Annotated in this window: 53 protein-coding genes and 1 pseudogene (2 of these 54 only partly in view); 26 read left to right on the top strand and 28 right to left on the bottom strand. The window is 50.1% G+C overall.

What is annotated here, in order from left to right; genetic code table 11:
* On the top strand, positions 1-773 hold the end of the coding sequence (locus tag AC2YIT_RS20615) for a hybrid sensor histidine kinase/response regulator (RefSeq protein ID WP_487280417.1). It extends 3,262 nt beyond the left edge of the window; the window shows 773 of its 4,035 coding nt (coding positions 3,263-4,035); the start codon falls outside the window, past its left edge; the stop codon is at positions 771-773.
* Between the two features lie 111 nt (positions 774-884).
* On the opposite strand, the gene AC2YIT_RS20610 is transcribed toward AC2YIT_RS20615, so the two are convergent.
* On the bottom strand, positions 885-1,637 hold the full coding sequence (locus AC2YIT_RS20610; protein WP_430849273.1) for a helix-turn-helix domain-containing protein: 753 nt from the start codon (positions 1,635-1,637) through the stop codon (positions 885-887).
* 694 nt (positions 1,638-2,331) lie between these two features.
* Between AC2YIT_RS20610 and AC2YIT_RS20605 the strand changes: the two genes are divergently transcribed.
* Positions 2,332-2,622, top strand: coding sequence for a hypothetical protein (locus tag AC2YIT_RS20605; protein ID WP_430849275.1), 291 nt, complete (start codon positions 2,332-2,334; stop codon positions 2,620-2,622).
* A gap of 124 nt (positions 2,623-2,746) precedes the next feature.
* Here the strand turns inward: AC2YIT_RS20605 and AC2YIT_RS20600 are convergent, their stop codons facing one another.
* Positions 2,747-5,842 (bottom strand): T9SS type A sorting domain-containing protein, encoded by a 3,096-nt coding sequence (locus AC2YIT_RS20600; RefSeq protein ID WP_487280416.1) that lies wholly within the window; start codon positions 5,840-5,842, stop codon positions 2,747-2,749.
* Between the two features lie 230 nt (positions 5,843-6,072).
* On the opposite strand from AC2YIT_RS20600, the gene AC2YIT_RS20595 reads away from it, so the two are divergent.
* Both AC2YIT_RS20595 and AC2YIT_RS20590 read left to right on the top strand, forming a co-directional pair.
* Positions 6,073-6,753 carry a hypothetical protein gene (locus AC2YIT_RS20595; RefSeq protein ID WP_487280415.1) on the top strand — a complete coding sequence of 227 codons (681 nt, stop codon included), beginning with the start codon at positions 6,073-6,075 and terminating at the stop codon, positions 6,751-6,753.
* A gap of 50 nt (positions 6,754-6,803) precedes the next feature.
* Positions 6,804-8,438 (top strand): alpha-amylase family protein, encoded by a 1,635-nt coding sequence (locus AC2YIT_RS20590; protein WP_487280414.1) that lies wholly within the window; start codon positions 6,804-6,806, stop codon positions 8,436-8,438.
* Positions 8,439-8,464: 26 nt separating this feature from the next.
* On the opposite strand, the gene treY is transcribed toward AC2YIT_RS20590, so the two are convergent.
* Positions 8,465-12,682, bottom strand: a complete 4,218-nt coding sequence (treY, locus tag AC2YIT_RS20585) for a malto-oligosyltrehalose synthase (RefSeq protein ID WP_487280413.1) — start codon at positions 12,680-12,682, stop codon at positions 8,465-8,467.
* Positions 12,675-14,519, bottom strand: a complete 1,845-nt coding sequence (gene treZ, locus AC2YIT_RS20580) for a malto-oligosyltrehalose trehalohydrolase (protein WP_487280542.1) — start codon at positions 14,517-14,519, stop codon at positions 12,675-12,677. Before treZ ends, treY begins: the two co-directional genes overlap by 8 nt.
* Positions 14,520-14,814: 295 nt before the next feature.
* Here treZ and AC2YIT_RS20575 point away from each other — a divergent pair, with 295 nt between their 5' ends.
* The 5 genes from AC2YIT_RS20575 (at position 14,815) to AC2YIT_RS20555 (ending at position 19,010) form a co-directional block, all read left to right on the top strand.
* Positions 14,815-15,780 (top strand): TIGR03885 family FMN-dependent LLM class oxidoreductase, encoded by a 966-nt coding sequence (locus tag AC2YIT_RS20575; RefSeq protein WP_487280412.1) that lies wholly within the window; start codon positions 14,815-14,817, stop codon positions 15,778-15,780.
* A gap of 137 nt (positions 15,781-15,917) precedes the next feature.
* On the top strand, positions 15,918-17,075 hold the full coding sequence (locus AC2YIT_RS20570) for a zinc-dependent alcohol dehydrogenase (protein WP_487280411.1): 1,158 nt from the start codon (positions 15,918-15,920) through the stop codon (positions 17,073-17,075).
* A 7-nt stretch (positions 17,076-17,082) separates the two neighbouring features.
* Positions 17,083-17,574, top strand: a complete 492-nt coding sequence (locus AC2YIT_RS20565) for a hypothetical protein (protein ID WP_487280410.1) — start codon at positions 17,083-17,085, stop codon at positions 17,572-17,574.
* Between the two features lie 42 nt (positions 17,575-17,616).
* Entirely contained in the window at positions 17,617-18,333 is a 717-nt protein-coding gene (locus AC2YIT_RS20560; protein ID WP_487280409.1) for a DUF421 domain-containing protein, read from the top strand.
* Positions 18,330-19,010: a DUF421 domain-containing protein gene (locus AC2YIT_RS20555; protein WP_487280408.1), complete on the top strand. Its 681-nt coding sequence runs from the start codon at positions 18,330-18,332 to the stop codon at positions 19,008-19,010. The genes AC2YIT_RS20560 and AC2YIT_RS20555 overlap by 4 nt, the downstream gene beginning before the upstream one ends.
* A 102-nt stretch (positions 19,011-19,112) precedes the next feature.
* Here the strand turns inward: AC2YIT_RS20555 and AC2YIT_RS20550 are convergent, their stop codons facing one another.
* The 6 genes from AC2YIT_RS20550 to AC2YIT_RS20525 form a co-directional block, all read right to left on the bottom strand.
* A complete protein-coding gene (locus AC2YIT_RS20550; RefSeq protein ID WP_487280407.1) occupies positions 19,113-20,258 on the bottom strand; it encodes an epoxide hydrolase family protein in 1,146 nt (381 codons plus the stop codon).
* A gap of 211 nt (positions 20,259-20,469) precedes the next feature.
* The gene (locus AC2YIT_RS20545) at positions 20,470-20,823 is read right to left on the bottom strand and encodes a DoxX family protein (protein WP_487280406.1); all 354 of its coding nucleotides are present in this window, start codon (positions 20,821-20,823) and stop codon (positions 20,470-20,472) included.
* A 6-nt stretch (positions 20,824-20,829) separates the two neighbouring features.
* Complete coding sequence (locus tag AC2YIT_RS20540; protein ID WP_430849299.1) at positions 20,830-21,567, bottom strand: uracil-DNA glycosylase family protein; 738 nt, start codon at positions 21,565-21,567, stop codon at positions 20,830-20,832.
* A gap of 55 nt (positions 21,568-21,622) precedes the next feature.
* Complete coding sequence (locus AC2YIT_RS20535) at positions 21,623-22,336, bottom strand: 3-keto-disaccharide hydrolase (protein WP_430849301.1); 714 nt, start codon at positions 22,334-22,336, stop codon at positions 21,623-21,625.
* Positions 22,337-22,407: 71 nt separating this feature from the next.
* Positions 22,408-22,668, bottom strand: coding sequence for a hypothetical protein (locus AC2YIT_RS20530; protein WP_487280405.1), 261 nt, complete (start codon positions 22,666-22,668; stop codon positions 22,408-22,410).
* A gap of 187 nt (positions 22,669-22,855) precedes the next feature.
* Positions 22,856-25,171: a hypothetical protein gene (locus tag AC2YIT_RS20525; protein WP_487280404.1), complete on the bottom strand. Its 2,316-nt coding sequence runs from the start codon at positions 25,169-25,171 to the stop codon at positions 22,856-22,858.
* Between the two features lie 1,136 nt (positions 25,172-26,307).
* Between AC2YIT_RS20525 and AC2YIT_RS20520 the strand changes: the two genes are divergently transcribed.
* The gene (locus AC2YIT_RS20520; protein ID WP_430849307.1) at positions 26,308-27,294 is read left to right on the top strand and encodes a DUF1259 domain-containing protein; all 987 of its coding nucleotides are present in this window, start codon (positions 26,308-26,310) and stop codon (positions 27,292-27,294) included.
* 42 nt (positions 27,295-27,336) lie between these two features.
* The gene (locus tag AC2YIT_RS20515; RefSeq protein ID WP_487280403.1) at positions 27,337-28,527 is read left to right on the top strand and encodes a chromate transporter; all 1,191 of its coding nucleotides are present in this window, start codon (positions 27,337-27,339) and stop codon (positions 28,525-28,527) included.
* Between the two features lie 102 nt (positions 28,528-28,629).
* Here the strand turns inward: AC2YIT_RS20515 and AC2YIT_RS20510 are convergent, their stop codons facing one another.
* Entirely contained in the window at positions 28,630-29,457 is an 828-nt protein-coding gene (locus AC2YIT_RS20510) for a universal stress protein (RefSeq protein WP_487280402.1), read from the bottom strand.
* A gap of 32 nt (positions 29,458-29,489) precedes the next feature.
* A complete protein-coding gene (locus AC2YIT_RS20505; protein WP_487280401.1) occupies positions 29,490-29,711 on the bottom strand; it encodes a dodecin family protein in 222 nt (73 codons plus the stop codon).
* Between the two features lie 73 nt (positions 29,712-29,784).
* Here AC2YIT_RS20505 and AC2YIT_RS20500 point away from each other — a divergent pair, with 73 nt between their 5' ends.
* Positions 29,785-29,997, top strand: coding sequence for a hypothetical protein (locus tag AC2YIT_RS20500; protein WP_487280400.1), 213 nt, complete (start codon positions 29,785-29,787; stop codon positions 29,995-29,997).
* Between the two features lie 160 nt (positions 29,998-30,157).
* Here AC2YIT_RS20500 and AC2YIT_RS20495 read toward each other — a convergent pair whose 3' ends face one another.
* The 3 genes and pseudogenes from AC2YIT_RS20495 to AC2YIT_RS20485 form a co-directional block, all read right to left on the bottom strand.
* Positions 30,158-31,417: a phosphoketolase family protein gene (locus tag AC2YIT_RS20495; protein ID WP_487280541.1), complete on the bottom strand. Its 1,260-nt coding sequence runs from the start codon at positions 31,415-31,417 to the stop codon at positions 30,158-30,160.
* 30 nt (positions 31,418-31,447) lie between these two features.
* Positions 31,448-32,515: pseudogene (locus AC2YIT_RS20490) on the bottom strand (phosphoketolase family protein); the annotation flags it as partial.
* Positions 32,516-32,540: 25 nt separating this feature from the next.
* A complete protein-coding gene (locus tag AC2YIT_RS20485) occupies positions 32,541-33,713 on the bottom strand; it encodes an acetate/propionate family kinase (protein ID WP_487280399.1) in 1,173 nt (390 codons plus the stop codon).
* 327 nt (positions 33,714-34,040) lie between these two features.
* Between AC2YIT_RS20485 and AC2YIT_RS20480 the strand changes: the two genes are divergently transcribed.
* From AC2YIT_RS20480 to AC2YIT_RS20455, 6 genes are all read left to right on the top strand, one after another.
* Entirely contained in the window at positions 34,041-36,527 is a 2,487-nt protein-coding gene (locus AC2YIT_RS20480) for a YbcC family protein (RefSeq protein WP_487280398.1), read from the top strand.
* Between the two features lie 34 nt (positions 36,528-36,561).
* A complete protein-coding gene (locus AC2YIT_RS20475; RefSeq protein ID WP_487280397.1) occupies positions 36,562-38,430 on the top strand; it encodes a proton-conducting transporter transmembrane domain-containing protein in 1,869 nt (622 codons plus the stop codon).
* A gap of 139 nt (positions 38,431-38,569) precedes the next feature.
* Entirely contained in the window at positions 38,570-38,998 is a 429-nt protein-coding gene (locus AC2YIT_RS20470; protein ID WP_430849325.1) for a DUF983 domain-containing protein, read from the top strand.
* A gap of 92 nt (positions 38,999-39,090) precedes the next feature.
* Positions 39,091-39,471 carry a helix-turn-helix domain-containing protein gene (locus tag AC2YIT_RS20465; RefSeq protein ID WP_430849327.1) on the top strand — a complete coding sequence of 127 codons (381 nt, stop codon included), beginning with the start codon at positions 39,091-39,093 and terminating at the stop codon, positions 39,469-39,471.
* 76 nt (positions 39,472-39,547) lie between these two features.
* Positions 39,548-40,306 (top strand): SDR family oxidoreductase, encoded by a 759-nt coding sequence (locus AC2YIT_RS20460; RefSeq protein WP_430849329.1) that lies wholly within the window; start codon positions 39,548-39,550, stop codon positions 40,304-40,306.
* Positions 40,307-40,577: 271 nt separating this feature from the next.
* Positions 40,578-41,165, top strand: a complete 588-nt coding sequence (locus AC2YIT_RS20455) for a Crp/Fnr family transcriptional regulator (RefSeq protein ID WP_430849331.1) — start codon at positions 40,578-40,580, stop codon at positions 41,163-41,165.
* Between the two features lie 20 nt (positions 41,166-41,185).
* Here the strand turns inward: AC2YIT_RS20455 and AC2YIT_RS20450 are convergent, their stop codons facing one another.
* Both AC2YIT_RS20450 and AC2YIT_RS20445 read right to left on the bottom strand, forming a co-directional pair.
* Positions 41,186-41,773, bottom strand: coding sequence for a hypothetical protein (locus AC2YIT_RS20450; protein WP_487280396.1), 588 nt, complete (start codon positions 41,771-41,773; stop codon positions 41,186-41,188).
* Between the two features lie 91 nt (positions 41,774-41,864).
* Entirely contained in the window at positions 41,865-42,533 is a 669-nt protein-coding gene (locus tag AC2YIT_RS20445; protein ID WP_430849335.1) for a hypothetical protein, read from the bottom strand.
* Between the two features lie 268 nt (positions 42,534-42,801).
* On the opposite strand from AC2YIT_RS20445, the gene AC2YIT_RS20440 reads away from it, so the two are divergent.
* Complete coding sequence (locus tag AC2YIT_RS20440; RefSeq protein WP_487280395.1) at positions 42,802-43,848, top strand: sensor histidine kinase; 1,047 nt, start codon at positions 42,802-42,804, stop codon at positions 43,846-43,848.
* On the top strand, positions 43,848-44,579 hold the full coding sequence (locus AC2YIT_RS20435) for a LytR/AlgR family response regulator transcription factor (protein ID WP_430849339.1): 732 nt from the start codon (positions 43,848-43,850) through the stop codon (positions 44,577-44,579). Before AC2YIT_RS20440 ends, AC2YIT_RS20435 begins: the two co-directional genes overlap by 1 nt.
* A 45-nt stretch (positions 44,580-44,624) precedes the next feature.
* Here AC2YIT_RS20435 and AC2YIT_RS20430 read toward each other — a convergent pair whose 3' ends face one another.
* The 6 genes from AC2YIT_RS20430 to AC2YIT_RS20405 form a co-directional block, all read right to left on the bottom strand.
* A complete protein-coding gene (locus tag AC2YIT_RS20430) occupies positions 44,625-46,877 on the bottom strand; it encodes a xanthine dehydrogenase family protein molybdopterin-binding subunit (protein WP_487280394.1) in 2,253 nt (750 codons plus the stop codon).
* A 32-nt stretch (positions 46,878-46,909) separates the two neighbouring features.
* The gene (locus AC2YIT_RS20425) at positions 46,910-47,365 is read right to left on the bottom strand and encodes a (2Fe-2S)-binding protein (RefSeq protein WP_430849343.1); all 456 of its coding nucleotides are present in this window, start codon (positions 47,363-47,365) and stop codon (positions 46,910-46,912) included.
* A 232-nt stretch (positions 47,366-47,597) separates the two neighbouring features.
* Positions 47,598-48,554, bottom strand: coding sequence for a ketopantoate reductase family protein (locus tag AC2YIT_RS20420; protein WP_430849345.1), 957 nt, complete (start codon positions 48,552-48,554; stop codon positions 47,598-47,600).
* A 35-nt stretch (positions 48,555-48,589) separates the two neighbouring features.
* On the bottom strand, positions 48,590-49,480 hold the full coding sequence (locus AC2YIT_RS20415) for an EamA family transporter (RefSeq protein ID WP_487280393.1): 891 nt from the start codon (positions 49,478-49,480) through the stop codon (positions 48,590-48,592).
* Positions 49,481-49,579: 99 nt separating this feature from the next.
* Entirely contained in the window at positions 49,580-50,752 is a 1,173-nt protein-coding gene (locus tag AC2YIT_RS20410; protein WP_487280392.1) for an aminotransferase-like domain-containing protein, read from the bottom strand.
* Positions 50,753-50,770: 18 nt separating this feature from the next.
* Complete coding sequence (locus AC2YIT_RS20405; RefSeq protein ID WP_487280391.1) at positions 50,771-50,995, bottom strand: GntR family transcriptional regulator; 225 nt, start codon at positions 50,993-50,995, stop codon at positions 50,771-50,773.
* A gap of 81 nt (positions 50,996-51,076) precedes the next feature.
* Between AC2YIT_RS20405 and AC2YIT_RS20400 the strand changes: the two genes are divergently transcribed.
* On the top strand, positions 51,077-51,706 hold the full coding sequence (locus tag AC2YIT_RS20400) for a hypothetical protein (protein WP_487280390.1): 630 nt from the start codon (positions 51,077-51,079) through the stop codon (positions 51,704-51,706).
* A gap of 35 nt (positions 51,707-51,741) precedes the next feature.
* On the opposite strand, the gene AC2YIT_RS20395 is transcribed toward AC2YIT_RS20400, so the two are convergent.
* Positions 51,742-52,155, bottom strand: coding sequence for a hypothetical protein (locus AC2YIT_RS20395; protein WP_430849353.1), 414 nt, complete (start codon positions 52,153-52,155; stop codon positions 51,742-51,744).
* 232 nt (positions 52,156-52,387) lie between these two features.
* Here AC2YIT_RS20395 and AC2YIT_RS20390 point away from each other — a divergent pair, with 232 nt between their 5' ends.
* Complete coding sequence (locus AC2YIT_RS20390) at positions 52,388-52,720, top strand: ArsR/SmtB family transcription factor (protein ID WP_430849355.1); 333 nt, start codon at positions 52,388-52,390, stop codon at positions 52,718-52,720.
* Positions 52,721-52,777: 57 nt separating this feature from the next.
* Positions 52,778-53,617: an arsenite methyltransferase gene (locus AC2YIT_RS20385; RefSeq protein ID WP_487280389.1), complete on the top strand. Its 840-nt coding sequence runs from the start codon at positions 52,778-52,780 to the stop codon at positions 53,615-53,617.
* Positions 53,618-53,815: 198 nt separating this feature from the next.
* On the opposite strand, the gene AC2YIT_RS20380 is transcribed toward AC2YIT_RS20385, so the two are convergent.
* Positions 53,816-54,049 (bottom strand): hypothetical protein, encoded by a 234-nt coding sequence (locus AC2YIT_RS20380; protein WP_430849359.1) that lies wholly within the window; start codon positions 54,047-54,049, stop codon positions 53,816-53,818.
* 162 nt (positions 54,050-54,211) lie between these two features.
* Here AC2YIT_RS20380 and AC2YIT_RS20375 point away from each other — a divergent pair, with 162 nt between their 5' ends.
* Positions 54,212-54,436 (top strand): Kazal-type serine protease inhibitor family protein, encoded by a 225-nt coding sequence (locus tag AC2YIT_RS20375; RefSeq protein ID WP_430849361.1) that lies wholly within the window; start codon positions 54,212-54,214, stop codon positions 54,434-54,436.
* A 112-nt stretch (positions 54,437-54,548) separates the two neighbouring features.
* On the opposite strand, the gene AC2YIT_RS20370 is transcribed toward AC2YIT_RS20375, so the two are convergent.
* Both AC2YIT_RS20370 and AC2YIT_RS20365 read right to left on the bottom strand, forming a co-directional pair.
* Entirely contained in the window at positions 54,549-55,370 is an 822-nt protein-coding gene (locus AC2YIT_RS20370; protein WP_430849363.1) for a universal stress protein, read from the bottom strand.
* Positions 55,371-55,373: 3 nt separating this feature from the next.
* Positions 55,374-55,610: a BON domain-containing protein gene (locus AC2YIT_RS20365; RefSeq protein ID WP_430849365.1), complete on the bottom strand. Its 237-nt coding sequence runs from the start codon at positions 55,608-55,610 to the stop codon at positions 55,374-55,376.
* A 234-nt stretch (positions 55,611-55,844) separates the two neighbouring features.
* On the opposite strand from AC2YIT_RS20365, the gene AC2YIT_RS20360 reads away from it, so the two are divergent.
* Together AC2YIT_RS20360 and AC2YIT_RS20355 are read left to right on the top strand one after the other, a co-directional pair.
* Positions 55,845-56,687, top strand: coding sequence for a universal stress protein (locus tag AC2YIT_RS20360; protein ID WP_430849367.1), 843 nt, complete (start codon positions 55,845-55,847; stop codon positions 56,685-56,687).
* A gap of 16 nt (positions 56,688-56,703) precedes the next feature.
* Positions 56,704-57,537 carry a CPBP family intramembrane glutamic endopeptidase gene (locus AC2YIT_RS20355; protein WP_487280388.1) on the top strand — a complete coding sequence of 278 codons (834 nt, stop codon included), beginning with the start codon at positions 56,704-56,706 and terminating at the stop codon, positions 57,535-57,537.
* A gap of 94 nt (positions 57,538-57,631) precedes the next feature.
* Here the strand turns inward: AC2YIT_RS20355 and AC2YIT_RS20350 are convergent, their stop codons facing one another.
* Positions 57,632-57,671: the final stretch of a hypothetical protein gene (locus tag AC2YIT_RS20350; RefSeq protein WP_430849371.1), read on the bottom strand. Its footprint extends 788 nt past the window's final position; 40 of the gene's 828 nt are visible here — the last part of the coding sequence; its start codon lies beyond the right edge, outside the window; it ends in the stop codon at positions 57,632-57,634.

Here is a 57,671-nt window from a genome sequence, read left to right as displayed (position 1 = left end):
ATGGAAAGCAGGTCAATACTATCCTGATCATTGAAGACAACGACCAGTTACGGGTATTTATCCGCGACCTCTTTGAAACCGATTTCAACATACTCGAAGCGGAGAATGGCGCACGTGGACTCGAACTGGCGAACGGACATTTGCCCGACATTGTACTGTCTGATGTGATGATGCCGGAAATGAACGGGCTTGAAGTGTGCAAACGGCTGAAAAGCAATATGGCCACGGCGCACATTCCCGTGGTATTGCTCACGGCCCGAACGCAGAACGAACACGTAATCGAAGGGCTCGAATCGCGCGCGGACGACTACCTGGCCAAACCATTCGATCCGCGGATTCTTGAATTGAAAGTCAACAACCTGATCCGCGTGCGGGACGAGCTGCGAGCGCGCTACCGGGAGCTCGCACTGGTGGACGGAGCTGCAAACAACATCGCCCGGGACGTGAACGAGGCATTTATCGCCCGACTCAGGGCCATGGTGAAAGATAACCTCTCGAACCCCGATTTCGGTGTGAATGAACTGGCTTCACATGCGGGCATGAGCGTATCGGTGCTTTACCGGAAGTTACGGACACTGACGGACATGACCGTAAACGACTTCGTGAAGGCGGTCCGGCTCCATGAAGCCAGAAAATTGCTCGAATCGGGCGTTTACAATGTGGCGGAAGTAGCGATGATGATCGGTTACGACGACAGCAAGTATTTCAGTAAGGAGTTCAAGAAGACATTCGGGAAAAACCCGATCGAAATTAAGAAGCAGCTCCCTGGCTGATTACTAAATCAAATCAATCCTCCCGAAATCCGGGAGGCTGATCCTATTTACTCAACGTGTACCGAAAAATCGGTTAAGATTCAGTGTGTACAGTGTAGGCTTATCGTATACCTATTTGGTACGTCGTTTTACGTCCGTAGGAGTCTTTCCGAAGAATTTCCGAAACTCTTTGCTAAAATACTTGCTATCCTCATATCCTATCGCTGCGGCGACCTCATTTACAGGATATATCCCCATTTCCAACATTTTCATCGCTCTTTTCATTCTGATCGCTTTAACAAAATCATTTACCGTTAAGCCAGTAATTAATCGGAGCTTACGATACAATACGGAAACGCTGATACCTATCTGAAATGCGATTTTATGGACTCCGAAATCCGCATCGGCAATATTCTCCAATACCAACTGTTCCAGTTTATCAAGAAACTGGTCGCTCACCTCTTTTGATTCAGTTGGTGTTGAAATTTCCTGCGCCAACTTGCTGCGCATGGCATCGCGCAGTCTGATCATGTTTTCGATTTTCAATCTCAACACATGACTATCGAACGGAAGTAAAATGTAGTCGTCTGCACCCGCTCGCAAAGCATCTATCTGCCTGGAAAGTGGCCCCAATAAAATAATTGATACATGCCTTGTATCTATGTCCGATTTCAGCTTTGAACAAATAGTCAGCCCGCCAAGCGAAGAACTTGATATATCGCACAAGACTAAATCGGGCCTCGTTTGTTTTGCCAATTCGAGGCCATATTCAGCACTATTACTTTCCAACACCTGGAAGTTATTCCTTAACACCTCTCTTCTCAAACCATACATATTGGTGCTGTTTCTAATAATCAAAACCAGCCTCCTGTCTTCCGAATTCATAAAATGTCCGAAGTGCGACAATTTTTACTAAATAAAAAATACTTGTTAAAGTACATGCGCAATTACGGCGCAATAAGCAGCCCATGTACATGCCCGAATTGCTTATGGGCAGCCCGGTAAAATCAGAAAACCGACCAACCTGATGACCTGACTGACGACCACAAACATAACGCAAGGCACATTTACTAACAATGCAAAAACGCCCTAAACAGGACATAAAGACGAATTTCCTACCAAATAGCCAAGAATTTCTACCATCGTAAAGCGGACAAAACGCCGGTAAGCCATCATTGCCGGATCCCTCAGTCAGGCTTTCGGCAATAACATCGGAATGCGCACCGGATATTTTATTCAGGTAAGAAGAAAAACACAGTAAAATGACAATTACACCTACCCTGCCTCTGGAAATAAAGGCGCAATTTAGGATCAATACGAATTTTCAACACTCCATCATCAAATCGGAAATTGCTCTTCCAATCACACAACAAAATTGCGTAATATGAGAACTAGTAACATGAAAGAAGATTATATGGTCGTCATATTAGACAACCGTCCAATGTACAGAGCAGGAATTAAATCAATCTTGCAAGAAATGGTACCATCTTGCATATTTACTGAGTATGACTTTCTCTCCGAATTACCAATATATAAGTCGGATAGCGAGATCATTTATTTTTTTATCAGGGTCGGTATAATGTCAGATAAGGCTATTATTGAAAATATCAAAAAGTTAAGATCTGCATACAAAACGTGCAAGATTACCCTTTACGATTATCAGCAGCCCATTGAAAATATAGTCAATTTTTTCCAGGAAAAAATCGACGCATACCTACCCGACGATTTTGGAGAAGAAGAACTCAAAGAGTGTTTCAGTTCTCTGTCGAAAGACCGGATGTTTCTCAATACACAAATCGCAGTGGAGCTATTGGTTAAGACGCCAAATATCCGTTCGAGGAGAAATTTTAAGCTTGTGAGCGCCGTGTAAAGTGCGTGCCGCAATGATATAAAGTGCTGCGAGCAAATTCAGGTTAGTCAAATATGTAAAAAGGGTGCAAGAACGATCTCGCACCCTTTCTATTTACGGATTCTGTATTACATAGCTGCTGCGTCTACTTTACGAAGAAAGTGCAGGTTTGCGTTTCTCCACTAACAGAAATGATCCGCAAAATGTACATTCCCCTGGCTAACCCACGCACGTCAAACTGGCGCTGATTTTCCAGACGAAGTTGCATGACACAGGCCCCGGCAAGGTTGTTAACTTCTACCCGGTATGGCCCCGGCGCCGAAGGACCGATCGTAAGTTTGCCGTCTGCTACTGGATTCGGATAAACAAGGAGCTGATCTCCACCATCCACCCGAAGCGACCGGATTTGGCTGTACGCAAACGTTCCGTCAAGATCGACCATTTTCAAGCGATAATAGCTTATTCCTTTGCGCATCGAAGCATCCGTAAAGTCATAGTCGAGTCGGCTTGCGCTACCGGTTCCGGATGATTGTGACGCTACAAAACCGATTTTCGTCCAGTCAGAGGCATTGGTGCTGCGCTCGATTTCGAAGCCCCTGCTATTTTCTTCGCTGGCCGTAGCCCAGGCCAGATGCACGGTGTTCATCTCGGCGGAAGCTTCAAAGCTGATCAGCGTCACAGGCAATGCGAATTCGGTTGCAATAGTGTAAGCCACTGGGGTACTGCTAGCGCCCGCCGCGTCGGTCATCGAGTAGGTAAAACCAAATTCGTTTCCTGCCGTGCCGCTTCCTACTTTCCCGTAGACCACCAGTTTATTCACATCGAAATCGGGGATGCTCACTGGCCCGCCAGATACATCTATCTGCTGAATGCCGGTCGCTCCGCCGAAGTCGTAATACACCAGGGTATTCGCATTGACGGTATGAATGGTGAATGTGGTCGAAGTTCCCGTGGCGCACGTACCCGCCGCTGCACAATCTTCTGCATCCGAACCTGAAAGCGAACCACCCGTCGGGTAGCCGGTCAGGCTTGTTGACGATGCAGGGATAGACTGATAACCCGCTTCTACCGGAAATGCTGCTGGAGGTATCGCACTGAATGCGCTGTTAGGGACGGTATAGCTCTTTGGATCCGCGACAGGCGGAGTCTGGATACCGAAATTAACAGGGTCCAAAGCAGTTGTAGTAGCCGGAAGAGCGTTCAGGCTCCCCAGATTAACCATTCCCGTATTGTTAGACGGTGCAACGGAGTTTGTTCCGCCCCGGTTGGTGCCGGTGTACTCATAGGCATTCAGGGGCGTATCCGCACCGGTAACAATGTCGCCGATATTCCGGCTCCCGTTCGTCAGCACCACCGAGTAGTTTCCAATGCTGGTCAGCAGGCCACTGCGCACCTCGATGTTATAGGAACCATCGGCCGCTACTTGCACCGATGCCACCACATTGCCCTGCGGGTCGAGCAGATTGGCCCAGAAGCCGTTCCCGGTTCCGCTTTCCGTACCGTCCACAATTGCATCCCCATTGGCATCTATCCAGACATTACCCGGGATGCTGATCATACGTTCGACATTGACGAGCTGGTTCATGACCACAGCGCCACAGGCAGCACTATTAATGGTATAATTAACCCGCAATGTACCGGCCGATGGAATGCTGGCTACCCCCGTGACAGGGTCGATGGTCGCACCGGCAACGGTTGTCAGGCTCGCATCGATGGCGTACGTGCCGCCCGAGGGCGCTCCCACGAATGTTACCGAGCTGCCGGACAGATAGGGGCCCGGTGAAGCCACCGTCAGACTGGCGTCGGTTGTGACAGCCCCGCACACCTGTACCGCGCTGGTACGGAAGTGCACGGTATTGTCGGTAACATCGGTATCGATGTTATCGCCCATACTGCCATGGATGCGGTGGCCTATATAACCGAAGTCGTCTTCGCATTCGCGCAGCATCATGGTTGTATGCCCTCCCGATTCGAGCGAAATAATCTGGGAGTTCGCGTAGCCAGCCTCAAAACTGATAGGCTCTCCGGGATCGACGGGCGTGGAGCCGCTCACGCTCGCATGAACGCCTCTTCCCAGGGCGTAACCACTCTCCTGCCCCCAGTTAAATACCTTTTGGCCATTGGTCAATACATTAATAAAACCATAAAGCCCGTCATGTTCCTGCGGCGATATCCATTTGATATCATTCATGACCGGCCCTGCGGCCGAGGCATAGCGCGGCTGCGTCCAGGTGGTGGGTTGGTTTGCATTAGCCGGGTCCCAGTTTCCGAGCTGCTTGCGGTCATTAGCGCCCAGGGCGAACAACCTGCCGTCCTCGTAGAGTACATAATAGGCCACGGTGTTAGTAAAAGCGGTGGTCGTACCAATCATCTTAACTTTTGCCCCGGCGCCGGCAGGCGGTAGCGCCATAGGAACAGCTCTTGACCGGTTCGCGCTCGCGGCGGCTACACCGTCCCAGGAATTTGCGCCATAAACCCAAAGGTTGCCGGAATTGTCCAAGGCAATCACCCCGGTACGTGAACCCCTTGCGGCCACTATGTCGGTAAGATCACCTCCCGATTCCTTTTGCACTACATTCCAGGATAAATTATTCCCACCATTCACCCCCCGAACCCACGCACTTTGAGACAGGGTATATACCCTTCCGTCACCGCAGGTGGTGATCACGATCGAACCGGATGTAACAAACATCATTTTAACATTTGCTGCCGTAACCCCTGCCGGAAGGCCGATGGACAACTGCTGGAATGGAGTGACATTCACTGCCGGTTGTCCGGTTTCCACAATTACATTGCTGACGTTGGCCGTCAAAGCTGCATCCACGACGGCCCCCGCCCGGCCCCACACCCAAAGTTTGTTATCGCTGGTAAGCAGGATGTACTGCACAGTGTTGCGGCTTGCCGACCCAATGCCCATTTTTAACGGGGTACCGGTGAGCCCTGGGTAGTTGGTAGCATTTACTTCTGTGGGAATAAGGTGGGCGCCCGCGCCATCGGCCTTCGAGAGTTCCCCCCATACTTTGAAAGAACCGTCGATATCCCTCACCGCTGACGAGTGCCAGCCCGAAACGTAGTTGTCGTATTCGAGATTCGAAGCGACCGTAGACGCATAACCGAAATTACCGTAATCCTGACAACCGGATGCACTATAACAGCCCAATTGGGCAAATAATGAATGATTGATGGAAAGCAGCAGGAACCAAAGAAGCCCTCTGGTTAGTACCGTAAAATTTGATTTCATGCCTGAAGAAATTAAGTGATGTAAGCAGCGTTGCGCATGAGCGCGAGAGTGATGATGGAAAGTAACTGCTTTTTAGCCACACCGACGGGAGAAGAAATCGTCAATTATGTACGACTATATTTTCAGTTTGATTGCCAAACCCCTGGCACACTTATTGTGCCCGCCCTTCGCTCTACGAAACAATTAGACGTACAGCGATATGGCAACCAGGAAAAAAGTCGTCAACGAGAATGAGGACGAGGGAAATGTCGAAATACTGCAAAAAAAAGACAACGCCCCGGAAGAACCTTTCTGAAAGTTACAACAAGTTCAAAACCTATCATGGCAAGCAATACACCGGCATGCAGATCGGGCGTGGGCATCACTGGCACTATGACCAAGGCGACTGGAAAGAAACCAAGATCACCCCGGATTTATGGGAAATATCCTACGCCGTAACCAAAAGGCGTGCCGGTCGGGCGCCGGAGAATTCGGGCGTCCCGGTTGGTACGAGCTATCAGTGGTATATTCTGGCACATCAAAATGTCACCAAGCTGAATGCGAACGATTATTCGACCGAACTAACCGGGTTAAAATTCAAATTGGCGCACAAGCGGGCCGACAAAAATAAGTGGAGCGCAAAGGCACCCACGCAAAGGAAGCATTTGATCGAGTTTCTCAGGAGCATCATCGAACAGCTTGAAAAGGAGCCGATACCGCTTCAATTTGAGCATGAGGGAGTAACTTACAAAGGTGACGCGATCCCTATCGCTGAAACTTGCGCGGAAGGCGTTTGCTATGAAGCCGAGGTGACACTCAATGACGAAAATATCGGAATTATCAGGTGCACCAAAAGCGGTTGGAAACTCGATCGCGCCGACCCCGCCCTGGCCGAAAAGATCGGGAACGAGATATTCCTGCATTTTGAATAAAACGGTAAAAAAGCTCAAACGGTCATTTCAATACCGGATGCCAGAAACATATGCAGCAGCAATGGTGGAAAAAAGCGGTAATCTATGCAATCGATGTCGAGCATTTTTGTGACGGGAACGCCGATGGTATCGGCGATTTCCCAGGGCTGACATCCAAAATACCCTACTTGTCGGAACTCGGTATCACCGCCGTGTGGTTGCTTCCGTTTTATCCGTCCACTGAGCGGGATAATGGGTACGACATCACAGGTTACCTGGAAGTAAACCCCAAATACGGCACACTGGACGATTTCCTGCATTTTGTTCAAAAGGCCGGAGAAAGCGGCATTCGGGTCATCCTCGACCTGGTGGTAGACCATACCTCCGACCAGCATCCCTGGTTCAGGGCGGCGCGGTATGACAAGTCGTCGAGGTATCGTAACTACTATTACTGGTCGGAACACCCGCCTGTCGTGCAGCCGGGTATGGGAACGTTATTTCCAGGCGAGGAAACCGGTGTCTGGACCTTCGACCAGGTAGCGGGTGCCTATTATCACCACAGATTCTATCATTTTCAGCCCAGTTTGAATATCCATAACCCCGATGTCTGCGATGAGATCAAAAGGATCATTGATTACTGGATGAGCTATGGCATTGCAGGGTTTCGTATCGATGCGGCCGGACGCATGACCGAATACCCGGACCATCAGGTGAAAGTACCGGAAGACACCCATCAGCCATTAAGGGACATTTTCAGTTATACCAAAAAACTCGACCCGCAGGCCTTGCTGGTAGGAGAAGCCGATACGACGCCTAACGATGTCACAGCGTTCATGGATGGAACGCAGCTGGACATGTGTTTCAATTTTTTTCTGAACAATCACATTTTCCTGTCCCTAGCCTCTCATACAGCGGAGCCCATTCAGCGCTCCTACAACTTGCTGCGATTCAAGCTGAGGAACCACGCGTCGGTCAATTTTCTCAGGAACCTCGACGAGCTCGACCTGAGCCAGGTCAGTGATGCCGAGAGGCATATCATCTTTGAGGCATTTGCACCCAACGAGGACATGATCATTTACGGACGCGGCATCAGGCGCCGACTTGCGAGCATCCTGAAGGGCAATTCCGATCTCCTTAAACTCGCTTATAGCCTGCTTTTCTCGCTGCCTGGTACACCTTGCATCGTTTACGGGGACGAAATCGGAATGGGTGACGACCTTTCTCTGAGCGGTCGGAACAGCGTCAGAACGGCCATGCAATGGAGCAGCAAAAGGAATGCGGGCTTTTCGCGGGCCCCCAAGTCCCGGGTAGGGCGCCCGCCCATTGAAAACGGCAAGTTCGATTTCCATCAGGTGAATGTGGAATCGCAGATCGGTAAAAAAGGTTCGCTGTTGGAGCATGTGAGAAGGCTGGCGCATTTGCGCCGGCAGTTACCCCTCCTAAGCGAAAGCGAGTTCCAGTCATTTCCTACCGAACAAGCCTCCGTACTGGCTCACCATTTCGAGAATGAGCTTTTCTTTTTGGTACACCTCCACAATCTAAATGCAGCTGCCGCTGTGGTGACGCTGGATTTGGCCCTCCCCGATCAAACCGAACTGTACGACCTGTTGACAGAGTTCTCGTGCCGTGTGGAGCGTCGGAAACTGGAAATTGAACTGGAAGGTTACGGCTGCATGTGGTTATCTACCCAAAAAATGAACAGCTAACCAAGCACAGACGGTCGAAGAAACTTTCACCTGCGATTGTAAATCCTGGCCCAGCGCTTCAATTTGGTTTCCGCTTCGGGAGTTAGCTGTCCCGGCACCAAACGCCATGTCCAGTTAGCCTGATCAGAGCCTGGGTTATTCATTTTACACGATTCATCCAGATTAAGTAAATCCTGAACCGGAATAACCGCCATTTTGGCAACTGACGAATAGGTGAGCCTGGCCATGACTGAATACACATTTTCTTCATCTACCGGGCAACCCACGTATTCTTCCAGCCTTTCGCGAGATTCGTCGCTAGTTTGATGTTTAAACCAGCCCTTGATCGTGTTATTGTCGTGTGTGCCGGTGTAGGCCACAAAATTGCGGGTGTAGTTATGAGGGATATAGGGTGACTCGGCCATACTTTCATCAAATGCGAATTGGAGCACTTTCATGCCCGGAAGAGAGAATTCATCCCGTAGCTCAGACACGGAGGAACCTATCTCCCCCAAATCCTCGGCCACGAAGGGCAGTTCTCCCAAAGCGGCCTTCACCGCCCTGAAAAACTCCGAACCAGGCCCGGGCTTCCATTCTCCGTTAACAGCTGTTTTTTCACTACCCGGGACAACCCAATATTCTGCAAAAGCACGGAAATGATCGAGACGCGTCAAATCAAAAAGTTCGGTATTTTTTCGGAGCCGGTTTATCCACCATTCAAATTCCTGCTCCTTGTGTGCGCCCCAGTTATATACCGGCATCCCCCAAAGCTGGCCGTTCTCAGAAAATAAGTCGGGAGGGACGCCGGCAGCCCCGGTAATATTTCCATTTTCATCCAACATAAAAAGATCCCGGTGCGCCCAGACATCGGAAGAATTGTAACTCACATAAAATGGCATATCGCCCAGGAATTTGATATCCCGCTCGCCGCAATATTGACGGAGCGACTTCCATTGTTTGTGAAAGACAAACTGTACCCATTTGAAAAACCGGATTCTCTCCGGCTCCTGTTCAATCACTGCATTCAATGCTTCCGCATCGCGAAGCCTCAACGGCTCCCCCCAAGCTGTCCAGGGTTCACCATCGTGCTTTTCCCTGATGACCATGTACAGGGCAAAATTATCCAGCCATTCGGCATTTTCCGCCACGAACCTTGCAAATTCCTGCTCGGGAAATAGCTCCGGTTTTCGGTTAAATGTGCCAAATGCCCTTTCCAGCAACTCACCCTTAATTTTCGTCGCTTTTTCAAAATCAACCTTCCCATCCTGTGGAAGATGATATTCCGCAAGGTTTACGTTTTCGAGCAGGCCTTCGTCCTGCAAAAGCTCGGGGCTGATCAATGCCGGATTACCGGCCCGGCTGGATAATGCACTGTACGGCGAGTTTCCCTGCGCGGGTTCGGTTGGGTTCAAAGGAAGTAACTGCCATATCCGCTGGTCACTGCGATCCAGGAAATCGGCAAAAGCAAAAGCTTCGGGTCCCATATCGCCGATTCCAAATGGGGAGGCGAGAGAAGAAATATGTATTAACAGGCCAGCACTTCGATCGTTATCGACCCTGTTTCCTTTTAAAATCGCAAATGGCAGTTTATTAAATAATCCCGCTACGGGCATTTTGCCTTCATATCCGGTCTTATCACCGGTAAGCAAATGTTCCCATTCCCATGCAAGTGCGGGCGGCAGCTCGATGGTGGTATCCTTCCAGTCAAAAGAAGAAAGCTCTTCCGTTCCACAAATCGTAGCCAGGTGCAACGGAACGGCAACGATGATTACATTCTTCTTATGCATACGTGCAAAGGCAAGAAGGTGATCTTTGAACCGGCCTTTTGTCTGTAACGGAACATACTCTCCTTCTGAAAAAAGCGCCGGATTTTGTTTTCGCAGTTCAAGCAACTGCTGTGTGAGCCAGAGTTTGATCTGCCCGTTGCTGCGGCCGCTCCACAGCTTTTGCAGAAGTACGTCCCGTTCCGCTCCCTCAAATTCATGTAGCCAGCTTTGCCTTTTTTCATAATCCACTGACCTCCGGTTATCGGGATCTACGAGGCTCAAATCCCACAACTCGCTCCCCTGGTATACGTCCGGCACTCCCGGGCAAGTGAATTTCAGGATGACTTGCGAAAGAGAATTGATAATACCGAAGTCCACTATTTTCGTTTGGAATGATACAAAATCCTCCCAGAAAGCCCCTTGCTGATTCAATAGTTCCTGTGCAAACTTTTGCGTTCCCTCTTCGTATTCTTCGTTAGGCTCGGCCCAGCTTGTCTTTCTCTTTGCCTCCCGTAACGCTTTTTGGAGGTATTCGTCAAACCGTGCGGCAAAGTCGTCGTCGTCCTGTCCGGGCATCGGATAGGCGCCGATCAACGTCTGATAGATAAGGTACTCGTCATTCACATCCGGTGCCGAAAATTTCTGTCTGAGGGGTGCATTGAGTTCCTGCCAGCGTTTTACCCGAGAAATCCATTCTTCGGAAAGATCAGTAAGGACATTCAGGCGCGCCCGCACATCCTCTCCCCTTTTTGTGTCATGCGTCGACGTGGTATTCAAAGAGAGTGGCCAGTTGTTATGGCGCTTTTTCATTTTACTGTGAAACTCCTTCGTTGGTATTCCAAAGCGTTTCGGAGAATCGCCGACATCGTTATGCCCGATAAAACGGTCATAGGTATACATCAGCGTATCCTCTCCTCCTTTGGCCATCAAGGGACCCGTAAACTGCATAGCCCTCTGGTAAAACTCTACGGCCTTAGCGTTGTAATCCCTATCACCTTCGAAAGGCTTGATCAGTAAGGCATTTTCGAGAAGCGCAACAGCCTGCTCCAACTCCGGATGAAAGCTCTTCACCTCATCGAATATCTTTTGAACCGCTGCCATTTCTGACGATTTCAAAGGCATTTGATTACCATAATACCGGTATACCGGGCAATGGATCAGGAACTCCCCTATCGCCTTTCTGAGCGGCTCTTTACCAACCCGTTCCAGATCTTGTCCGTCTGCCAAATTCAATTCTACCAGCAACCCGTACAGGTTTTCCAGCTCGCCGCCCATATGTTCGAAAAGTATATGAGCCTTCTTTTTTAACAAATGCTCTTTGACCGTCTTGCTATCTCCCGTTAGTTCCTGATAAAAGCTTGTAAAGGTCTTCTCGGCATTTGCATTGGTAAATAGATTATTGACCGTCGCCAGAAATTCATAACCGGTTGTACCCTGGACAGGCCAGTCCGTCGGCATATCTTCGTTTTGATCCAGGATTTTTTCCACAACCACATAGATGTCGTCTCCCACCAGTCGCCGAATGTCTTTCAGATAACGGGTCGGATCGTAAAGGCCGTCGATATGATCAATTCTTAACCCCTCGAAAATGCCTTCGTCAACCAGTTTCCTGATCAGCGCGTGATAGCTCAGAAAGACATGTTCATCCTGAATATTGAGACAGATCAGCCCATTCACAGTAAAAAACCGCCGAAAGTTGATACGGCGGTTTGTGTCTTGCCAATTACATAAGACATATGTCTGCTGGTCAATAATCTGTTTCAATCTTTCCGGATTGTCATTGACCTCTTTCAGCAGCCGCGTAATCAGTTCTTTCTCATCTTGATTTTTCATCAATGAAGATAGCTGCAAGAGAAGCTCATTCCATTGTTCGGAAAAAACCGCCGGGCCTTCGACCTCATCGATGGCTTTGCATTGCGTTGCGATCTGCACAAGCGCCTGATTGTGCCTGATCAGCTCCGATTCGAAAAGTGTGGAATATGATCGGGGATGAAGGGGAAAATTGGCACCTTCATAAGTCAACATTAACCGGTTAGACTCATAGGAAATAAGCACGTTCCCGTTTTCGATTTCCTCATCAAGGTCCGACCCGAGAAACGGGACCATCAGTTTGCCATGAAAAAGACGACTGTTCCAGGCAATGTCAAAAAAACCGGCATATATCGACTGTGTCCCTTTTTCAAGCACATCCATCAGCCACGGATTCTCTGAGTGAAAAGCCATGTGGTTGGGCACAATATCCTGCAACCATTGCATATGATTTTCTTTCAGGGTACTGCTGAGTGCTTTCAATTCTTCCATACTCCCGATTTCGGGGTTGATTTCATTCGGATCTACTCCGTCGTAGCCATGCATGCTTCCCGGCGTCGATTTAAAAACAGGCGACGCATATATAGTACTCACCCCCAGCTGCCGCAAATAGGGAATCCTTGTTTCCAGATTTTTGAAAGTAAACTCCTTGTGGAATTGTAGTCGATAGGTAGCAACGGGGTTATTCATATTGATTTGTGTAAAGTGTGATTGATTCCGGAGATAAGACCAATGCCGATCCACTTGAAACCTGGCCGGGCATCTCTTGCGAACCGCCCCATTTGAGATCGGAAGATCCGAGCAGTTTGTACCAATGGGGTGCATCCGCCGGCATCTCCACTGACTGTTCCCGGCTGGAAAAATTCATGAGGCAAACGACTTCATGTGTTCCATGCCGGCGGCGAAGCACAATGACCTTGCTTTCTGTGTTGTGCTCTACCGAAACTTCCCTGCGATTGGGTATACGCAGCGGCGGCTGGCTTTTCCGGATGGATATCAACTCTTTATAATAATTGAGCATTGTGCGATGAGGCTCGCGTTCAATCGACTCCCATTGAAGTTTGGAACGATAGAAGGTTTCCTCGGACTCAGGGTCCGGCGCTTCGCCTTCCATATGAAACGCTTCGAACTCCTTTTGACGCCCTTTTCTCACCTCTTCGGCAAGTTCGGGATCGGTGTGACTAACGAAATACAGGAATGGACTTTTTTCCCCATATTCTTCCCCCATGAACAGCATGGGTAAATATGGACTCACCAGCACGGCCCCCGCGAGCAGCTTTTGCATCTCAAAACTTACCAATTCACTAGTACGTTCGCCAAGCATGCGGTTTCCAACATGGTCATGATTCTGCGAAAAAACGACAAACTGCTCTCCTGCATTTTCTGTCTTCATGCCAAAAAACTTCTTGCGGTGCTCAGAGAACGCACCATCGTATACGTAAGCATCCTGGTAAGATTTGGCCAGTGACCGGACACCGTCGAAATCGGAATAGTAGCCGGTTCTTTCCTGCCCTGAGGCAACGCGCAATGCGTGGTGAAACTCATCGATCCATTGCGCATCCATACCATAGCCTGCCTTGTTTATCGGATTAATGAAACGGGGATCATTGAGATCCAACTCTACAATCAGATAATGCCTGCGGCCTGTTTGTTGCATCAGCAAATCGACGTTCTGCCTCATCTCCTGCAAAATATGTATGGGATTGAAGTCCTTTATCGCGTGAACGGCATCCATGCGAAGTGCATCGATGTGAAAATCGCGGAACCACATCAGAGCATTTTCAATAAAAAACCGCCGCACTCCGTCACACCAGGCGTCATCGAAATTGATGGCATTCCCCCAGGGGGTATGATATTTCTCCGTGAAATACGGACCAAATGCTTCCAGATGATTTCCCTCAGGACCCGCATGATTGTACACCACATCCAAAATGACCGCCAGACCTTTACTGTGACACGCATTTACCAGGCTTTGTAAACCCTCCGCGCCTCCATAGGAATGCTGAACACAGAAAGGATAAACGCCGTCGTACCCCCAGTTCCGGTTACCCGGAAACTGTGCTACGGGCATAATCTCAACGGCCGTAACGCCAAGATCAACCAAATAGTCCAGCTTTTCTATCGCGGCAGCGAAGGTGCCTTCAGGCGTGAAAGTACCTATATGAATTTCATAAATAATGTAATCTTTCAGGGGATGTTGCTGCCAGCCATCGTCCCTCCATTCAAATGAACTGAGATCGAGTGCCTGTGAAGCGCCATGCACATCGTCAGGCTGCGAAAGTGATGCAGGATCCGGTAGTTGCCTTTTACCATCCAGTTCAAAGAAGTAAAGATCGCCTGATTGCAAGTCTCGGGTTTCTGCTGTCCAGTAGCCGAGCTCTTTACCAATCAATGAAATGGTTTTGTCCTTGCCGGGAATGAGTAATTCCACCCGCTTGGCCCTGGGTGCCCACAACACCACAGATGCAACACCCGAAATATCAAAAGTGACTCCAGTTGCCCGTTTGTTCGTATTCAAAATAATCATCAATCTGACCTTGGTGAATTGTGTTTTTGTCGGCGCATTGCTATTAAATATTGTGCCAGGAAAGCCTCGAAAATGTCTTTGGAGCACAAGCCGGCAGCCAGGAACGCTGTGGATCAAACTGTCTTCTGCGTGCGAGGTGGTTGATCCACAAGGTGGGGAAGTGATTCGAATACGGATCGCACAGGAAGGGCTCCTTTGGCCACAACCGCGAAATCAGGTACCGGGCATCAGATTAGTAGAGAGGCTGCCCCACGACATTTTTTAAGGATACCCCCGACAATTAACAGACAACCGTATGACAACCATCCGTATCGGGTACCATGCTTCTCATGAACAGTTCAAACCGAGCGAGTTGCTCCGCTACGCAGGACTTGCCCAACAGGCGGGATTCACAGACATTCTCACTTCCGACCATTTTTTTCCGTGGAGCGAAACACAGGGCGAAAGTGGTTTTGCGTGGAGCTGGCTCGGAGCCGCGATGCAAGCTACCAACCTGCATTTTGGAATTGTGAATGCGCCGGGTCAGCGTTACCATCCGGCCATCATCGCACAGGCAGTCGCAACCCTTTGTGAAATGTTTCCCCGTCGGTTCTGGATTGCGGCGGGAAGCGGCCAGTTTCTAAATGAACACATCACCGCTGAAAGATGGCCGGCTAAGGACGAGCGCAATCAGCGTTTAATGGAATGCATCGAGATAATGCGTGCCCTTTGGAAAGGCGAATCAGTTACGCACAATGGATTGGTACAAGTATTCGACGCAAAACTGTATACACTGCCAGACTACCTGCCGACTGTGGCGGGCGCAGCGCTTACCGAAAAAACAGCCCGGTGGGTTGGAAGCTGGGCCGACGCCATGATCACCACTTCCCGCCCCCCGGCCGAACTGAAAAAGATGATCGATGCATTCCGCGAAGGGGGTGGCGAGGGCAAGCCCGTTTATCTGAAAGTTCAGTTGTCTTTTGATAAAGATATGGCCAGTGCCGTGCGGGGCGCGCACAGTCAGTGGCGAAATAACATCTTTGCTTCCTCACTGCTATCGGATATCCGGTCGCCCTCAGGATTTGATGCCGTTGGAATGGTGGTCAGGCCGGAGGATATGAGCGCCGCAGTCCGGATCTCGGACAGCCCCGACCAGCATCTGGAATGGCTGTCGGCCGACATCGCGGCTGGCGTTACCCAGCTGTATCTGCATAACGTCAATCTCAACCAGCACCCATTTATCGAGGTCTTCGGTGAAAAGGTGCTCCCTCATTTGGCCTAATGATTGGTTCACCTGGCATGATTTTAACGAGCGGCGCCTTCTTTTTCATTCATCATCACGTGCAGCGCCTCGCAATGAACCGGACTGAACCGTGATATTCCAACTAAACATTTCATCAAAAGAAAGGAGACAACCTCATGTTAGCAATGAATTATCGCGGGCCTTATCGGGTCAGGGCAGATCGCAACAAGCCGATGCCTAAAATCGAGCACTCCGGCGACGCCATCATAAGGGTCACCCGGTCCTGTATTTGCGGCTCAGACCTTCACTTGTATCACGGCATGGTACCCGACACCAGGATCGGAACCACCTTCGGTCATGAGTTTATCGGCGTCGTTGAAGAAATCGGGGATGATGTCCGGAACCTGAAAGTGGGCGACAATGTGCTCGTGCCTTTCAACATTGCCTGTGGGAAGTGCATCTTTTGTGAGCAGCAACTTTATGGAAACTGCCATGAATCCAACCCACAAGCTACCGCAGTCGGAGGAATTTTCGGATACTCGCATACGGCGGGCGGCTTTGACGGCGGGCAGGCGGAATATGTGCGTGTACCTTATGCGGACGTCGGACCGACTGTCATACCGGAGGATATGGATCACGATGACGCCGTGTTGCTGACGGACGTCGTCCCGACGGGCTACCAGGCCGCCGAAATGGGAAGTATTAAACCGGGAGACACAGTCGTCGTGTTCGGTGCAGGCCCGGTTGGTATTATGGCCGCCAAGTCAGCCTGGCTCTTTGGTGCGGGACGCGTAATGGTAATCGACCACCTTGAATACCGGCTGGACTTCGTTAAAAATTATGCACAATGCGAAGCCTACAATTTCCGTTCGCTGGAAGACCCGGTTCTTTTTATCAAGAAAACAACAGACTGGATAGGTGCCGATGTGTGCATTGATGCAGTGGGATGTGAAGCAGCCGGTGACGCCTTGCAGACCATTACCGGCAGGAAATTAATGTTGCAGGCCGGCTCTGCGACTGCTTTGCACTGGGCGATTAATTCGGTCAAAAAAGGAGGCATTGTCTCGATTGTCGGTGTGTACGGTCCTACCGGAAATCTGATACCCATAGGTAACGTAGTTAATAAAGGCATAACGATCCGCGCGAACCAAGCCTCCGTAAAACGCCTGCTTCCGCGACTGATAGAGCATGTCCATGCAGGACGGATCGACCCCAAAGCGATCATCACTCACAGGATTCCCCTGGAAGAAATTGCGGACGCCTACCATATCTTCTCCGCCAAGCTGGACCACTGCATCAAGCCCATACTTATTCCGCCATCAGCAAAAAAGTAGCATTACTATGAAAAAGAAAGCCAACAATTATGCGCATATCAATGGATGGGGAATCGATGCCGACCCGCTGGACGTGCCAGCCTATCCGATGAAGCGCAGAACTGAAAACGATAACAAGGGCATGATCTGGGAACGCCCTGCACAGCAGGCGCAACTCGTCGAAATCCTCCACTCCAACGAGCGGCCAGCGGTTTCGGCGGTCTTTGGATCGGCCAATCCGCCTACCGGTCTGAGCGGAAAGCTTAGAAGATTCGCGTTCAGGTATAGCGAATCGACCTGGACGCATTGGCTGGTACTTTTGCTGGCCGATCGGATCAATATGATGGAAGGGATCGGCCATGACCTGAAAAGCGGTCACATTCCGGATCTCTTCACGGAGCATGGCGGTCATTCAGAGTTAAAATACAACAAGGCGGGGCTGCTCAAAAAAGCGGCGACCGGCTTAGCTGTCGCAACCCTGATAATCGTCTTTTGCAAGATACGTTCGCGGGAAAACTGAAAGCATAGGCACTAAGCCGTTCCGGCTCCTACCACACTTGACATGAGAAAGCAAGACATTGTGCCCGGTGACTGGTACCGTATTCTTTTCGGGGAAACGCCCGTCATTTTCCTGGCTGAAATCCTGGTCAGGACTTTTATCATGTACGTCATACTGCTGGCAATCGTACGGTTTATGGGAAAACGCATGGGCGGCCAGCTCACTATTTCCGAACTCGCTGTGATGATTACACTCGGTGCCATCGTGTCGCCGGGCATGCAAATGCCTCAAACCGGCCTATTGCTCTGTACATTGATCCTGATATGTGCACTGGTTTTCCAGCGGGGCATCAATTTGCTCGAATACAAAAGTGAACCGTTTGAACGGATCAGTCAGGGTAAGCTGAGTATCCTGGTCAAAAACGGGGTTATGCAGATGGACGAGTTGAAACAGACGAAAATCTCACGTCAGCAGCTTTTTGCAGCCCTGCGAAACAAGGAGATATTCAACCTGGGCGACGTGGACCGGGTGTACCTCGAAGCATGCGGGCTTTTCAGCATTTACACGGGAGCCAAGCCGAAGCCCGGCTTGCTATTGTTTCCATCGGACGACCATTCGATAGCTGGCTTTCGGCAAACCACCCTCGAAAACGACATTGTTTGTGCCAACTGCGGCACCGTTCCGGGCAATGACAACCGGAGCCGACCTTGCCCGGAATGCGGCGTCCGGCAATGGGGTTCCGCCAGTATTACCGCACAAGCTGTCGACCGACCCGCATGAAAAAAGAAGACATTCATTTCGGCGACTGGCAACGCATGTTCCTGGGCGACGTCCCCGGCGGATTCTACTGGGAAGTGGTACTGCGTATCGCGGTTATTTACCTGGTTCTGATGGTCTCGATGCGGCTGATGGGAAAACGCATGGCTTCCCAGCTCAGCCGTAACGAGATGATCGCCATGGTATCGCTCGCCGCAGCCATTGGTGTGCCCTTACAGGCACCCGACCGTGGCATATTGGCCGCGGTAGTCATCGCGACAGTGGTCATTTTAATACAACAAATCATAGCGAGGGTCGGCGCCAATAACCAGCGGCTCGAATCTATCACGCAGGGAGATCTCTCCGTTCTTGTCCAGGACAGTAAGCTGCATCTTCCAAATATGAAAATGACAGGTATTACCAAGGAAAAGGCATTTTCTCAGCTCCGAAGTAACGGCATCCGGCATTTGGGCGAAGTTAAAAGGTTGTACTTTGAGGCAGACGGCTCTTTTACCCTGATCAGGAACAGGGAGGTCCATCCCGGGCTGGGCATTTTGCCGGAAATCGATGCGGAATTTACCAACCAGAGCTGTCGGGCAAGCGATGAGCTTGTTTGCAAGCGCTGCGGGCAAAAACTTGCCGTAACGGACACGGCCTGCACAAACTGCGGCAGCAGCGAGCGTGTAAACGCCGTGGAATAGCTATTAAGACGCCCTTCTGAATGAATCTCCATAATTAAGGCGAACGATACTAAACCGCGTGAATTTTCATCATTGGGACCAGGACCGAGCGCTGGAAAGCAATTAAAGATCGCCGCGCAAAGGTCTCAGGAATTCGGTAATGTCGGCAGCCAGCAACGCTGGCTCCTCCCATGCTGAAAAGTGTCCGCCTCTGGGCATATAAGACCAGCGGACAATGTTATAAAATCTGTCGGCAAAGCTTTTCGGGGCAGGTAGAATGTCCTTGGGAAATATGGCAACACCGGTCGGAACACCAATCTTCCCTGTCATCTGCGGTGGGTTTTGATCCTCATCAAAATAAGGGGTAAAAGATGAACGGATAGTCTGGGTAACCCAATAGAGCGTTAGGTTGGTCAGCAGTTCATCTTTTGTGAAGCTGTTTTCCAGATTTCCATCACAATCGCTCCATTGGTAAAACTTTTCGAGTATCCAACCTGCTAGCCCAACCGGCGAATCATTCAGCCCGTAAGCCAGCGACTGTGGTTTCGTGGACTGCTCGATCGCATATCCGCCATCGGCAAATTGCCAATTTTGTCCGTCTTGCAGGTATTGCTTCTCGTCAGAGGACAAATCTTCGGGCTGTACAGCAAAAAGATGCCAATACGGAATGTCCAGCAGATGGATTCCGATCAGCGAGTCGGGAACTGTCATCCCCAGACGTTCAACCAGTCCGCTGCCAACGTCTCCTCCATGTGCCGCATAGCGGGAATAGCCCAGCGTTTCGGTCATCAGCCTATGAAGCAAGCGGCTCGTCCGATCTATAAATGAAATTTTCCGGGAGGGCCGGTCTGAAAATCCAAACCCGGGCAAGCTGGGGATAATCACGTCGAAAGCATCTTCCGAATTTCCGCCAAAAGCTACCGGATCGGTCAGAAGTGGTATCAGTTTTTGAAAGCGCAAAAAGGAATCCGGCCAGCCGTGACAAAGCAGCAATGGTATACACCTGGTTCCTTTCCCTTTCTGCCAAATGAAATGGAGATTAAATCCTTCAATTTGGGTGGTAAAATGTGTCAGTTTGTTCAACTCCCGCTGCTGGCTGAACCAATCGAACCCATTCTGCCAATAGTCTGTGATTTCTTTCAGATAGCTGATATCAGTTCCAAGATGCCAGCCGGACAAATGCAGACTGTCCGGCCAACGTGTGTTGCGAAGACGCAGATTCAGGTCTTCGATAACTTGCTTTGATACGTTGATTTCAAATGGTTGCATAACAGGCATTGTTTGTTGATTGAGAAAAGACTAAAAAATGCCTGCCATTAGAGAAGCTCCGCGTTGATGTTGGTTATATTGTTGATTTGGCAACACGGCAATAAAAGCAAAAAACACCGGTACCAGCCCGTAAGAATGAGCTAATACCGGTGGAATAATTTCAATTCAACCATTTTAAACGGCCCGATCACCGTCAAGTTTGTCCGTCTTATTAAAAACCATTTTTGAAAGGGTGCTGCAAGTAAATAATGATCAGATTCAACAGCAAAAATGGCAGTTCGACCCCCACGCCTTTCAGGTCTTTATCGAGCAGGTGAAAGCAGATAATGAGCAGGATCGTGGCGGCCATCAGAAAATTTCCCCAAACAAAGGTTTTCGGAAAGATGATCAATACCGCACTCAGGGCTGTCACCAAACCCAGTACCGCGACGCCCGTTTTCGTAAAATCCCACTTACCAAACAAATTCAGCATCTCTGGCTTTCCAGACAACATGGCCCAACCTTGTTTAAGTCCCATAAACACGGCGACCAGCATGAGTATCACATTAATTCCTTTTAGAAGCATAGTTCATCAATGGTTAAAATCCGGAGTGGAATTGGCTGCAAGAAATTCTGTATCTGCAGCCGTTAAAGCCATTATATACTTTTCAATGTACAGGCTCTTTGCAGCGCTTTTATATTGCATAATAAACCTTGGGTGTTCCAGCGGTATTATCTTGCCAAAAAATCCATGATCCTTGTTTAGCTGCTGTAAGAACCTGGCATTTTGTCCCGTTCCAAGGCAAAAGCAGGAGTCCGTAGCTATTCCGAGATCAATTAGTTGCCACATGCTCTTAACGATAAATGGATAAACCGCTTTCGTTAGCGCTGCACTATCGTAATAGTTATAGTTGATTTGTTTTCCTTCTGAATTTGTCTTTGTAAGCGCCAGAGGGAATGGTGAGTTAATATAAAATCTGCTGTAAAAATCAGTTACGCCGCCAAAAGCATTGATCATTTCATACATAAAGACCGAGGAAACTTCGTGCGTAGGCTTTCCATTGTACGGGATCTTGCACTCGCTAACCAACCGTTTAGTATCCGTAAAGGGAATGCCTGTTACCCCGGCCCCCAACCGGCTGGGATTGATCCCCAGGATTATCCGGCGCTGATTTTTATCGTCAAGATATTTTTGGGCAAAGGCCCTGAGATTATCCATCGCCGTAGTTGACTCGATAAATGGATTGATCACGCCGATGCCCTCGGGTAAGGGGGAACCTGAATAACTCAACTGTTCGTGAAAACGAATAACGCATTGCCCAAAACTCATAAATTGTCACATTGCTTGTGTCCCCTCACCTACTTGTCGATTAAGCCCTGACGGCCTAATTTTCGCGGATCCGGATATTGCGAAACCAGACCTTTTCTTTGGCATTGTGATTTTGAAGGGCGATTTTGCCCCGGTGATGGGCAGTGGCATACGGCCAATCCCGGAACTTGCTTTTTGCTACCTTTGCCTGCCATGTTGCATCGCCATACTGATAATCCGCCACCAGCTTGCCGTTCAAAAAATGACGGACATGCTCTTTGGAAACCACAATTCTGCCAGTGTTCCAGCTTTCGGCGGGCTTGAACGCAGTTGCGTCCAGGGGCGGGTTCATATCGTAGTTCGCGCCGGTAAGCTGTACGGGTTTCAAGCCGATATTTTTTCCGGTCGAGTCTTTGACCACGTAATTCTGATCGTCGATAATCTGGTATTCAGGCGCTGAAAAAACGGTCCGTTTGATATCGGGCTGCTCAATAACCTTATACAACACCCCGCTATTGCTGCCTTTCGGGATTTTGAACTCAAACTCGAGCTCAAAATCGCCATACTCTTTGTCAGTGACCAGGTCTCCTCCTGTGCCGTCGGTTGTGAGCGTACCGTTTTCCACGAACCATCCTACCGCTTGCCGCTGGTTATAGCTGTGCCAGCCGTCCAGTTTCGTTCCATCGAAGAGCACCACCCAATCTCCCGACACGCGAAAGCCGGCGACCACCGCGATAATAATGTTCAGCAAAAGGAATGCAGGTAAGCGACTTGTTTTAAAGCTGGTCATGTTGATCAAAATGTTTATGTGCGGCCTTCAAATTACCAATTTGCTGTTATACCCGCAACCTAAAATAGCTGCTAACCTGCAAAATCGGCTTCCACCCCGGGCTTGAACTTCGGAATGGCGCCCATGTATTTTTCGATGACTATGGATTTCGTCTTTTTCCAGGCAGGCTTGTTCCAGTCCGCGTCGATTTTCACCGCTCTTCGGGCACGCGCCACCTCGTACGTGAGGGCAGGTTCGGCAGTTTTGTTCCGATTCCACGTTTGCTCACCTGAAAAGGCAATGGAGACGCAAAAAAGGCACGCATTTAGCAGGAAGTATTTCAGCATAATCATTGCCGGACCGGACTATATTTTCCAACCACAGGCCTTTACCATTATTCTTTTAGAGAATCACGATTCAAAGCCAATATTGTTTCACATTTTCTGTTTCTGGCAAAATTATATTTCCCGTCCAGCAATTTCTTGTACCATCATTCTTAATACTGATACTACGTAGGGCACAGTTCGCATATCACAACTGTTACCATGCCTTTTTCACCGCAGGAATCCAACGGTCCAACAGGTCGCGGCAGTTAATTACTTTTTCGGCCAGGTCGTTGCAGACGTAGAAGTAGTGGTTGGAAGCCTCAAAGCCCAACCGGCTGTCGCCACCCTGCAATTGCGCCATACGCTTGGCAAGTACTATTTCGCGGTGAAGGATATCTTCGATTACCGCAATGAGCTCCATGGCTTTTCCCCTTTCCTTTTCGCCGGCCAGCCTGTCCCGGGCCGCCGCAAAAGCCGCCTGGTTAGCTACGCTGTTATAATGTATCGCCACCGTTTCGGCTATCCCGCATTCAGCATCGAGAGCTTTTCGGGTCTCTGGCGGCAAATTCAAGCCGGCGGTTTCCCGGCGCAGCTGCGCTTGCGCATTTTCGAAACTCGCAGCCACTTTCTGCATTTGGGAAATGAAAGTTTCGACCGGATAGTTCGCACGCCAGCTGTTCACATCGTCATAGGCCAGGCCTACCATGCTTGCCTTGTAGCCGGTAGGTTTCGGCCATAGCAAATTCGAAGGGCCTGCCTGCAAAGGTGCCGAATACACCACGCCGACATGGTATGGAAATTCACTGAATCCCTTGCTGTATTCCCGCCAGGCTTGTGTTACCGCTTCACCGGCCGCTCCATACCGGCGTGCTGCCACCTTCCGCATAGCTTCCAGGCCGCTGATATTTTTGCCGCTGCCCATTTCGGCTACGACTTCCAGATTGGGAGATGGGTAACCGCCCAACGTCCAGCCGAGCATAAGGCCATCGACCCCTGCATTGCGCAGGTTTTCCGCATGCCGCGCGACGTTCTCTACCGCCGGAATGTAGGGGACCGCCGCAATTTCCCAGGTACAGCCTGCCTGGATCTTCGCAATGGTTTTCAGCCCGTTTTCCCGGGCTATTTCCCAATGCCGCACCGCCCGCGGCCCCGGGCCGACCGAAGAGATGGAATATTCCCCTACTTTATTTTTCACTCCGCCCCTGGTGATTTCAAGGTCCCACTCACTTACACTCATCAGCGCGGCGCTTTTTGGTAATGCAGGAATAATATCTTCTGCCCAGCCCGCTTGCCAACCCCAATCCCACACGATCAGACCGGGCCCTTTTTGCTGTTTCACTGTTGCTAATCCCTGGTTTATTCCTTTCAGGTAAAGTTGGTTCAGCTCGGCGATTACCGCCGAGGGACCTCTCCGGGAGCAGCGCGGGCATTCGGCGCCTTTCCCATGAGACCAGCAATTGGTATGGTTCTCCGATGCAGTAATTGAAAAGAAGCCCGCCAGCCCGGGTACCCGGGAAGTGATCATGGCCATAGAGTCGACGAGGTATTTCTGAACATCGGGGTGGCTGGTACAAAGGGCTGCCTGCTCACCGATCTGCACACCTTTCAGTTCAGGATGTTTCTCAAAAAAAGCGAGCGGCATAAAGCGCGGTTCATTGAGGTACAGGTAAATCCCTATCCCGTGTTTTTCTGCCTTGCGGACCAGTTTTTCCAGGTTTTCTAATCGCTCTTCCCAATGTTCACTCAAAGCAGAGTCCCACGGGAACGGGGCTAATTTTGAAAGCACGATATGCAGCCAGGTTCCGTCCATGCCCGAAGCCGCCATTTGAGCCAGATAACCGTCGGGGTACGGGTCAATGTCGGGTTGCAACAGGGGATCGCCGAAAAGGGCGAAATAAGCATAGCCGAATCGGGGGAAAAAACCCGATGAACGTTGTTCGCCGGTATTACCCGGCACTTTCGACAATTCCTTCACAAACTGAAAAAGCGGCTCGCTATGCTGGGGCAACCCGTTTCGGAATTCTTCCCGGATTACGTCGGTCAGCCATCTTTCGCGACTTTTAGTTGCCTCCGAGGAGGCTTTAAACCGGATCGGTTCACATTCCGGCTTGATACTTCCGAGTTTGATGTAAAAAAAATCGTCTTCCTGCAAGGTAAAGGTCAGCTGTTCGTCCGTCCAGCCCAGCAATTCCAGCATTTGTTCCCTGGGCAGCAAGTGCCAGTTGCGCCGGATCACTGTCAGGTAACTTCGTTGCTTCTGGTCGGGTGGAACCGGTTTCGCCTCGGACAACCCTATTGCAGCGGCCAGTTGGAGTATATCCGCAGGTTTTGCTCCTGTCACCGCGGCAAGCCGGTCGACAGGCACCAGCCCCCAATTCCTCCATAAAAACGCGTGCAGCCTATCCGGAAAATGCGACAATGAAAGGGCCTCCTTTCGGATGGAACGGGCCGCGAAGGATGAAGGTATAGCGAGCAAGCCGGCTGTGGCCAGCGTGGCTGTTTTCAAAAACTCTTTTCGTGTAAACGTCATTTATGATAAGGGTTAGGATTTATAGTGTTTTTTTCTTGATGTTCAATCCGGCTTCCACGAATACTTCCCGGGGCATGCAGAGTTGTCTGTTTCCGATCCTGAATGCCAGACAATAATCCATCGCGGCATTGAACAAAGGTTGGGCAAATGAGGGCATTCGGTAATAGGCAAAGATATTGTTGAAAGCATAATTTGTCATAATACTTGCTAAGCTCTAAACTGGTTTCCCTATCTTATCGGCTGAATGGCCATAACAGCGCGGATCAGTGATATTTTCGCGGTTTGAGTGGTTCTCGAAGTGTGTTCTGCTCCTCACTACAACTTCCCCTGCATCAAAACGAGGATTGGTTAATGAAAATCCAGGCAGGCATCAGCGACGCTTGTCTCCATTACAATAGCTATGTACTCCGGGGGGATACCCATGTAGGATTAGATCCCGAGACCCGCTCATGCAAGTATTGTCGGAAGAACTATACCGAAATGATGCTCGTGGCCGGAGTTGAAATCTCTAAAACGCGCATGCTACTTGCACTTCTTAAATTATTGGCGATCTGTCAGACAAGTGACAATGAAGAACCGCATATTAGGTATAGGAATCAGGCCGTTCTATATTCCGGCATAGCGTGCAATTATACAGGTTACTTACATCAAACGTCCATCTGAAATGATCCGGGACATTTGCTGAATTAGAAATCCACGTTCCAATTAACTTATTCGGATTTATGAACAAGGTAGATTCGCTGCGACAGCAAATCAACACCAGCACAATCATAAAGTAAATCGCCTTCATCTCATATATTGGGAATGGTTATTTCATAGATTCTTATATTTATTAATAGTTGGACGCCATCGCGCGGAATTTAACTTGCTCATAAATTCTGCTCCTTCGGCTGCTATAACCAACGTGGTTGTGGACGTAGTCAACAAGCGGTATCGGTAGTAAACATTGCCCTGGCGCGTATTGAAGTCAGATTGTTGCAAGAAGCCCGCTGCGCATTACCTTACATTAGAATTTGGTACTCAAAAGTAAAATCTATACAAATCGTAATTTTCATTCTATCCTTTAGTATGGCAATGTGATAGTATTGCTCCGTATCCATACGTCATGACAAACATGATCCAACCAAACATAACCGATGATAAACGATACACTATTTTCCAGAAGAAACTGGCTGAAAACAAGTTCAGCTTTCACTGCCGCGGGGCTGGCGGGCTTTTATACGCCGGCGACCAGTGGTAAACCGTTAAAAACACCAGCGCTGTCGGCCGAAGAGATAGCTGCAATCGAAAGCGCAATTGGTAAAAAGGGTACTTACAATGAGGCCCAGGCGGTCCATACGATCGCTTTACCCAGAAATGACTTAAAAATTTCCATTAAATCAGAAAGTGTCCCGATTTCCTTTGGCTTCGGAGGCTGGGTTTCCATCAAAAAAACGGTGGATGGCAAATCGGCCGTACTAATGAGCGACACCGTGCTACTACAAGAAGAAGTGAACCCGTTGATTTCAGCAGCGCAGGCAGCTGGCCTGGAAGTTGGAGCGATCCACAACCACTTCTTTTATGAGGAGCCGCGCATCTTTTACATGCACTTTCATGGAATGGGAAGCCCGGCAGAACTTGCGAAAAAATTCGCACTCGCGATCAAAGACGCCAAAATAGCTCCGGCTAACCAACCAGCCCAGACCGCTCCCGCTGCACAAACCGCTAAGGAGCTATTTGATATAAGTGCCCTGGATGCGATTGTCAAATACACGGGAGTGGTGAACGGACCGACTTATAAGTACACTGTCGGCCGTCAGGATATAACCGTCATGTCAATGGGTGCTGAAATGACTGCGGCTATCGGGTTGAATTCCTGGGCAAGTTTTGCTGGCACAAAAGCCAATGCCCACATTGCCGGCGATATCGCCATGCTGGGCCATGAGGTAAACAGCGTGATCAAAGTACTGCGTGAGCATAACCTGGAAGTGGTCGCAGTGCACAACCACATGCTTGACGAAGAGCCCCGGATGATTTTCCTGCACTATTATGGAAGAGGGGCTGCCGAAGAGCTCGCGAAAGGATTTCGCGCCGCGCTGGATATTCTTGGAAAAACGCCTCATGGATCACATTCAAATCACTAAGCCCTGCCCTGACTGATCAGATACCTTCAAACAAAAACATGTATGGAGCCTAGTACGGCGCAAAAAGACATCATCAAGTATAGTCTTGCAGATATCACCAAATATTTCCTGAAACTGGGTGCTCTGGGCTTCGGCGGCCCGGTGGCATTGGTAGGTTACATGCACCGCGACCTCGTCGAGCAGCGCCAGTGGATCAGCGAAGACGAGTACCGGGAAGGTCTCGCTTTGGCACAACTCGCGCCTGGTCCTTTGGCCGCCCAGCTTGGGATCTACCTTGGCTACGTCCATTATGGAGTCTGGGGCGCCACATTGACGGGCCTTTCCTTTGTACTCCCCTCGTTTATTATGGTGGTATTGCTGGGTATGGCCTATAAAGTCTACGGAGGTCTGCCCTGGATGCAATCGGTTTTTTACGGTGTTGGTTCTGCCGTTATTGGGATCATTACCCTGAGTTGCTATAAGCTCACGCTCAAATCAGTAAGCAAGATTGAACCGGAGGCAATCAAAAGCCGCTGGCTGCTCTGGGTCTTTTTTCTGGCAATGGCCGTTGTCACGGCAATTCTGGAACGGGAAGAGGTCTGGCTTTTTATCCTTCTGGGGTTCGTGTATATGGCAGTGAAAGCGCCGCCCAAATGGATGCAAAAGAAGGGAAATGCGCTTTCTGCGATCCTTTTGACCGGAACCGGGTTCTGGCAGTTCCATCCAGGCAAACTTGTGCAGCTTGGATTGTTTTTTACCGAAGCCGGCGCATTTGTTTTTGGCAGTGGACTTGCAATCATCCCGTTTCTGCAAGCCGGGGTAGTCAACCAAATGGGGTGGCTTAATGAACAGCAGTTTCTGGACTCCGTAGCAGTGGCCATGATTACCCCGGGGCCGGTAGTGATCACCGTTGGTTTTATCGGTTTCCTCGTTTCGGGGTTCGCCGGCGCGGCCGTAGCGGCATTAGGGGTATTTTTTCCGTGCTTTGTTTTTACCGTTTTGCCTGCACCCTACTTTAAAAAAATAGCCAAAAACGCCAGTATCAAAGCATTTGTAGATGGGATTACAGCCGCGGTTGTCGGCGCTCTGGTAGGATCTGTGTTTGTCATCGCCACGCGCTCGATCGTGGACGTCCCCTCTGCCATTATCGCCATATTGACTGTTTTTGCCCTGATTTATATCAAAAAGATCCAGGAGCCTTATATCATTCTTGTTGCAGCTATTGTTGGCTTTTGCATTAAAACATTCAGTTGAGACAGCATATAGGAAGAATCCTGTTGTTCAGGTAATGAACAGCCTTTGCTAATTAAAAAGCAGGCCAAGTGATCGACCACTACAATTGGGTATGAACCTGCATTATGGATCAAAACCGGGTAAATTCAATACAGGAATACGGGCATTATGGGCCAGCTTCCCGGCCACGCTTCGATGGAACAACCCGGAAAGAAAACCATGTTTCCTATGCACAGCGACGATCATCGATGCATTGTGCAACTGTGAAAATGCCAGGATCTGTGCGGCAGTATCATCCCCCTCGATAAAATGAAATTTGGGATCGTACTGCGCGAACGTGCTGCGCAGAGCCGACAGGTCGGCGTCGTCTTCTGCCGCACGACGCTCTTCTCCCTCATACCGCACATTTACCACATGGAGCTCCGGCCTAAACGCATTGAGAATTTCCATTAGACGATTTGCCTGCTTAACCGGCAAATCTTGAAGGTCCGTGGTGAAAACCACCGTGGCAAGTGCACCGCCGATCATTGCTTCTTCCGGCACGATCAGCAATGGATACGCGCTGGTCCGCTGAATTTGAGTCGTAGTGCTTCCGACCAACAGTTTCTCTAATCCGGACTTACCCGCTACGCCGATGGCCATTATATCAATGGATTGCTCCTCGCACAGCGTGTTGATCCGTTCTGGCAGATAGGCATCCTCGGCCATCAGGTCGATCGTGATGGTACTGTCTATCAAAGGCCTGATACGATCGTGCACTAAGCCGAGTTCCTGCATGCTTTCCAGGTAGATTTGCTGTCCATCCTGAACCACAGGTATTTCGGCCCCTCCAACAACCGTTTGAAATGCATGATATAAAACCACGCGGCTGATTTGCAACGGTCCTGTCAATCCACAGGCATATTCGGCAGCCCTAAAAGCCCCCTCCGAAAAATCCGTTAATATCAACATCGATTTCATGGCGTCGATAATATACCCGGGTGTCAGGTTTGCGGCCCGCCGCCACCCAGCAATTCAAAGCTGATCTTGCCCGTGATACGGTACTCTGTAATCCGGTCTTGCTCGACGACCGCAGTCAGTTCCTTGATGTAAATCGACCGGATATTCTTCAATGTTTGGGCCGCATGTGTTACAGCCGTTTGGGCCGCGTCCTCCCAGCTTTCGGTGGAATTGGCCATTACCTCGATGACTTTTATAACAGACATAGTAATCGACGTTTAGTGACAGAAAACACCCCGCATTACCGGGCTGCGAAAGCTGGAAAACGTGTCAATAAACATGCCCCTGGCAAAAGCCGCTGTTACAGTATGTATTGTGGAAAATTACCGCCAATTCCCACCCCCGCTGGGGAACGCCTTCCCGGCTGGTATCCAGGCCGGATATTTGCTATTTTTTGCTATTGATGGAAAATGGCTCGCCAACTCGAAGGTTTCAGATACTCTGCTGCACAAAAAAGGCTGTTTCCTTTTACGAAAACAGCCTTTTTATTAGTCTTTTCCTTTCGCTGGGATTGTCCAGATCAAGTTCTAAGGATTTGTTCTCAGATCTGATAGTAAGCTTTGTTTAGCCAGCTATCAGGCCACTCCTCAAAGACTAACATGATCAATAGCTAAATAACCGTGCCACAAAGGCCCATGAAGCACCCGTACGCCTATTTAAAATCCGCTCCGACATTCCATTTCCACTCCCGCACTTCGGGCATGTCTTGTCCGTGTTCGTTGATGTAGGCCCTGTGCCGGATCAGCGTTTCTTCCATCAATTGGCCGAGATAGGTAGTAGCGCTGCTGGTTTCAGGTAGTCTCTCGATCACTTCGCGTACGAGGTGAAACCGGTCGAGCCCGTTCAACACCGTCATATCAAAGGGTGTGGAAATGGTACCTTCCTCCTGGTATCCTTTCACATGGAAGTTGTTGTGGTTGGTGCGGTTATAAGTAAGCCGGTGAATAAGCCACGGGTAGCCATGATAGGCAAAAATCACCGGCTTGTCACGGGTAAAAAGCAGGTCAAAATCCCGGTCATCGAGCCCGTGCGGGTGTGCGCGGTTCGATTGCAGTTTCATCAGGTCGACCACATTCACGACCCGGATCCTCAGCGCCGGAAGGTGTTTTCTCAAAATGCTGACTGCCGCCAGCGTCTCGAGCGTAGGCACATCGCCCGCACAAGCCATCACCACGTCCGGGTCGTGCTCATGGTCGTTGCTTGCCCAATGCCATATACCTATGCCCATACTGCAATGCGTGATAGCCGCCTTCATTTCCAGCCACTGCGGGGCCGGGTGCTTGCCGGCAATAATGACATTTACATAATGCTTCGACCGGAGGCAGTGGTCGGCTACCGATAACAGGCAGTTGGCATCCGGTGGCAGATAGACTCTGACAATCTCTGCTTTTTTGTTGATCACATGGTCAATAAATCCAGGGTCCTGATGCGTGAACCCGTTATGGTCCTGTCTCCATACATGCGATGACAGCAGGTAATTTAAAGACGCGATTTTCCTTCGCCAGGGAATACCGAGCGTCACTTTCAGCCACTTCGCATGCTGGTTAAACATCGAATCGACAATGTGGATGAAAGCTTCATAGCTATTAAAAAGGCCATGGCGGCCCGTAAGCAAGTAGCCTTCCAGCCAGCCTTGACATAAATGCTCACTGAGAACTTCCAGCATGCGTCCCTCGGTGGCAAGAAATTCATCCTCTTTATTGATTGGGGCCATCCACTGCCGGGATGAGGCCTCAAATACAGCGTCCAGCTTGTTGGAAACTGTTTCATCCGCCCCGAAAATCCGAAAATTACGTGTGGCTGCATTGGCTTTGATGACATCCCGCAAAAAACGCCCCAGTACAGTGGTGTCTGAAGCACTCTCTTCCCCCGGGGCGGGAACTGTCACGGCATATTGCGTAAAGTCAGGCATTTGCAGGTCCCTGAGCAGCAATCCGCCATTGGTATGCGGATTGGCGCCCATCCTGCGGTCTCGCGCAGGAGCCAGCGCCGCAATGCCGGCATATAAACGGCCTGCTTCGTCAAAAATCTCGTCTGGCCGGTAACTCCTTAGCCATTCTTACAGTTGAGGCAGATACTGATGATGCAACGCTGGCGAGGGCAACGGAACCTGGTGCGAACGGAACGTCCCCTCGATCTTCTTGCCGTCCACCTCCTGCGGGCCTGTCCACCCCTTAGGGGACCGGAGCACGATCACCGGCCATACTGGCCGGTGCAAATGTCCCATGTTCCGTGCACTGGATTGAATGCTTTGGATTTGATGAACGGCCCGGTCCATTGCCGATATCATTTCTCGGTGCATCTGCATGGGGATTTCCCCTTCCACGAATAGCGGTTCCCAACCACAACCTCGCAGAAAATCCCCGAGCTCCTGATGGCTAATGCTCGCCAGAACGGTGGGATTGGCAATTTTGTAGCCGTTCAGGTGCAGGATCGGCAGTACGGCCCCATCCGTAACCGGATTTAGAAACTTGTTGGAATGCCAGGCCGCTGCCAGTGGCCCGGTTTCAGCCTCTCCGTCGCCAACTACACAGGCTGCGATGAGCTCCGGATTGTCCAGCACTGCTCCGAAAGCATGACTCAATGAATAGCCGAGCTCCCCGCCTTCGTGAATGGATCCCGGGCATTCAGGCGAAGCGTGGCTCGGGATACCACCAGGAAAGGAAAACTGCCTGAACAGCTTCTGCAGTCCTTTCTCGTCCTGACTGATTTCCGGATAAATTTCCGAGTAAGTTCCTTCCAGATAAGTGTTTGCAACCACCGAAGGCCCACCGTGCCCCGGACCGGAAATATAAAACATGTCCAGATCGTACAGCCGAATAACCCTATTCAAATGAGCATATATAAAGTTCTGACCCGGCGTAGTTCCCCAATGGCCCAGGATGTTCCTTTTAACGTGCTCAGGCCGCAACGGACGGCGCAGCAACGGATTTTCGAGCAGGTAAAGCTGACCAACCGACAGATAGTTGGCTGCCCGCCACCATCCATCGACCATTTCCAGATCGTTCATGTTAATCTCTGCCATAATCGGTTTTTTAGCTTGCATTATCCAGCACCTGCTGGGTTTGTTCAGCGATAATTTGCTCTTCATCCGTCCGGATCATGTACACACGCGTGGACCCAGATGAGCGGGAAATTTCAAACGCATTGTGCTTGTTGCTGGTCTCATGCAGAGAAATGCCGAGAAAACCCAACCCGTCACAAATCTGTGCCCTGATGGCCGGGATATTTTCCCCGATTCCTCCGGAAAAAATCACCGCATCCAGCCCTCCTAGTGCACCGCAGAGGCCACAGAGCGCTTTTCGGGCCTGGTAGCAGAATAAATCGACAGCTTGCCTCGCGCGAATATCCTGCCGAGCCTCTTCGAGCAGTTCTCCGATGTCCGCGGTCGTATCCGACACGCCTAGCAGGCCGCATTCGGATTGTACCAGTTTCTCAATTTCAGTCAAACCAAACCCTTCCGATTTCATCAGGTAAGTCAGTATGCCCGGATCCATGTCGCCGGGGCGGGAGCCCATCATCAGCCCGGCTTCGGGGGTAAACCCCATCGTCGTATCTATACTTTTCATCTCCCTGACCGCCGTCATACTTGCTCCACTACCCAGGTGCGCGATGACTAGTCTGCCTCCGGCAGCTTCCTCGCCTACCCTATTCCTGAATTCACGGAGCAAATAGGTACACGACAACCCATGGAAGCCATAACGTACGATTCCCTTTTGGGTCAGATACCGCGGAAGAGGCATCATCCGGGCCACCTCAGGCAGACCTGCGTGAAAGGCCGTGTCAAAACATGCCACATGCAGCACGTCGGGCAATAGCTCTTTAATATTGTCGATGACCGCCAACGCGGGGTTCATATGAATTGGTGCGAGCAGCTTGTTTTCATTCAGCTCGGTCATTACCTCGTCTAAAATCAACACCGGCCGCCTGCGGTTGCGTCCATGAACGATCCTGTGCCCGACTGCTCTGATGCCGCCCAGCAAATGGACATTTTCCAGATATGAGATGATCTGTGCCACTGCCTCCTGAGCACCGCCGATCGGAGCAACGCGCGTGTCACTGCCCTCGACCTGCATAGACGACTTTCCGCTTCCGATTTGATTAATTTTCCCTTTCAGTATTTTTTCACCCGCTCGGCGATAAACACCGAACTTGATGCTGGAAGAGCCGCAGTTAATCACCAGTATGATGGAGTTATCACTATTCACGACTTTGTAGAGAATTATCTCCGTTGAAAGTGGGAAATCAGCAGCGAGAAATTGCTCAATAACTATGCCTTCGGCGAGGTATTTCCCAAAGCGAGCTTACGACTCGTGCCGGGCAGCTGCTCACCCGCTCCATTTGCCCCGCTTTCCTCAACAATTTCTTCCACCGCACTTGTCTTACTACACGATATATTTATATATTTGAATATTCTAATATAATAGAGCCCAAGTAGCAAACCCATTGCATGTTTATAAGGCTGAATTGTTCAAAACTGAGGATTCATCGCCATTAGAAGCACTCGCGGATCTAGTTCAGGCAGCAGTAAATAAATGAATGCGTCAATTAGTGATAATCAGAATGAAACTGGCTTATTCGATGAGCAAGAAACGCTTCTGTTGCTAAAACGCTATTTGCCGTCGCAACCACCCCTGAAAGACTTTATCCATCACAACCCGCTGCATGGTTTTCAGGACCTGAAATTTGAAGACGGACTAACACTCGCTTCCAGGATCTTTGGCTACCATGTTCATTTGCCATTGGGAGAATACAGATCCCTCTACCAATCCGGCAAAATCAGTAGTGAGGCGCTCCATCGGGTTGTGCATGAAAAACATGGCCCGGATAGTTTCCAGGAATGGGAAGACCGGCTTCTTTTCAGGCAATACCATCCCAAAGAACACTGCCGTATCGGATCTCTGCGCTCAAACTGGAAGAGAACACATCAGATTGACCTTGATGCACAGACGCACCCTATCCTATTTCGCATTTTATGCAGCTATCTGGACCAGGGAATAGCTACCTGGACGTGTCCTGTGGCCCCGGAAGGCTTTCTTGCATCCGTGCGTGAAATGGAAAGCAACGGCCTGGTAAGCTTTTTCAGGACTACCCGCGCCTCCCGACTGCTAACGGATACCATATGCGGTATAAGGGACCTTCTCAATATCCTTGTAGGCCGCTCCGCGCTGTATCAGCAGTACCTGTTTGATCAGCAGTTTTCTCACCCGGGATGGTCGGGAATGGCAGCCTGGATTGAAAAAAATCCCGACGGGCTTTCCATTGAGCGAAAAATTTCCCTGACCGAGCTGATTCAGCTCGAATTGCTTCTGGAAATAGACGCCCTGGATTTTCGTTTTGGTCTGCACTGGTTACCATTAGGCAGCCAGGTACGATGGACACAGCAAAATATTTTCGCACCGGCGCAGCAAAGCGAACTGGAGCAGGTACTGACGATCTGGCAAAATGCCTTTGAATGGACCTATTATGATCGTGTTCTGGCTATGCTTTCTACACAGAAAGAAGAACGCACCAGGCTGGTCGACAAATCTTTCCAGGCGCTGTTCTGCCTGGACGATCGTTCCGGTTCGCTTCGCAGACATCTGGAGCAGGCAGACCCGGGTTGTGAGACATTTGGGACACCGGGATTCTTTGAGGCCGCCTTTTTCTTTCAAGCCCGGCCGGGCGCGCCCTATACCAAGCAAGCACCGGCGGGCATTAAGCCAAAGCACCTGATCAAACAGGTAGGGCAAATACAAGCCCGAGGTACGCATTTTAATTTGCCCAGGAGCTCAAACTCGCTTTTCCGCGGCTGGCTTATCTCTCAAACTCTCGGTTTTTGGGCAACATTTAAATTGCTCGTCAACATTTTCAGACCATCGTCGAGTCTGGTCGCCAACACCTCCATCGCCGAACAGGACCATGCTCCATGGCTGAGTATTGAAAACGTCACCAGTTATCAGAAAGAAAATAATCTCCAGATAGGCTACACCATCCAGGAAATGGCCGGCTGCGTGGAGGGTTTGCTGCGAAGCATTGATCTGACTGCTGATTTTGGCCGGCTCGTTTATGTGATCGGACATGGGGCCAGCAGCGTCAACAACCCCCACTACGCTGCATATGATTGCGGGGCATGCTCGGGCAATGCCGGAGGCGTCAACGCCAGGGCTTTTGCATGGATGGCCAACAACAAGCAGGTAAGGCGCCTGTTGGGTTTAAGGGGAATCATAATCCCGGATCAGACCCAATTCCTTGCCGCGTTCCACGACACTACCAGGGACGATCTCATTTTCTACGACCGGCATATTCTTTCAGAGAAAAATCTGGTAATGCATGTGTCAGCCAAAACTGCCTTCGCAACGGCGCTCGACCTGAACGCGAAGGAAAGGGCTGCCCGGTTTGCCTTCATTGATCCAGGCCTGACGCCGGAACAGGCACACCATCTGGTCAGGTCCAGATCTGTGTCCCTGTTTGAACCCCGCCCCGAGCTGAACCATGCAACGAACGCGGTTTGTATTGTTGGGCACCGCGCCCTGTCGAAAGGTCTGTTTTGGGACAGACGCCTGTTTATGAATTCATACAACCATGCCCACGACCCCGATGGCGAGGGCCTGAAAGATATTCTGGAATCTGCCACACCGGTTTGTGCCGGCATTAACCTGGAATATTTCTTCTCCCGAACCGATGTGCAGCGAATTGGAGCAGGTAGCAAACTCCCGCACAATGTCATGGGACTCTTTGGGGTTGCCAACGGCATTGAAGGAGACCTCCGAACGGGATTACCAAGCCAGATGACTGAAATTCATGACCCTGTACGGCTGCTTATGATCGTCGAACACTTTCCGGACGTCGTCTGGAAGGTTATTCAAAAATCCCAGCAACTCCGTCAGTGGTTTGCCGGAGAATGGGTTCGTTTGGTAGTAATCGACCCATCGACCCGGACATTCCACAAGCTCGACCAGGGCACGCTGGCCCCATATAGCCCTCCAGCCAATCCCGGCCATATTGCCCGGGCAGCGAACCATTATTCAAACGTGGCATGAAAAATCCACTACTCTATTTATCCAGGCCGCAATCATGACCACTTTTATCATCGCGTTGCTTGCCGTTCCTTTGGCGGGCTTTCTTGTCTGCCTGGCCGTTCCTGCAAAAAATGAGCGGCTGATTTCGGAGGTGGTACAGCTTACCACGTTCATGCAACTGGTCAGCTCGCTGGCATTCGTTTTCCTATGGATAATGAGCGATAACGCAGTCGTGACCTTTAACAGTTCCGCTCTGTTCAAATCCGGCCATTACGAATACAGTTTGAATTTTCTCTTTGATAAAATCACCTCCGTGTTCCTGGTCACCGGCACTATCCTGACTTTTCTGGTCACAACTTACAGCCGTCGGTATCTCCACAGGGAGCAGGGCTACAAACGGTATTTTTACACATTATTACTTTTTTATGTAGGGTACAACACCAGCATCTTGTCGGGAAATTTTGAGACGCTTTTTATCGGCTGGGAAATCCTCGGCATCACTTCTTTCCTGCTCATCTCGTTTTACCGCGACCGCTACCTGCCTGTAAAAAATGCGGTAAAAGTGTTTTCAATCTACCGTTTGGCGGATGTGGGCGTATTGCTGGCCGTCTGGGCAAGCCATCACCTCTGGAGCAGTTATATGAGCTTCGAGAAGCTCTCCGATTACAATCTGATAGACAAACAATTACACGCTCACCACCAGGTTGGTATTGTTATATCAATTTTGATTATCCTGGCTGCGTCGGCCAAGTCAGCCCAGCTTCCTTTTTCGTCGTGGTTACCGAGAGCGATGGAGGGGCCAACGCCTTCGACAGCGATTTTCTACGGCGCTCTTTCAGTACACGCAGGCGTGTATCTTTTGTTGAGAACATACCCTTTCTGGCAGCATCAGTGGGAAATCCGCGTCATGGTTGGTGTCATTGGGATATTGACCAGCATTGTAACTACTGGTATCGCCCGGGTGCAATCGTCTGTAAAAAGTCAGATCGCTTATGCGTCCATTTCACAGATCGGACTGATTTTTATGGAAGTATCAGCGGGCTTTCAAAGTCTGGCGCTGCTGCACTTCGCCGGGAATGCCTTTTTAAGGGCAACCCAACTTTTGGTCTCACCTTCGGCGGTAAGCCAACTGATCGCGCTGCACGAACGCCCTAAGACGCGTGCAATACCCGGCTTGGAAAGGCTCGTTTCAGATCGTGTGCGGACCGGACTATATGTTCTTAGCCTTAAAGAATGGGGGCTGGACTTTTTTATGTACCGTTTTCTTTGGAATCCATTTAAAAGGTTAGGTGAAAAACTTCGTTTTCTGACTGCCCGTCGGACAGCCCTGTTTTTCGCGGTGCTTTATCTGCTCGGGATCTTTTTTTGTTTGAATACCGCGCTGGTCCCGCCACCATTAATGGCCTGGTTACCGGTCGCGTTTTCTTTCACCGGGCTAATGATGACGGTCAGATCCTTTACAGAAAGGAAAAATGTCTGGCGGAGCTGGGTATTGATTATCATGAATCACCTTTGGGTGGTGCTAGCCATTTCGTTCAATGACACAGTCCCTATGGTTCACATTGTATTGTACCTGAGCGGTGTCATCGTCGGTGGCCTTGTGGGATACTGGTGTCTTTACCGGCTTCGAAAGTCGGAAAGATATATCGGACTGGGTCAGTTTCACGGACACATTCAGCGCCATGGCGGGATTGGTATCACTTTCCTGCTTGCGTCGCTGGGGCTTGCAGGCTTTCCTATCACCCCCACATTTGTCGGGGAAGATCTGGTCTTTTCCCATATCCATCCAAACCAAATTTTACTTGCCCTGCTGGTTTCGTTAGGATGTATCCTCAACGGAATAGCGCTGATACGCATCTATGCCAGGGTCTTTCTCGGGCCAAATATGCGGTCACAATATGAGCTGACATACCGTTCGTCCTGACCGGGCTGATGAACGACCGTTAGGCAAACCAAACAGACAGAACCCGACAGGCGGTAATGTACAACTCACTGAGAATTGATTGATTTACATTGAAAAAGGGGCTACAATCGAAGGATAATCCCGTTAACCGAAACTAATAATGACGCAGCAAGACACAAAAGCGACGAACGATGGTATCCCTGGCGTTGACAAACCCGCCCTTTTATTAAGCAGCATTGTAAGAATGAAATGTCCGCGGTGCAGAAAAGGCGACCTCTTCGTTACAAAAAACCCCTACTCGTTCAAGAATAGCCTGACAATGCCCGACAACTGCCAGGTTTGTGGCCAGGACTTCAAGATAGAACCGGGGTTTTACATCGGTGCACTTTGGACCAGCTTCCCGATTGTTATACTGATCCTGGCACTGTTGTCTGTAATCCTGCTGGTATTGCTTGGCCTCTCCCTTGAATTGTTCTTCGTTTTGATCACGATTTTCCTGCTGGCATTGCAGCCTCCGATCATCAGACTGGGCAGGTCTATTTGGATACACATTTTTGTCGGCTTCGAGCACCCCGGCGATCGAACATAAACCTTTATGGCTCTTCCGACGTTTGCAGAACGTTGATCGCCCGCTTTGGCGATTATACTGGGTATTACATTACAATTTTTGCAAATCCGGCTATGGCAACAGAAGAAAGCACCGCAGCACGACACACGGAATTGATCAACGCGTACTTCGAACTGATCGATTCCCATCTTTCGGACCTGGCTGCCGGTCGTCAAACGGAAATGATGGAGCTTAACGACATTGCCGACGAGCTATGCGTTTCCCATAAACATCTGATTGCGGTTGTCAAACAGGCAACAGGAAACCATCCGTGTCATTTTTATATTCAAAAGATCCTGGAAAAAGCCAATGCGATGATGGATGAGACGGATTACCCGGTTGCCGAGATCGCCCGGAAGCTCAGCTATGACCCCTCCAATTTCACCAAATTCTACAAAAAATATACTGGAATAACGCCCGGTCAATACCGGCAGCGGATGTTGGTCACCGGCTGAAAAATCTGAAAAGTTCACCATAACCACTCCGCGCGGCGACTCTACCTTTGACATTATTAACTAAAAATCAACAATAATGTCTAGAAACGATCTCAAAGGTAAAGTGGTGTTAATCGCAGGCGGCGGCAAGAACCTCGGAGGTTTGCTCGCCCGCGATTTTGCGAAGAAAGGTGCCAGTAAACTTGCCATTCATTACAACAGCGAAAGTTCCCGTTCCGAAGCGGAGGCAACACTCGCTGCCGTGAAGGCCGAAGGGGCCGATGGGTTCCTTTTCCAGGGTGACCTCACCCAGATTGGTAATATCACCAGGTTTTTCGACGAAACCATAGCGCGTTTCGGCGGCATCGACATCGCTGTTAATACCGTCGGCAAGGTGTTGAAAAAGCCCTTCGCCGAGACTACGGAAGCCGAGTATGACAGCATGGCCGATATTAACGCCAAAGTTGCGTACTTTTTTATCCGGGAAGCAGGCAGCAAGCTCAACGAAAACGGCAAGATTTGCACGATTGTTACGTCTCTGCTAGCCGCCTACACCGGTTTATATTCTACCTATGCAGGGCAAAAAGCGCCAGTGGAGCATTATACCCGCGCCGCTTCCAAGGAGTTTGGCGCCAGGGGCATTTCCGTCACTGCAGTTGCTCCGGGCCCGATGGATACTCCATTCTTTTACGGCCAGGAAAGTGCCGATGCAGTAGCGTATCATAAGTCAGCTTCCGCGCTCGGAGGACTGACCAATATCAGCGATATCGCTCCGCTGGTGACGTTTCTGGTGACGGACGGCTGGTGGATCACCGGTCAGACGATTTTCGCCAACGGCGGGTATACGACCCGTTAGCGATTGAAAAAGTGTGGCGGGGGTGTGATTCCCGTCACACTTTTTTTGTGACATGTCAAAGCGTATCGCCTACAATCGCGAATACCACATTACCACCTGATTATGCCATTGCATTGCCCACAAGGGCGCCGGTGCGTTTTCCGGCGATCTAAATTTTAACCAAAGTGAAAATCTTGTCGGACAGGTTATCCGTAATTTGTAACGTTTTGGCCCTCCCGTGGGCCTGGTGATGTCAAAAAATTGCTTTATTGCTCCATCAACTCTTCAAATTATGTCCGAAAAAAACGAGATCGTCGCACGCCATTTAAGGAAGTTCGACGCATTGACAGATCAAGATATTGCCGAGAGTCAACCCTTCTGGAAACCCAGAAGGATCAAAAAGGGCGATTTTTTTAATATGCAAAGCATGGTTTGCAACGACCTTGGCCTGGTGGTCAAAGGGATTTTCAGGATATATTACCGTGATCCACAGACAGACAGGGATAAGAACCTCTTCTTTTTCTCAGAAAATCAATTCGTGGTTTCCTTCAGAAGCTTCATTTCCCGCAATCCCTGCTGGTATTTCATAGAGGCCATGGAAGATTCGGAAATTGTATTTATTTCTTATAAAGATCTCAATGGACTTTACGAAACGAATCCCAATTGGGGGAAATTCGGGAGGTTGCTGGCGGAACTGTTTTTTTCCTATGCGCAGACCCGTACGGAAGAATTCATGTTCTTTTCCCATGAAGAGCGCTACCTGAGGCTGTTGGAAGAGCACCCTAACATCGTCGAGCGGATCCCCGCGTACCATATTTCGTCCTACCTGGGCATCACCAACCCGTCGCTCAGCCGCATCAGAAAACGCGTCAAAAGGTAATGTACAGTGAGGCAGATTGCCTATTCTGCGGTCATATGCGTAGCAGTTTTGGCCAGGCGAAATGCCGAGAGCAAATAGTAAAACGCGCCGAAAGCGGCATAACCCGCCAGGCTGGTAATGCCCATCGTGGGATCGTGGGCGAGCGCAATGAACGAAATGCCGCCGGCAACAGATTGCCCACCGCTGATAATCATCGGCCATTGCCCGCCCAGTGATTTCCGGCGGCGTACCCCAAGCATGAGTTGGATCGCCCCGGTGAGGATCGCCCAACAACCGAAGATCACCAACGTTTCGGGAATACCCCGTTGCAGGGCAATACCGACGGCGATCGTCGTGACGATGCTGATCCCGGCATTCACATACTGAGGAACCTTTGAAACACTACGCCGGTTGGCACGGATATCCAGTAATGTACCCACTACGTCCCACGCCGGGTAGACGATTAGCAGGAAAGTAGCGATGCCTGCGGATGATTTGGCAAAAAAAACGACAAGCGTCACCCAAATGACCGAAAAGGCCGTGCGAATCAAGTAGAGGCTGCGTAAGGAGCGGGCGGTAGTAACGGACTGCTCGTCTGTAATGACCTGGGAACGAATTGGAGCTGACATAATCTTCATTTTTAATGTTTTGTTGCTCCAAAATTGCGCGGTTCGCTAAAGTAAAATTTTCACCTAAGTTAAAATGCGGGAAACTTTCCGGTTATCGCTTCGCAATGACCGGATCGACGGAGTAAGAACTGCCTCTTTGCTCTCTCCGGATATTGTAAACAAAACGCTTTTCGTCAATCGTCAGGATTACCTTTGCAGTGTCGCCTGTCACCAAGGAAATATCGAAGTACCTCCTATACTGGTCGTGGTTCGTGAACTCCTGATAAACAACCCTGTCTCTGTAATCCGCTATCTCGATCTTATATCTCAGGCTAGCGGGATTATTGACCGCCAGCCTGACCTTCCCTGCCGAATTGATGGTGACATTAAACTGATAGGGAGCGTTAATGACATCCCCCTGGTGCATTTCCGTCGAGGGAGGCACGTCCTTCCTGACGGGTTCCACAGGTAGCTCCTCCGTTTTCAGCCTTGTCATAATCAGCTTATTTGCTGAAATCTCGGCCAGCAGTTTGTTAAGGCGCCGTTGGTTTCGCTTGTTTTGCCTGATCCATTTGTCAGGCAATTCCTCTTCATAAAGCAGGACATGATCATTGCCAAAAAACTGCACTCGCGTATTCCGGGACCTGGCATCCGTTAGTACCCGCCAGTATGAGCCGGATGAATCGGCCTTTGCGCTCAGATGGCCCTGAGGCGCAGATTGTGCCTGTACTCCGAAATGCAGGGCCTGGAGAAGCAGAATTGAGAGAAGTAAGTTACGCATGTGCTGTCAGTGAGTTGGTTGAACTTTGAACCGAATTCCGGAAGCGAATAAGCGCAACATTTTTATGGCAAATCAGGATTTTAGACGTACTACGCAAACCGTCGCCTACACCACAAAAAACAGCACGGCAGCACATGAACAAAGCCTATTAGCATATCAATCGGGTCCGTCAGGCGTTTGGGAGGTAAATTGTGTCGTTGGGCGAAAGATTGGACACCTGAACCATTGAATCTTTATTTTTAGGTTTCGAAGATCCAAATCCGAAATAATGGTCCGTCTCTCTTCTGTCAAACCATCCAAGGAGCTTTGGGCGCAATGCCTTTTCTGGCTATGCTTTTTCCTCTTTGAGTGGCTCAATACCGGCGCCTACCTGGACAATTTCCAGCAAAGCCTCTGCCAGATCAGCGTGCAATTGCCGCTATTGATCGTGGCAGGCTACTGGCATTTGCTGGTAACCGTACGCCGCTTTCTGCTTCATGGGCGCATGACCGCATTCTGGATTTCGCTCGTTGGCGGTTTGTTTGTATTCGGTGTACTTCGTCGTGTGATCAATTACAAATGGATTTATCCGGTTTACTATCCGGATGCCCTGGAAAAACCGTTCTGGTACGCACCCAAAATCCTGGCCGAAGCCATGCAGCTGCATCTGGTAGTGGGGCTTTTTGTGGTGGTGGACCTGATCAGGCATGCGCTCCGGCAGCAGCAGCTGAGCGAAACATACCGGCGCGAAAAGGTCTCTGCGGAGTACCAGTTGCTGCAATCCCAGGTACAGCCGCATTTTTTGTTTAATACACTGAATAACCTTACATCCGTCTCTATTCAGCACCCCGACAAAATGCCGAACCTGCTGCAACGCCTGGCCGGATTACTGAGCTATCAGCTGCATGAAAGTCATCGCGACAAAGTGCCGCTATCGAAAGAAATTGCCTATTTAAAAGATTATATTTCGCTCGAACAGCTCCGGTACGGCGACCGGCTGGACATCCAGATAAATTTCAATTATCTCGCGGGTACAACCCACGTGGTGGTGCCGCCGATGCTCTTGCTGCCCTTTGTCGAGAATGCGTTTAAACACGGCGCAGCGCAGACGGAAGGACAATGCTGGATCCAGATCAACCTCTCGCTCAACGATAAGCGGCTGGTCTTTTCGGTTGAAAATTCGGTGCAGACGGATGCTCCGGTCCCGTTTCGGTCTGGATTGGGGCTTACTAATCTGAAAAAGCGGCTGGCAATCCTTTTTGCCGAAAACTACGAACTTATAACCATGCCCGAAGAAGGGCAATTTTTAGCAGTTTTAAAATTCAACATCAACTAATGGCAATCCGATGTTTTGTACTTGACGACGAACCGCTGGCTACCGATCTGATGCAGGATTACATCGGCCGGCTGCCCGATCTCGAACTGGTGGGGGTTTGCAATAGCCCTACCAAAGGTTTGCAAATGCTTCAACAGCTACAAGTCGACGTCGTTTTCCTGGATATTCAGATGCCCCGGCTCACCGGCTTCGATTTGCTGCGCCCGCTGGGATACAGGCCGAAGGTCATATTTACCACGGCATTTCGGGAATATGCGTTGGAAAGCTATGAGTTTGATGTGCTCGACTTTCTGGTCAAGCCGATTTCCTTCGAAAGATTTTTGCAATCGGTGGGTAAAATCTACCGGTTTTCGCCCAATCCGGCCCTGCAACAGGAGTTGCCGCAGGCGGTTAGCCCGCTGCGCGAGTACCAATATTTCAAGGTGGACAAGGAAATGGTAAAACTGTTCCTGGATGAAATTTTCTGGATTGAAAGCCTGAAAGACTACGTGCGGCTCCACACGCGCTCGGGACCGCTGGTGTCCTATTTAAGGATCAGCTACCTGGAAGAAAAGCTGCCGCCCGACCGGTTTATCCGCATTCACAAGTCATTCATCATCTCGCTCGATCACATTCAGGCGATCAGCGCAAACTATATCCGGATTAACAACGAAGAAATCCCCATCGGCCGGATTTACAAGGCCAGGTTGGATAAGCAGCTGCAAAATGCCACCGATCCACGCTCGGTTTAACCGTCCGTAAGCAAGTGGGCTCGCGGACGGTTTCTGTTTTCACTGCTAAATCGTCTTATCCAACTCAGGCTGAAACGGCTGGTTGTAAAACCTGCGCCCTTTGTTTTTGTACAAAGCATTGGCGACCGCGCCGAACACCGGCGGGAATGGCGGCTCTCCAAGCCCGGTTGGGTCTATGTCGTTTTGCACGAAATGCACTTCTATTTTCTTCGGGGCCTCTTTGTGCCGAATGAGCCTGTAGTTATCGAAGTTGGTTTGTTGAGCGGCACCGTCCTTGTGGGTAAGTGCCCCATAAAATGCATTGCCTATGCCGTCGACTACCGCCCCTTGTACCATATTGGTGGCAGCCTCGGGGTTTACCACGATCCCGCAATCCATTGCGCTGAAAACACGTTCCACGTAAGGCTGGCCGTCACGGGTCACCATATCGACGATGTGCGCGGCGTACGAATTGTGGCAGAAATAGGCGGCCACGCCCCGGCTGTACTTTTCGCTGCCGGGTTTGCCCCATCCCGATTTGTCACGAACCAGTTCCAGCACGCCTGCATAGCGGCCGGCATCGTAATCATTGTTATTGCCGACCGGATTCTCTTTGGCCCTTTTCAAAAGCTCTAACCGGAACTGGATCGGGTCCTTACCCATTGCTTCGGCTACTTCGTCAAGGAAAGATTGCTCGGCGGCCGCATTGAAATTCGATCGCGGCGCACGGAAAGCGCCGATGGTTATATTCGACGGAATCTGCCAACCTTCCGCCAGATAATTGTCCACAGCTCCTGCCGGAAAACGATTTGCATGAATCGGATGCTCGGGGACACCTCCGCCTTTGACATGGAACCCGATCAGCTTCTTGTCCGCGTCGAGCGCCGCGCGATAAGTGGCCGTGTACATGGGCCGGTAAATGCCGTAGGTCATGTCATCCTCCCGGGTGTATATCAATTTCACCGGCGCCTTTACCTTCCTCGAAATCAAAGCAGCTTCGGAAACGTAATGATTGTAAGCCCTGCGGCCGAAGCCGCCGCCCATCCGGGTCATTTGTATTTCTATTTTCTCGGGGGGCAGGTTCAGCAGCTTGCTGATCGTCGGCTCTATCCAACCAGGAGATTGCAATGGGCCCACGAGCAGCGCTTTTTCGTCGGTAACATGGGCGAAGTAATTCATCGGCTCCACGCAGTTGTGCGCCAGGAACGGGGCCGTGTACGTGCGCTCGATCACCTGCGCTGCATTTTTAAAAGCTGCTTCGGGATCCCCGTCTTTGCGTAGCTCCTGGGCCGGCTTTTGGGCATATTCTGACATTTGCGCCATTTGAGTTTGCGAGCTTTCCAGCGCACCGGGGACCGTCACAATCCTTTTTCCGTCCCTTCCGGCCATAGTGTCATTCACTTCACCTGCGGGCTCCCACTGCGCAACCAGCTTTTTGCGGGCGTTCATCACCTCCCAGGTGCTTTTGCCTACAATTACCAGCAGATCATTGAAAGTACGTGTATCGAAACCTGCCTGTTCGAAACCTTCTTCATATAATTTCATGCTGAAAACATCCTTAATACCGGGCATCTTTAACGCTTCCGCCGAATCGAAGGATTTCAGCTTCATTCCAAACGCCGGCGGGTGCTGGATCATGGCGATTAACATGCCTTCCATGCGGTAATCCAAACCGAAAAGCGGCTTACCGGTGACGACCTTCTGCCCCTCCACATTCTTTTTGGATTTGCGGACAATGGTAAAATCCTTCGGCGATTTCAGCACCAGGTCTTTGGGGACGGGTAAGGTGGCGGCCTTCGCGGCCATCTGGCCGTATGGGGCCGTTTTACCACTGGAATGTGAAAGCACACCCGCTTGGGTCTTCACCTCTCCTACCGGCACATTCCACGTCTGCGCTGCCGCCTCGCGGAGCATTTGCCGGGCAGCCGCGCCCGCCTCCCGCAATGGCTTCCAATACATTTTGACCGAGTTGCTTCCCCCGGAAAACTGCGGGCCCAATTTCACATTGTCGTGCGGCCCTATTTCGACCGTTACATTTTTCCAGTCCGCATCCAGTTCCTCGGCCACAATCATCGGCAGCGAGGTCATCACATTCTGGCCGAACTCTGGATTAGGACAAATGAGTCTGATCCGGTTATCCGCCGTAATCTGAATATAACCGTTGAGTTCCGCCCCTTTGTCCGGCAAGTTGAGCACTTCGGCTTTATCGGCCGATTTGAAGCTGGACAAAAAGCTCACCGTCAGCATCATGCCGCCGCCCGACAGCAGGGATACTTTGAGGAACGAGCGCCTGTTCAACGCATTTTTATCATTGTTCATGGTGAATTTCTTTGGTAGATTCAGGTAATATTTTACTTACCGGCAGCCGATTTGACAGCCTCCTTAATCTTTACATAAGTGCCGCAGCGACAGATATTACCGCTCATCTGGGCTTCGATGTCCTCGTCACTCGGGTTCGGATTGCGTTTCAGTAGTGCAGCTGCCGTCATGATCTGTCCCGACTGACAATAGCCGCATTGGGCCACGTCGTATTCGAGCCAGGCCTTCTGCACGGGATGATCGCCTTTTTCAGATAATCCCTCGATGGTCGTGATGGATGATTTCCCTACGGCCGAAACGGGGAGCTGGCACGAGCGGACCGCATTGCCTTCCAAATGGATCGTACAAGCGCCGCATTGCGCGATGCCGCAACCATACTTGGTGCCCGGGAGGTCCAGATGGTCGCGCAATACCCAGAGCATCGGCGTGGCAGGGTCCACGTCCACCGTCCTGGGTTTTCCATTGATTTTCAGATTGAATGTCGCCACGGTATGGGTGTTTTCTTGTGAGAGCGCTCCTATAAAATGTAAATGAAGCAAAAAAGCACACATTGAACCGCTATTTTCGACAAGACGCACCAAATTCCTCCCGAACGGAGCGCTAGAAAAATATATGCCGTTCGTCGAGGAATTCAGGTGTTGGACGAAACAACCGTAGAAAACGCGGAATTGTCGTTAATCGGAATGGAGCGCATTCCCAGGAAGGAAAGAATCAGACAGATCAAGATATCTGCTGCATGGAAATATTTGATTTGAGCTTAATCAGCTCGCCCAGCAACGACGTGGTGGGAACTGCGACATTTCCCAACCGTTGCGCCAAACGGGCAATTTCGAGATTGAGTGAATCAATTTCTGTTTCCCGCCTGTTTAAAATATCCTGGTAGGTCGATATCTTCTGCCCTTCGGACATTTCACTGATACTCAGAATATTCTGAACAATGTCCTCTTCTGTCAAACAGAGACCGTGTTCCCGGGCTACAACAAGGCATTCACGGATTACCTGCTTTCCCATTTCGAGGACAGCGGCGTTTCGCCGGAATACGCCATTGTCTGTTTCCAGAAGCGGGCAAATCGAGTTGAAAACGCAATTGGAAATGACCTTTTTCCAAATAAAGGGCTGAATATCCGCTTCCGGCCTGAACGGGAAAATGCTGGTATTCAGCTGGGCAACGATGCTTGCCAGCATTTCTCCCGGGCCGGCGATTACCCCTATCGGCGAGGCCGTAACCAATCTGAACCGCACCCTGTTTTCCCCGGCCGCCTGGCTGGTTGCCATGAGCACACATCGGTACAATTTCTCAAAACCCATTTCTAAAAATGCGTTTTCGACATGTAGCCCGTTTTGCAGGAACACTATGGGCGATTGTTTCGCCCTGGCGTAAAGTTTCCGGGCAATCTGCTCATTTCCAAATGATTTATTGGTTAAAACGAGCAATCCATCCAACGTTTCATAGCTACTGATCGAGCTGATTTCAATGCGGGCGCTCAATAGTTCCTCGCCGGTATCGACCTGAACAAGTTCGTGAGATGCCCCTGAATTATCCACCGAGCCACGCAGAATGGTTACGCTCCGGCCATTGAGCGACAATGCCACAGCGAGCGCTTTGGCAATTACCCCATTGCCGATGATATAAGTTTTGTCAATCCCCGCGGGGTCAAGACCGTTCTCAACTTGCATAGCTAACCAATTTTTTGATCAAAGCATTGCCTGGTTTATCCAACCGACGTTTTACGCGAAACCACTGCGCGGATCTGCTTTTCGAGCAGATTAAAAACAAGTCCAGCCATAATGAAAACACAGGCTATCAGCTTCCATGACGACAATTCTTCACCCAGGAAAAACGCCGCGCTCAAAAGCCCTACAACAGGGACCAGCAACGTAAATGGCGTGACCACGGCTGTCGGATAGGTATTGAGCAAGAATCCCCAGATGCCATAGCCTACAAACGAGGATAGATAAACGATGTACAGGACAGCAAGAACTGTCTCGGTGGACAGGCCCCGAATGGAATGCATAATCAGTTCGGGACCTTCGAAAATATAGGAAACCGCCAACATCACGGGCGTCACAACCAGGCTCCCCCACGCAACCAGCGCAACGGGCGATTCCGCCGCGATTTTCTTTGAAAAAATATTCCCTGTGGCCCAGGAAAGTGCCGACAGCAAGGTTAGCGCAAGGCCAATGAATGTGGTGCTTCCGTCCACGTGGCTCGCGACGATGCCGATACCGACGAATGAGATCAGCGCACCGAAGACCTTCCAAATGCCCGGCACGTCCCCGAAGATCAATGCGGCAAGCCCCATGGAGAAGAACACCTGCACCTGAATGACCAGTGACGACAACCCCGCCGGGAGCCCGAGGTACATTCCTCCAAAAAGCAGCCCGAACTGAATCGCAAATGTGAAGATGCCATAACCAACGATCAGCTTAAATGGCGCTTTCGGCTTCGGCAGAAAGAAAACCCACGGCAAGGCTGTCAACGCGAACCGTGCCGTGCACAGAAGGATCGGCGGCAATTTTTCCAAACCAATGTGGATGGCGATGAAATTCAGGCCCCAGGCAATAACCGTCACCAGGGCGAGCAAAAGATGCTTCGGCTTCAAAATCAAACTGCTGTTAGTGTTTACTGCTTTATATGCAAAGTACCACAACAGAGTGGAGCGATAATAGATATAGTTTTTTGTTTTTTTAGGGGTACAGATTTACAAAGCCTGCTTTACGATATTACCTAGCCGTTTGAGGTCATGCTCCAATGCGTCGTCCCAGGGGAGCGCAAAGTTCAGACGCATGCAATTGTTGAAGTTGCTGTTTTGAGAAAACATACTTCCAGGCGCGAAGCTCAGTTTCTGGCTCAGGGCCGTCTGATAGAGTTCAGCTGTGTCCAAGCGCTTATCCAGTTCCAGCCATAGGAAAAATCCACCCTGCGGTTGGGATATTTTGGTGTTTTCGGGAAAGTAGTCCTCTATGGCCTGCTGAAATTTGAGACAATTGGTGTGCAGCGTATGCCGCAACGTCCTCAGATGATGGTCGTAACCACCATGTTCCATGAAATCGGCTATTACCTCCTGGAATAATGATGGAAGTGTCACTGTTTGCACCAGTTTCTGGCGGATAATCTTATCCTTGAACCGACCGGGGGCAGTCCACCCTACCCGGTAACCAGGCGCAACTGTCTTGGACACCCCGCCACACCACATGACGATACCCTCCTCGTCGAATACTTTGAACGGTTTCGGCCGCGTGCCGCTGAAAAACAGGTTACCGAACAGATCGTCGTCGATCAGCGGAATGTGGTGATGCGCGAGGAGCTTCACCAACTCCCTTTTATTCTCATCGGGTACAAGGCTACCCAGGGGATTATTGAAATTGGCCGTAAAACAACAGACATCGACCTTGTGGATGACCTTCTTCAATGCATCGATCTCGATACCGGTAAGCGGGTGCGTTGGCAGCTCGATCACATGCAGGCCCATCGACTTCGCCAGTTGCAGGATGCCAAAATAAACAGGGCTTTCCGTCGCAATGGTATCACCCGGTTTGGTCGTCGCCAACAGGCATTGGTAAATAGCGTTGGTAGTTCCCGTCGTCGTGACAATATCATCTTCGGTCAGGCTTCCATCGAAGATCAACGACCATTTGGCGATGTTTCTTCTCAAAGCCGTGCTTCCTTGTGCCGGCTCGAAATCCATTCCACTACCTTCGAGCTGCCGCATCGCCTTGATGATGCCTTTGTTCAACTTCGCAATCGGCAGCAGCTTGTTATCCGGAATGCCCAGGGAAAACTGCCTGATGCTTTTATCCCTCAATATGTCGAAAACGCTGCTGATCAAATCCTCGGAGTTTTTCCCCTTTTCCGGCGAAATGAGCTTACTCACCGACGGAAGTGCGAGTTTTCATTGAGACGTTTTACTCACAAAATAGCCCGACTTCGGCCGCGATTCGACCAGCGATTTGCTTTCCAGTTCCGCAAATGCCTGAATTGCCGTATTTAAACTTACGCCGTAAATCTGCTGAATAGATCGTATTGAGGGCAGCTTATCCCCGATTCTCAGCGTTTCAGACAGAATCTGGTCCTCAATAATCTTTGCAATCTTTCGATACAGGATTTCTTTTCGCATATTTAGCTCATCTGTACCCTGCAAAGGTATTGGAATTAAAGCTGTACCCTCGAATTTGCCGTGGGATAAATATTTAACACTATGAAAACACTCATTGGGATACTTTTATGCTCGATTTGCATCGAGGCTGCCGCGCAGAATGCTAACCCGACACTCACTAGTAAATTTATAAGCTTGTCGGGTGGACGAAGCACTCACGGCACCGGCGACATGACAGGTGTATCCCAACGGGTAACGTATGGCCAATATTTCAGAAAGAAACTATTCTGGTTTTCCGCGGTTGGGGCCGATATTCATGACGGAAAGGTTTTGAGCACAACCACTCAGGACGACGGCACTGTACTGGATCACTCTTACCGATACACGTCAGGGGCAATCCAAATTACCGGCGGTGCCGGATGGAGCATCCTGCGAACAAGTAAAAGCGAATTGGGTGCCAGGATCAGTGGGATATTACGCTACCAGTCTTCTTCCTATTTTGATCAACTGGCAGTTACCTACGATCCTCAAAAAATAGGTCCATATCCTGCAACTTTTATCCTCCATACCAGTCCTCAGCGGACATATGCCGTCGGAGTGGGACCCGAAGCATTTTACCAACAAAGTATCTTTAAATCGTTATTTGCTGGATTGTCCGCAGGATTCCAGGTAGATACCAATGGAGACGTATTAACTAACATATCCCTGTCGATTGGCAAGAGGATTAAATAGCGCTGCGAGAAACCCGGACCTGCATTATACCAGATTTACGAAACCTTCAATATTTCCTTTTCTACCCTTGACAAAAATTTGGAGCGTGACTTCAACGTCTCAATGTCCTTGTGGGAAGACAAATAAAACACACCTTCCTTCGCGGGGTCGTCCAGCAGGTAAAACTTGTAACCATACTTTACCTCACCAGGCAGCAATTCATTTCCTTTGACAGTTGGCACAAATTGGTAAAGGATAGCGCCATGCTCCTTGAAAAATTCAGGGGTATACGGGGTAGTCAGCTGGTCGGGATTAGGCGCCTTTGCTACATGGCGCTGCTCAAATCTGGGTTTCATCGTACCACCTCCCCTCTGCCCGCTGATTCCTGAAACAATTTTCGGGCATTTTCGTCTGATAGCTTTCTCATAATGATCAAAGTTGCTGTTGATGATGTACAGCAAAAATAACATTACCCTCTGAGAAGTGCACTATATTTTGATATTATTTTTATCTTATTTTTGATATTATTAAAATCAATACAATACGACTACCTGAAAGGTGGCTGCCTGAATAACAGTCCCTGAAAGTATACAGCCGGACGACCGGGGATTGAACACATCCCACCGAATCAGGAAATTTAAACGTAAAAATTTGGAGCAAATGAAAATACATCGTAATATTACGATACAATGAGACTTCATTATGGGCGCTACGAAAACGGATTTATTTACGAAGGAACAAAACGACCTCGCAGTGATGGCCAAAGCGATCGCTCACCCTGCACGGATTGCTATCCTGCAATACCTTGTCAGAAAGAATGCCTGCGTGTGTGGTGACCTTGTAGAAGAACTCGGACTAGCTCAGGCAACTACCTCCCAACATCTGAAAGAATTGAAAAATGCCGGAATCATTCAGGGGACAACCGAAGGTGTAAGCGTTTGCTACTGCATCAACCCCGAGGTGTGGAACCAATATAACGCCCTGTTCAGCAATTTCTTTAAAGAGGTTGATTTGTCGGGCGCCAAGTGCTGTTAAATTTTTTCAACCTAATAATCGCAATATTGCAATAGTACGATAAGAAAAACTGGAGACATGCAAACCGAAGAACAACTTAAAGAGCTCGTTAGGCAAAAATACAGTGAGATTGCTTTGCAGGATAAGGAAACCAATCAATCATCCTGCTGCGGTTCGGGCGGCTGCTCAACTGAAGTGTACAATATCATGAGCGACGATTACAGCGAATTGAAAGGATACAATCCGGACGCCGACCTTGGCCTGGGCTGCGGATTACCGACTCAGTTTGCCAAAATCAAAAAGGGTGACACGGTAATTGACCTCGGCAGCGGAGCAGGTAACGATGCATTCATTGCGCGGGAAGAAACGGGTATCGACGGACGCGTAATCGGTATCGACTTCACCCCGGCTATGATTGAACGTGCCAGGGTCAACGCCCAGGCCCGCGGTTTTCATAATGTCGAATTCCGGCAGGGGGATATTGAAAGAATGCCGGTAGCGGCAAACGTTGCCGATGTGATTGTCAGCAACTGTGTGTTGAATCTGGTGCCAAACAAGGACGGCGTTTTTAAGGAAGTATTTCGCGTATTAAAGCCAGGCGGCCATTTCAGCATCTCCGACATCGTATTGGTCGGTAACCTGCCCGAGGGCCTTCGCTCAGCTGCCGAAATGTATGCAGGTTGCGTGGCGGGTGCTATTCAAAAAAATGAATACTTGGAACTTATTGAAACAAACGGTTTCAAGAACATAACGCTCCAAAAGGTGAAAGCCATCGTGATTCCCGACGATATCCTGATTAATTACCTCGATGAGGCTGAAATAGCCTCCTTTAAATCAGGCAATACCGGCATTTACAGCATCACGGTTTACGCTGAAAAACCTGCCGGGAGTTGTTGCGCTCCCGGCTGCTGCAGTTAATCTTTGGCGGCCGCCCCAGCTCCTGGCGCAGATCATTCCCGGCATTCACGACGATTTTATCGCCTTTCCGAAGATTTCCGAAAACCTCGGTGAGGTTCGAGGACTTCTGCCTCAGCGACGCGCTTGAAAAAGAACTATCCGGCTGAAAAGGAAGCTAGCCCGCCGGGGCGATTGCTTGTCGCCATGCAAAGCGGACCTTTAAAGCGCCTCCAGCGTAGCAACAACTGCCGCAACGAAGCCCTTGCTAACTGTCCCGCTATCATGTGCCGCGTCAATCACACGGTATTCGCCCTGGTCGTCTTTCTCAAAAATCAATGTCTTGCCTTCGACTTCAATATGGAGCTGATAAGTGTAACCGAGTGGCACAATGGTCACTGGCAGTTCGTGGGAAGCTCCCTGATAATCGACAGGAAGCATAATCGTTTCATTCATGCACAAAAATAGCCACAATTATCCAAAGGCTCGAAAAACACGACAGAAAGTCAGTTCTCGTTATCATTCGCTAGAACAACTCCTTGCAACCAAACCTCGTACACAGGAGTCCTGAGCTATGCTGTGGCATCTTGTTTTATTGACATTTAAAGGCTCGAAGCTATGAGAACTGCGCTTGGTTTATTTTTAGCCTTATCATTAATCACTTGTAAGAAATCAAATGAGCCCGACCCTGATTGTGTAGAACGGGCGCGGGACTCATCGGGCTGTTCCTACATTTTGGCACCTGTTTGTGGTTGTAACGGAAAAACCTATTCCAACGACTGCGAAGCCCGCGCATACGGAATTACCAATTATGTTAAGGGAGAATGTGGCAACAAGAAGTGAGTCAACTGCATTTCAATGTCGTTATACCCGACTCAATGCATATAAAACAGCGGAATACGAAGTGGTCAATCCGCGCTGGCAGATATACGATACTAAAAGCCAGCGCCAAAGCCTACCGCGGGATAGACACCTCCCGTTGCCGGAGCGGGCATGTAAAAACCGGGATTCTGGCATGATTCACTAAATCCGCTGCGACGCTCGGCCGGAACATATGAGCGGGATCGGGGTTACCCATCGTGCCGATCGCGATCATACCCGCGCCGATCTGTGCAGCATATTTAAGTATCCCCGCCGCGACCTCGTCTGCATTCACGACGGCATTTTCGTAATGACCGATCCCCAGTTTCCGGCTATATTCCGTCAGTAACTCCATGGCTGTCTGCTCATGTCGGGCCGGGTTTGTTTCCACATATAAAAAATGAAACCGCCCACTGAACAGCCTCCGCATTTTCGTCAGACAGGCTCTCAGCTCACCGGGGTCATGATCAAGGTCGATAGGAACCACAATGTCCCGCGTGCCGGCAATGCGCGGGGGCTGTTGGATAGCCAGTACCGGAACAGGGGAAACGCGGACGATTTTCTCGGCATGCGAGCCGACGAAAACACCGTCCCACCCCCGGGAACCCCTAGTCCCTGCTATCACGAGGTCTATACCGTGCCTGGTCAGCACTTCGAGCACGGCATTCACAAACCGGCCACTTGCATTTAACCGCTGGATTTGAATCCCTGCCGGAAACGCAGTAAGCCATTCGGAAAGCTGTCTGTCAGCATTTTGCCCGTAGCTTCCAGGCTGCGTAGGATCTTGTACCGTAAGGATAAAAACCTCAACCGGTATTTTCCAATCGAATTTCGCGCACGCCTCCAGCGCTTGCCGGCACGCCTCAGAATAATCACAGGGAATCAGGATGCGGAATCTGCTATTTGAATTTGTCATAAGTCAATGGTTGCGGCGGTGCGGGTAAGTCAGGTTATTGGTAATCCGACATACTCCGGTTACATGCTCAATCCGGGATTCAACCAGTTGGCGATCCGTCTCAAAATCGACATGGCCTTCCAGGAATACCCAGCCGTCATGAACGCTCACTTGGATATCGCTTTCATTAATACGAACATCTCGGTGAAGAATACTGCTGATCTGCTCAGCAATGGCAAGATCGGGGATACAGGTTGTCATAGGAATATGTGATTTAAATGTATTGATACCATAATTATATGCCGGATCTAAATTAACCCTTCGTCGGCCGCCTGGTGATGATACCAGGCACCTCTGAATATGATCTTGCTCAATACCCGATTAAAACACCGGTCACAAACCAGCATGACATTCATCATAAATGTATCCGGGAAACGACCTGAAATTTGGGCAACAGAACTACCACAATTTACTACTACTCACTTAGAAATGCTCATGAAAAAAATCCTCGTTCCTATCGACTTTTCCGAGAATGCCGAAAAGGCACTTTCTTCCGCCATCCGTATCGCCGATAAAACGAAGGCCCGACTACTGGTCCTGTTCGTGTATCACCCCTACGTCAACGATGTCGCGCTGCCTGAGTATATCGGCTCTTTGGAAATATATAAAGAACTTGAAGCTTCCTACCGCGAAAAACTGGACGAGGCTGTCACGCTTGCGCGTCAAAAAGGAATCCGTGCCGAAGGAATCTGGGCAACAGGCGGAACGCAACCCGCAATCCTCCAACACGCACAGGAGAATGAGGTCGACCTGATCGTTATGGGGAGGACCGGGCAAGGTGGATTCCTGGACAAATTGCTCGGTAGCAACAGCGCTGCCATCGCTACCGAAGCGGACTGTGCGGTGCTGGTTATCCCGCCCAGGGCCGTCGACACGGATTTCCGGAACATCGTCTATGCCACCCAGCTGGAATTTGATGAAAAGCCCGTGCTCGCGCAGGCCATCGGGCTCGCACGGCAACTGAAAGCGCACATTACTTTTGTGAAAATTAACTCCGACCAACAACTCAATATTCAGCCGGACGGCCAGTATATTCAGGAGCTAAAAGAGTACTTCGGTATTCCTTCCGAAGACATCGTGGTGCGAGACGCCGACAGCGTCATGGAAGGGCTGCAAACACATTGCCACGAGACTTCCGCTGATATGCTCATTCTGTGCAGGCGCGATAAAAATCTCCTGCAACTCCTCCTGAATGGCGCGGGCCTGAGCCGGAAACTAGCACTTGCGACCGATACGCCATTGCTGGTATGCCATTTGAAAGATCAGAAAACTGCCTGAACACCATTTCGTCGATATGCATAAGTCAGCAGAACCCGGATTGAAAGCGGCGATTGTCTTCATGTTAACCACATTTCTGTTTTCCTGGGCTCTGTGGGCACCGCTGGCAATCGACGCGCTTTTCGAAACATCCACACCGCGTTTGCCCGGCCAGTTTTTTCTGGCCTCATTCGGTCCTCTCGCCGGCGGCATAGCGGCGAGCTACTATCAAGGCGGAAAGGCAGGATTGGCGTCCTGGGCAAGAAGTATTTTCCGTCTCCGGCTGAACGCACAGGCTTTCTACCTGACCGGCATAATGCTGGCCGCCTATTTCGTCATAGCGGTAGTTACCACCCGGATTGCTACCGGAACATTCGGTCCAATCAGCCATTTGGGAGAAACCAACAAGCTTCCGGGCGTGCCGCCTGTGCTGGTGCTACTGATTTGGATGCTCACATTCGGGATGGGTGAAGAATCGGGATGGCGGGGCTGGCTTTATGCATTCCTTATCACAAAATACACGCCTGTCCTTGCCGCCGCCTGCGTTACAGCCATATGGATGGTCTGGCACTTACCTGCGTTTGCTTTCAATGAAAATTACCGGGAAATGGGCTGGGGAGTAGTCGGGTGGGCGATCAGCCTGTTCTACGGATCGGTTCTGCTCGGTTGGCTGTTTCAAAAATCAGGCAGCATTATCCCTTTGATCCTTTGGCACGGAGCCTTTGATCTGATCACCGCCAGCGACTACCTGCCGGAAGTGGTCCCGATGGTTATCAGCGGTGTTGTGATACTGCAGGGTATTTACCTGGCCAGGCAGCAGGCAGCTCATCGGCATCCCAATGCCAATGCCGGTCAAATGCTATGTCGGTGATCGTGAAGTGAGCGGAAGGGAAATACCGCTTCCGCCCGATCCGGGCTGCTTACAGTACCTGGTGATTGCGAAGGTATCTCCGAAGCACCCAATCCTACAATTTAAAGATCACACCCAGATTGGTATTCCCCTGG

The sequence above is a fragment of the Dyadobacter sp. SRI_021 genome (assembly GCF_057586235.1).
The sequence above is the reverse complement of the archived record's forward strand: the minus strand, read 5'-3'. Positions and strand labels throughout refer to the sequence as shown.

Coding starts and splice junctions, on each gene's coding strand:
- AC2YIT_RS20610 (WP_430849273.1), bottom strand. CDS start 1,637: ATGAATTCGGAAGACAGGAGGCTGGTTTTGATTATTAGAAACAGCACC.
- AC2YIT_RS20605 (WP_430849275.1), top strand. CDS start 2,332: ATGTCAGATAAGGCTATTATTGAAAATATCAAAAAGTTAAGATCTGCA.
- AC2YIT_RS20600 (WP_487280416.1), bottom strand. CDS start 5,842: ATGAAATCAAATTTTACGGTACTAACCAGAGGGCTTCTTTGGTTCCTG.
- AC2YIT_RS20595 (WP_487280415.1), top strand. CDS start 6,073: ATGAGGACGAGGGAAATGTCGAAATACTGCAAAAAAAAGACAACGCCC.
- AC2YIT_RS20590 (WP_487280414.1), top strand. CDS start 6,804: ATGCAGCAGCAATGGTGGAAAAAAGCGGTAATCTATGCAATCGATGTC.
- treY (WP_487280413.1), bottom strand. CDS start 12,682: ATGAATAACCCCGTTGCTACCTATCGACTACAATTCCACAAGGAGTTT.
- treZ (WP_487280542.1), bottom strand. CDS start 14,519: ATGATTATTTTGAATACGAACAAACGGGCAACTGGAGTCACTTTTGAT.
- AC2YIT_RS20575 (WP_487280412.1), top strand. CDS start 14,815: ATGACAACCATCCGTATCGGGTACCATGCTTCTCATGAACAGTTCAAA.
- AC2YIT_RS20570 (WP_487280411.1), top strand. CDS start 15,918: ATGTTAGCAATGAATTATCGCGGGCCTTATCGGGTCAGGGCAGATCGC.
- AC2YIT_RS20565 (WP_487280410.1), top strand. CDS start 17,083: ATGAAAAAGAAAGCCAACAATTATGCGCATATCAATGGATGGGGAATC.
- AC2YIT_RS20560 (WP_487280409.1), top strand. CDS start 17,617: ATGAGAAAGCAAGACATTGTGCCCGGTGACTGGTACCGTATTCTTTTC.
- AC2YIT_RS20555 (WP_487280408.1), top strand. CDS start 18,330: ATGAAAAAAGAAGACATTCATTTCGGCGACTGGCAACGCATGTTCCTG.
- AC2YIT_RS20550 (WP_487280407.1), bottom strand. CDS start 20,258: ATGCAACCATTTGAAATCAACGTATCAAAGCAAGTTATCGAAGACCTG.
- AC2YIT_RS20545 (WP_487280406.1), bottom strand. CDS start 20,823: ATGCTTCTAAAAGGAATTAATGTGATACTCATGCTGGTCGCCGTGTTT.
- AC2YIT_RS20540 (WP_430849299.1), bottom strand. CDS start 21,567: ATGAGTTTTGGGCAATGCGTTATTCGTTTTCACGAACAGTTGAGTTAT.
- AC2YIT_RS20535 (WP_430849301.1), bottom strand. CDS start 22,336: ATGACCAGCTTTAAAACAAGTCGCTTACCTGCATTCCTTTTGCTGAAC.
- AC2YIT_RS20530 (WP_487280405.1), bottom strand. CDS start 22,668: ATGATTATGCTGAAATACTTCCTGCTAAATGCGTGCCTTTTTTGCGTC.
- AC2YIT_RS20525 (WP_487280404.1), bottom strand. CDS start 25,171: ATGACGTTTACACGAAAAGAGTTTTTGAAAACAGCCACGCTGGCCACA.
- AC2YIT_RS20520 (WP_430849307.1), top strand. CDS start 26,308: ATGATAAACGATACACTATTTTCCAGAAGAAACTGGCTGAAAACAAGT.
- AC2YIT_RS20515 (WP_487280403.1), top strand. CDS start 27,337: ATGGAGCCTAGTACGGCGCAAAAAGACATCATCAAGTATAGTCTTGCA.
- AC2YIT_RS20510 (WP_487280402.1), bottom strand. CDS start 29,457: ATGTTGATATTAACGGATTTTTCGGAGGGGGCTTTTAGGGCTGCCGAA.
- AC2YIT_RS20505 (WP_487280401.1), bottom strand. CDS start 29,711: ATGTCTGTTATAAAAGTCATCGAGGTAATGGCCAATTCCACCGAAAGC.
- AC2YIT_RS20500 (WP_487280400.1), top strand. CDS start 29,785: ATGCCCCTGGCAAAAGCCGCTGTTACAGTATGTATTGTGGAAAATTAC.
- AC2YIT_RS20495 (WP_487280541.1), bottom strand. CDS start 31,417: ATGCCTGACTTTACGCAATATGCCGTGACAGTTCCCGCCCCGGGGGAA.
- AC2YIT_RS20480 (WP_487280398.1), top strand. CDS start 34,041: ATGAATGCGTCAATTAGTGATAATCAGAATGAAACTGGCTTATTCGAT.
- AC2YIT_RS20475 (WP_487280397.1), top strand. CDS start 36,562: ATGACCACTTTTATCATCGCGTTGCTTGCCGTTCCTTTGGCGGGCTTT.
- AC2YIT_RS20470 (WP_430849325.1), top strand. CDS start 38,570: ATGACGCAGCAAGACACAAAAGCGACGAACGATGGTATCCCTGGCGTT.
- AC2YIT_RS20465 (WP_430849327.1), top strand. CDS start 39,091: ATGGCAACAGAAGAAAGCACCGCAGCACGACACACGGAATTGATCAAC.
- AC2YIT_RS20460 (WP_430849329.1), top strand. CDS start 39,548: ATGTCTAGAAACGATCTCAAAGGTAAAGTGGTGTTAATCGCAGGCGGC.
- AC2YIT_RS20455 (WP_430849331.1), top strand. CDS start 40,578: ATGTCCGAAAAAAACGAGATCGTCGCACGCCATTTAAGGAAGTTCGAC.
- AC2YIT_RS20450 (WP_487280396.1), bottom strand. CDS start 41,773: ATGTCAGCTCCAATTCGTTCCCAGGTCATTACAGACGAGCAGTCCGTT.
- AC2YIT_RS20445 (WP_430849335.1), bottom strand. CDS start 42,533: ATGCGTAACTTACTTCTCTCAATTCTGCTTCTCCAGGCCCTGCATTTC.
- AC2YIT_RS20440 (WP_487280395.1), top strand. CDS start 42,802: ATGGTCCGTCTCTCTTCTGTCAAACCATCCAAGGAGCTTTGGGCGCAA.
- AC2YIT_RS20435 (WP_430849339.1), top strand. CDS start 43,848: ATGGCAATCCGATGTTTTGTACTTGACGACGAACCGCTGGCTACCGAT.
- AC2YIT_RS20430 (WP_487280394.1), bottom strand. CDS start 46,877: ATGAACAATGATAAAAATGCGTTGAACAGGCGCTCGTTCCTCAAAGTA.
- AC2YIT_RS20420 (WP_430849345.1), bottom strand. CDS start 48,554: ATGCAAGTTGAGAACGGTCTTGACCCCGCGGGGATTGACAAAACTTAT.
- AC2YIT_RS20405 (WP_487280391.1), bottom strand. CDS start 50,995: ATGCGAAAAGAAATCCTGTATCGAAAGATTGCAAAGATTATTGAGGAC.
- AC2YIT_RS20400 (WP_487280390.1), top strand. CDS start 51,077: ATGAAAACACTCATTGGGATACTTTTATGCTCGATTTGCATCGAGGCT.
- AC2YIT_RS20395 (WP_430849353.1), bottom strand. CDS start 52,155: ATGTTATTTTTGCTGTACATCATCAACAGCAACTTTGATCATTATGAG.
- AC2YIT_RS20390 (WP_430849355.1), top strand. CDS start 52,388: ATGGGCGCTACGAAAACGGATTTATTTACGAAGGAACAAAACGACCTC.
- AC2YIT_RS20385 (WP_487280389.1), top strand. CDS start 52,778: ATGCAAACCGAAGAACAACTTAAAGAGCTCGTTAGGCAAAAATACAGT.
- AC2YIT_RS20380 (WP_430849359.1), bottom strand. CDS start 54,049: ATGAATGAAACGATTATGCTTCCTGTCGATTATCAGGGAGCTTCCCAC.
- AC2YIT_RS20375 (WP_430849361.1), top strand. CDS start 54,212: ATGAGAACTGCGCTTGGTTTATTTTTAGCCTTATCATTAATCACTTGT.
- AC2YIT_RS20370 (WP_430849363.1), bottom strand. CDS start 55,370: ATGACAAATTCAAATAGCAGATTCCGCATCCTGATTCCCTGTGATTAT.
- AC2YIT_RS20365 (WP_430849365.1), bottom strand. CDS start 55,610: ATGACAACCTGTATCCCCGATCTTGCCATTGCTGAGCAGATCAGCAGT.
- AC2YIT_RS20360 (WP_430849367.1), top strand. CDS start 55,845: ATGAAAAAAATCCTCGTTCCTATCGACTTTTCCGAGAATGCCGAAAAG.
- AC2YIT_RS20355 (WP_487280388.1), top strand. CDS start 56,704: ATGCATAAGTCAGCAGAACCCGGATTGAAAGCGGCGATTGTCTTCATG.